Source organism: Eubacterium sp. AF17-7 (genome assembly GCF_003461285.1).
Lineage (GTDB): Bacteria > Bacillota > Clostridia > Lachnospirales > Lachnospiraceae > Eubacterium_U > Eubacterium_U album.
In genome coordinates, this window is record NZ_QTWU01000003.1 from 1 (window position 1) to 57,671 (window position 57,671).

Genomic DNA, 57,671 nt, shown 5'->3' on the forward strand with positions numbered 1-57,671 from the left:
AATCCCTGCTTTTCAGCCTTAGCCCATGACTTGCTTCCTTCATATAAACCAATAATGACATCGCATCCTGATTCCTTTAAGTTTAATGCATGTGCATGTCCCTGGCTACCATAACCGATGATTGCGATTGTCTTTCCATCTAATAATGAAAGGTTACAATCTTCCTGATAATAAATTTTTGCTTCTGACATTGTTACGCCTCCGTAAATATATGTATTATTTGTTGCATAAAGCAACTAAAAACCAATCTGCTTTATCACAGATATAATTTTTGTTTATTATTTTGTTCCTCTTGCAAGACCTGTAATTCCTGTTCTTACAAGTTCTAAAATTTCGTAATCAGCTAAAAGATTCAAGAATGCATCTAATTTATTCTGATTTCCTGTTAATTCAATAATAAGTGAATCTATACCAACGTCAACAATCTTAGCTCTGAAGATATCAGCTACTGCCATAACCTGCTGTCTCTGTTCAGGTGTTGTCTTAACTTTTGTTAAAATCAATTCTCTGCACACTGAATTATTATCTTCAAGTACCTCAACCTTATTTACGTCTACAAGCTTTTCAATCTGTTTAATAATCTGTTCGATTATATCATCATCGCCTGTTACAACAATTGTCATTCTTGAATATCTAGGATCCTGTGTTACTCCAACAGTTAAGCTATCAATATTATAACCTCTTCTGCTGAACAAACCAGCTACTCTATTAAGTACACCTGATGTATTATCTACCAAAACTGATAAAACTTTTTTATTCATATTTGAGTAACTCCTTCTTTTTATTTTACTCATTTTATATTATCACATATGCATTTTTTGTCAATAATTGCACATTTACCACATATATAAAACCAGCATTCTTTTTAGTTCAACATATCATTTTTATAAACATTCTATAACAAAGTATTTATCTTTCTCTATATAAACACTTTATAAATATTATTTGATTCTTACAGCTTTTACCTTACTCCATTTTCCATACTTTTTCTGTTTTCCTGACTGAATATAAGTTCTAATTTTAAAATACACTTTTTTCTTTGATTTCAATTTCTTTTTTATAAATTTAGAAGTCGACGATTTCTTAATAAATTTTATAGTCTTATATTTTTTGCCATTCTTTGACATTTGAATCTGATATCCAGTAATTCCACTGATTTTACTCCAAGTTAAAGTTGCCTTTTTCTTTCCTCGTTTTACTTTCAATTTTATAATCTTATTAAGATTTTTAGTGTCTGAAATATCAGAAATACTATTTTTAGTTGTATCTGTGATTTTATCAGAAACATTAAATTCAATTATTTTCTCAATATAAACATTATTTTCTAATTTTACTCTAACCTTTATCGCAGCTTTTCCAGCTTTTTTCCCTGTTACATAGATAGCTTTTTCTTTATCTTTATAATCATAAGATACAAAATTCTTTCCATCGTTAACATACGAAACTTCAACACCTTTATACATTGAGTTAACTGGTTCAAAACTCAAATCAATTTTTGTTTTTTCATTAACAGTTATATTTGTATTGCCACTATAAACAATATTGGAAACTTTTTTCTTTGTTGGAGTTACAGTGACTGTTCTTGTAGTGTTATTTACAATCTCGCCACCTCTCATAGCACAACATGAAATTGTCACTTTACTGTTATCATCCGGCAAGCTTATAATGGTTACATTTCCCCAATTGTCCACAGTCGCAACATTTTCATTACTTGAAGTAAATTTTAATGTATTTGTAGTAATACTTGACATGTTAGACATAATATCATCCTTAATAGATTGATTGAAAACGTTTGTAACACTTGTCAATATACAGTATGTACTATCTAATTCTATCGACTTATTCTCTAATGTTATTTTAGAAATATCTCCGTCTACCACAACTTCATATGTTACACCACACTTTTCATTTCCTATTGCAGGATAAATTGTAACTTTTGTTTTACCTGTTTTTTTGCCAACTAAGGTAAATGTCATTCTATTTGTATCAATGTTTCTTACTTCAACTATACTGTCGTCCTCTACAACCGATGTAAGCATTTTATTTGCAATATTTTCGTTAAATTCGTATTTATACTTAATTCCATTAGTATTTAACAAATCAAGTCTATTACCGGATTCAACAATATTATCATTCTGATCCTTTACTACTAATTTTAAATTATCAGATGAAACAACTACATTAAACGTCCTTACAGCTTCTCCTGCTTTTGATTTGACAGTTATAACGGCTTTTCCCATACCTACAGCTTCAAGTTCACACTCAGTCACTCCATCTTTTTCTTCAACATTACAAACCTTTACAACTGACTCATCATCACTTGTGTATGATATTTTATCTTCATATCCACTTGGGACATCAAGCTGATATGACAATGTAGCTGTAATTTTTGTTTTGTCTAACAAAGTAATATCCACATTTCCTTTATTCGCAATTTCTTTGTTATTTTCATCTTTAACAGATGATATTGTTCCAGGGATTACATTATAAACATATATTGTCTTTATAATTGTTCCTGCCTTTACTACAATTTTACTTGTGCCACAGCCTGTGCCTGATGTTTTTACATCTATGTATTTTCCATCACCTGATACTGTATAACTTATAAATTCTTCTCCTGTTTCAACCTTCCATTCAATCTTATCTGTCATATCGCTATCATTTGATTCAGGTATAAAATTAGGTTTAATTCTATATGACTTTTTATTATTTGTACTATTTATATATAATGAATCATCTGCAATAATTTCCTTACACGGATTTGCCTGAACATCCACTAAATATAATCCTGAAACAGCACACGGATTAACATAATATCCACTATCCCCTTTACCAAGTATAAAAGAAATATCGCCTTCTACTGTAACTGGTACGTCATCTGCTTCATATTTTCCCTGAATTCTTGGAGCAATAATATTAACTTTTCCACTTCCCGTCCAATTTGTTGCCGAAATATTGTGAGAAAAATTCAAGTCTGCAGTTACACTCATAGGAAGTTCGTCCATTATTCCTGAGAACGAATCATTATCCTGATCATATTCCAATTTAGTATCGCCAATTTTTACTAATTTTATTTTATTCCATGTTTCCTTTTGTATAGTGTAAAACGGTAATACTACTTCCGAATTAACCCTTACAACCTGATCTTTATTAACTACTCTTACAGATAAAGAAAATTGCGGAACATATGAAATATTATCCTCTGTCATCTTTACAATACAACTATCTGATAATTCACTAAAACTGTCTCTGTATTTAACAGGTATAGTTAATACACCGTATGCAAAATTTTGATTAATTGTACAAATATCCGGTATATCAATATATTTTAAACTCACATCATTAGACATACTATTATTCTGTACATTCTCAACGGAATCACAAAATCTAACATCTTTCAAAAATTGACAGTTTGAAAATGTGCCAGACATTATGTTTTTAATTTTTCCTTCTTTATTCATAATAAAGTTTGTAAAAGGGCAATTTGCAAAAGCTCCTCCTCCAATATATTCAATTTTTGAAAGTGCGGATGCATCACACTCTGTTAATCCTCTCTTTTTTGAAACAACACCGTCAATGATTCTTGAGCAATTATTAAAAGCATTATTTCCTATTTTTACTAAATTATACGGAAGATTCAACTTACCAATATTTTCACATCCGCTGAAAGCATCTTTCTCAATTATTTCCAGACTTTCAGGTAATTTATTATTCAACTCTAAATTTTTACACTGATAAAATGCTTTAACGCCAATTTTTTTCAATGTGCTAGGAAATTCCACTTTATTTAAACCCACATACCATGTATCATTTTCACGCTTTAAGGAAGATACAGTTCTATCATCACTACCATATAAATTAGAAAAACAATTATCAAACATTCCTTCAGGAACCTCTGTCATTTCTGTAGGAAGTTTAACAGTTTTCAAATTTATGCATCCTTTAAATACATTTTTTCCAAATACAGTTCTATTATTATTCGACAAATCAATATCTTCTAATCCTGTATATGAATGTGTATATACCTTTTGCTTATTTGCTCCCGGTACACATAATACAACTTCTATATCAGAATCATATTTATTGTAACTATCTCTAAAATTTTCCTGATTAAAATATCCAATATTCAGTTCATAATACTCCTGCCCATTTCCATATGTATAATATCTATATTCAGTATCTCCCTCCTGGTAAGTTTTATGTATATCTTTCTTTGAAATATATACGCTTCTTCTTCCTTCACAAACTTCTTCTTTTTTTATTGCCCCGCAATTTTCAAATGCACTTTCACCAATCAATGTAATGCTTGATGTAAAATTAACATTATGCAAATTCGTAGCGTTTTTAAAAGCCTTACTTAATATTTCTATACCAAAATTAATATTATCCTGATTTTCTGAAGGGAAATGAACATCTGTTAAATTATAGCATTCTATAAATGCCTCACTTCCTATAGAAAGTATTGTATTTTCTTTTATTTCATGTGTATATTCCCCAAAATTAACTTTTTGTAACAAACTACATTTTTTAAAAGCTTCGAATCCTATAGTTTCAATATTATCCGGCATATTTATTTCAATAAATTTACAACCTAAAAATGCATAATCGCCAATATAAGTTAATTTATCTAATCCTTTAAATATATCAGAATCATATACACTTGTTCCCCAAAATGCTCTTTCTTCAATTCTCTCAATTGATTTAGGCAAAATAACTTTATATAATGATGAGCACCCATTAAATACATTTCCTGAAATAGTAGTCATTTTTGTATTTTTTGACAAATCAATTGAATATAATCCACTTTCACCAAACGCATTATTTCTTATATCTATAATTTGTTCCGGAATTGCTATTTTTCTTAGAGCTTTTGTTCCTCTAAAAAAGCCAGCCGGAATTGCTGTCATGGCTGCACCAAATGTAACATTTGATAATGCTGTACATCCGTCAAAAACTCCTGTTCCCAATCCATTAACAGAATCATCACTTGAGTTTTCCAAAGCTGCATTAATATAATCCGGTATCTTTATACTCTCCAATGATTCACAAACACTAAAAGCTCCATTACCAATTTTAATTAACGATTCAGGTAATGTTACATTATTTAACTTTGTACATCTGCTAAATGCATCATTATGAATTTTCTTTAAACCATCAGGTAATACAACCGTTTCAAGACTTTCGCACCTATAAAAAGCTGCTTCATCTATTTCTTCTAAATTTTCTGGTAATTTTATTGATGTAAGATTACACATCTGGAACTCATACTTATCAATCTTTTTAACTTTTGAAAGAGTGGACAAATCCATATTTTTTACAAGTCTCATATATCCTAAACCTGTAACTTCCTGAATTTGAGGATAATTGCTTAAATCCAAATCTCCCTCATATTCCTTTAATTCTTTAAAAGTCAAATCGTTTCCATTTGAAATTATGTCTTTTAAAGCATTTCTCAATTCAGTATCCGGTATAATTTCTTCATTAACCACCTTTGAATCTGAATACTTATTCTGGTCTGTTGATGCAGATACATTTTCTACTAACAAATGTATTCCCGAATAATCTGCCATCGTAAATACCATTGCTGTTGCTAAAATTGTAGCTAAAATTCTTTTTGAAATTCTCAACATAAAACTCCCCTTTTCAATATAAAATAAATATAAAACATAAGTATTTTAGCATATTCTTCGTATTCAAACAATATATGCATTGTTTTTTATTAAAATAACTTTTACTTTTTCGCTCTAAACACCTAAAAAAGGAATTGTCACGTTACCGTAACAATTCCCTTTTATAATATATTACTTTAATTAACCATTTCAAATTTCCACAACTGGTTAGCTTGAGCCTTATAATCCCACTGCTGAACATTTCCACCATTAGATGTAGACCATCCGCCAACTTCTAATGACTTATTGCTATGCTTGTTAATGAAGAATACATATCCTCCATCAACCTGGGTAATATACCATCTTTGATTAGCTGTTTTATTATTATCCCAAATTATGGCATTACCACCATTATCCTGTGACCATCCGCCCATATCAAGAGCTTTTCCTGTTAATGCACTTTTAATAATATATGTGTAGTCATCATTGTTATAATCTAACTCCCATTCCTGAGCTATATTTCCATTTGCCTCACACTGCTGTACATTTGTACCACTTGCCTTATTTGCTCCTGCAACATCAAGACAAAGTCCACTATGTTTATTAACAATCTTATATCTTGCTTTTTCAACTTTAATAGATGATACTCTATCATTAAATGCTGTGCCTATCCATTTAGTGTCTGATGTGACAACCATTGATTCGCCACCAAAATTATCATTATCATATAATGTAACTTTGTATCCAAAAGGTACTTTAATAGATGACAAATCATCATTTTTAAATCCTTTTGCCAAAAGACTGCTTAATGTATAATTTCCAACTCCTAAAGATGCTGTATTTCCACCATAATTAATATCCTGATAAATATATACATCTCCTGATGTTGAATTTACATTTCCTGATGAACTGCTTCCTGATGAACTGCTTCCTGATGATGAACCACTTCCTGATGATGAGCCACTGCTGTTATGTGTATATGTGTATTTTGATGTATCTTTTACATATCCTGATGTATTACAATATGTAAACCAATAACTAACATTATCTCCTGATTTCAATCCATTAATAGTATATGTTGCCTTATTTCCTGATTGTGTCATTCTTACATTCTGCTGTGCACCATTATTTACTGAATAATGAATATCTGTCCATTTTGAATCATTTACATAAGCTGTAGCTGAATTGTTTCCTGACGAATTCATTCCCATTCCACTAGCTGGTGTATTTGATGTATCTGTATTTCCTGTATTTCCTGTATTTCCTGTACTTCCCGTATTACCACTATTTCCACCATTGTTTTTATCTACATTATTTGATGATGAACTATCAAATGAAGGATTGTCCTGATATACTCGAACATAATCAACTTTCATTTCCTGTGGGAATGCACTATCATCAATTGAAAATCCCGGCCAATTGCCACCTACAGCCACATTAAGCAATAAATAAAATGGCTTGTGGAATTCATCTGTATCTCCTGCATTATTTGCTATTGACATTTCATAGAATTTATTTCCATCTACAAAAAATCTAATATACTGATTATCCCACTGGAGACCGTATGTATGATACTGTGTTATATCAAAATTTCCAGTTGGTTTTCCATATTCTGCATGTCCATTTGCATTCCAATGACATGTACCATATGTTTTATTTTCTGCATTTATTGCTTCCATAATGTCTATTTCACCACACGATGGCCAACCTACACTTCCAATATTTGCTCCCAACATCCAAAATGCAGGCCAAATTCCCTGACTAGACGGAAGCGCAAGTCTTGCTTCTACATATCCATATGTAAATGTAAATTTTCCATTTGTATTAAGTCTTGCTGATGTATAATTTTTTCCACCATACGCTTCTTTTTTAGCTCTAATATGTAACGCTCCATCAGCAACATATGCATTATCTGTTCTATTGGTATAGTACTGTTGTTCATTATTTCCCCATCCATTTGAACCTGTTCCTATTTCAAATCCCCATTTTGAAGCGTCAATAGAATTCCCATTAAATTCATCACTCCATACTAACGTTGATGAAGTTGTCGCTCCCTTAACCGGTGACACATTTATTGTACTCAACGACATAGTCGCAACCATCGCAACTGATGCTAAGCCAATAATTGCTTTCTTTGCATACAAAGAAAGTATTTTCTTAGATAATTTTCTCATTAAAAAAGTCCTCCTTCAAACACATCATATAGCTCATTATAATCATTCCCCAATTTCCAATTGTATATAGTTTATCATTTTGCACAATCTTTTTCAATATTGCAATGTTTTTTTATGAATTTTGCACAATTATTTTATTTTTTTAATCGTTAACATTTCAATTAAGCAATACAATTTGTACAATCAAATAAATTACATTTACTTTTTTCTATTGTCTATTTACTATCTTTATGTTATTATCATTTAAGTTAAACTAATTAAGCCCCCGTAGCTCAGTCGGTAGAGCGCTACCTTGGTAAGGTAGAGGTCTCGGGTTCAAGTCCCGTCGGGAGCTTCTAAAAAATAAGAATCAGCATCTGATTTGCTGATTCTTATTTTTTCTATTTAATACTTAATGCTAAATTTTAATTACACTTTAAAAAAATTAAAACTATATAATCATCTTTCTATCAGAATTTCATTCATTATAGTCTTCTCTGTCTATCAAACAAAGCATTTAATATATTATAGCATTCTCTGTCTTACAATTTCATATGCTAAAACACCTGTAGCAACGCTAGCATTAAGGGAATCTATATCTCCAAACATAGGCACTGAAGCAATAAAGTCGCATTTTTCTTTTACAAGTCTACTTACTCCTTCTCCCTCATTTCCTATAACAAGACCTATAGGTCCTTTCAAATCAAGGTCATACATTCTTGTTCCACCCATGTCAGCGCATACAAACCATAATCCTTGGTCTTTAAGTTTTTCAATTGTTTTTGCTATATTAGTAACCTTTGCTACAGGAGTATAGTTTATTGCACCTGCTGAAGCCTTTGCAACTGTTGCTGTTAACCCTGCTGCTCTGTGTTTTGATATAATAACTCCATGTGCACCTGCTAAATTAGCAGTTCTTATTATCGCCCCTAAATTATGTGGGTCTTCAATATTGTCTAAAACTATAATGAAAGGCTGTTCATCTTTCTCTCTTGCCCTTTCAAGAATATCATCAACTGTAGCATAATCATATGCAGCTACATACGCTATTACTCCCTGATGTTTTCCTGTTTCAGACATTTGATCCAGACGTTCTTTTTTAACATAATTTATAATTGTATCTTTTTTCTTAGCTTCTCTGATAATTGTGTTCATCGAGCCTTCCTGACAATGCTCTAATACAAACAATTTATCGATTGTTTTTCCCGCACGGAACGCCTCAATTACAGCATTACGTCCTTCTAAAGTCAACTCGCTATATCTCATTCTATTTCCTCTTAATCTTAAAGCTTATTCCTTACCCTCTTTAATATTGTTTAATCCTTTTTTTATAAGTTCCATCATTCTTTCAGACTGCTCAGTCAAATATAAATATCCCATTACAGCCTCAAAACCTGTTGCTCTTCTGTAATCACCCATTGATGCATTCTTTGCCCTTGTTATAGCTTTAGCATTTCTTCCACGCTTATAAACACGAGCCTCATCTTCAGTCAAATCTTCATAAAGACTAAGTATCATATCTGATTGGGTTTTAGCTTTTACTAAATCTGCAGCTGCTTTATGAATTTTGTTAACCTGCCTGTTTGCTTCATCAACTATCATTGTTCTGATTACAATTTCATAAATTCCATCCCCAATGTAAGCCAATGTCAAAGGTGAATAATCAACTATATTAATTTCTTTTAATCCCATGGATTCTTTTATGCTTTTAAAAATGTCGTTATTATTTACGCTTTTGTCCATGTTGTTCCTTCTCTTGTATCTTTCAAAACAATTCCTTTAGCTGCAAGTTCTTCTCTTATAGCATCTGCTGTTGCAAAATCTTTTGCCTTCTTAGCTTCAGCTCGTTTTAAAATCCTTTCTTTAATATACTGTTCCATTTCAGAATCTACATCTGAACTTTCCTGTGTATTTTCATTTTCCAATAAATCCAAAGATAATACTTTATCAAAATCTTCAATAATGTATCTCTTTGTTGCATCATTTACATCATCTTTTAATAAGTCATAAATTAAAGTAATACCTGATGCTGTATTTAAATCGTTTCCAACTATTTCTATAAATTTCTTTTTATATTCAGCTGCCTTTGCCTCATTAACAGTTCCTTCTTTGTCTAATTTAGCAATTCTATTCTTTAATTTCTTATATCCTGCAGCAACTGAATCTAATACTTCATACGAAAATTGCAATGGTTTTCTGTAATGAGACTGTAAACAAAACATTCTGTACACAAGTGGATTATATCCTTTTTCCTCTAAAAGAGATACTGTAAGAAAATCACCTTTTGATTTACTCATTTTACCTTGCTTATCATTTAAATGATGAACATGGAACCAGTAATTACACCATTTATGTCCAATATATGCTTCACTCTGTGCAATTTCGTTCGTATGATGAGGGAAAATGTTATCAATTCCTCCGCAATGCAAATCTAAATTTTCACCTAAATGCTTCATACTTATGCATGAGCATTCAATATGCCATCCCGGATATCCTACTCCCCATGGGCTATCCCATTTTAATTCCTGATCGTCAAACTTTGACTTGGTAAACCACAATACAAAATCAGTCTTGTTTCTTTTATTTTCATCAACATCAACATCATCTCTTACACCAACCATCAAGTCATCTTCATTATGGCTTGACAAAGTATAGTATTTGTCCAATTTTGATGTATCAAAGTATACATTTCCACCTGCGATATATGCATATCCTTTTTCTAACAATCCGGAAATCATTTTAATAAATTCATCTATACAATTTGTTGCTGGTTCAACTACATCAGGTCTTTTGATGTTTAATTTATTACAATCGCTAAAGAAAGCATCTGTATAAAACTTTGCAATTTCAAGAACTGTCTTATGTTCTCTTTTTGCTCCTTTAAGCATCTTATCCTCACCTGTGTCGGCATCACTTGACAAATGACCTACATCAGTAATGTTCATGACTCTTTTTACATTATATCCTTCGTATCTTAATTCTTTTTCAAGAACATCTTCCATTATGTAACTTCTTAAGTTTCCAATATGTGCATAATGATAAACTGTAGGCCCACATGTATACATTCCTACCTGTTTTTCGTCTATCGGTTTAAATATTTCTTTTTTCTTCGTCAGCGTATTGTATATTTGCATCTTATTACTCCTTAATATGATTTGCTAGTTTCATCATTATTTCTTTTAATTCGAGATTTTCTTTTTTAAGTTGTTTTATTTCCAACTGAACAGGATTTGGCATATTAACCTGATCCAAATCGAGCCTTGGCATTCTTACATTATCCTGTTTTACAATTTCACCCGGTACACCTACAACTACTGAATTCGGAGGCACTTCTTCTAAAACAACAGAACCTGCTCCAATTTTAGAATTTTCTCCAATTGTAAATGAGCCTAATACTTTAGCTCCCGCTCCAACCATTACATTATCCTGCAAAGTTGGATGCCTTTTACCTTTTTCCTTTCCTGAACCACCTAATGTAACACCCTGGTACAAAGTTACGTTATCTCCTATTATTGTTGTCTCACCAATAACAACTCCATGACCATGGTCAATAAATAATCCTTTACCAATCTGTGCTGCAGGATGAATTTCTATTCCAGTCTTTCTTGCAGCTCTTTGTGATATCATTCTTGCACGAAATACGTGTCCTTTTTCATATAACTTATGAGCTTTTCTATATTTATATATTGCCCAAAAACTTGGGTATAACAATGCTTCTAAATTTGTTTTAATTGCAGGGTCTCTATCCTTAATTACTTCCACCTGCTCTTTATAATATTGAATGAATCCCATTTTAAATCCCTCTTTTTACTTCCTTCTATAAATATCAATAACCTATATTCATAGATATCAACATAGATTATACACACTTGTAATGATAATTTCTATACATAATCATTAATAAAAAATCCGTGCTTCATACAGACTTCAGGCAATCCATCAATTAATTTATAACCAAATACATGTTGTGTCAACTGTCCAATTGTAACATGAAACTCTGCTTCTTCAGTTGTTGGCTCCATTTTTATATTTGTATGCTCATAGGAAATTTTAAATCTTCCATTATTTCCCGGAAGGACTGAATCCTCAATTTCTATCACAAACTGTCCTACTCCTCTCATTCCTATAAGTCTTAGTGTTTTTCTTAAATTTATAATTCTTGCCATGGCATATGGCTTTTTTTCATTTAGCAACCATGTCATACTTTGTGTTTCATTGTCAAGAACTTCCTCAATTGCTTCATCATCTACAACTATTCGATATCCTACAACAACCTTATTCTCAACATAAATTTCGATTCTGCCATCCTCAACTTCTAATAAATCATTCATTTTTTTAAAATAATCTCTATTTTTAGTCAAAGACACATCATACCTTTCTTCCATTGCCGACTCAGCAAAAATTGCTAATCTTGGGAAATCAGAAGGCTCTGCCTTTCTAAGAATAAGTGAATGGCTAGGTTTTTTCCTTGCTTCTTCCTTTTTCTGTAGTTCTTTATCCATTACATACTCAAAGCCTAGTTTTCTATAAATCATGGCGTTTGTCTCATCTGATGGAATCAAATATGTGAATGCCTCCATATCTTCATACATATCACTAAGAATATACTTGAATATTGATTTCATTACACCTTTTCTTCTGTATTTTTCTAATGTTGATACACCGTATATATAAAATACATTAGTTTTAAGCTTACCTGTTGTTACAGTCTTTGGTATCAAATGTACTGCACCAATAATTTCTCCGTCCTCTTCATCAACTGCAACAAAATTATTCTTAAGACAATTATTCATATAGTAATCCGTATATTCCTTACTATCTTGAAAGCATTGTTCATAAATACTTCGGATATTCAGTTTTTCGTTTTTTTCTAAATATCTAATCATGTTCCATCTCCTGATATTCAAACAATTTCTAATCGAACAATTAGAAACTATTTTTGAATTATTGTATATTTTTCAACCATATATATTGGATTATATGACAATTTTGACTTTCTTAGTCCTTCTAATCCCATATCGTCTTCTCTGTTTTCTTTTGCTGCATTTGGAAATGCTACTTTTAAGAACTCGCTACATATAAAAGTATATAAACCACGAATGTTTGGATTAGCTTTTTCCACAGGAATATAAACCATATCTTCCTGTTTGTAGTAATTTCCAATAGTAAACGCTTCTAATTTATCATCTATATAAACTGAGCCAATTTTATAATCAAATACATTTTCATGTTCTAAAAGATATTTGATTCCAATTGCTTCAAAATCTATAAATTCTTTTTCTTCTGTATGCTCTTTATGCTGTTTCCAATTTTCCAAATAATCCATTATCTCATCATGATGCGTACTATCTAACAGTTTAAATTCATATCTTCCTTCATATTCCCTACAAAATGCATTGTAATGATTCTTTTTTTTATGATATTTTCTACCACTTAATGTCTGTAATTTTTGAGCATCATATACATAATCATAATAAGTTCTATCAGGAATTACAGTATACTTATCTTCCGGCAAATTAAGAATATCAACTGCTTCTTTATCAACTACATACATAACAAGCTTCTTATTTAAAACTTCATTAAAGTATTTTTGAGTATCATAAAAGCACTCTTTTAAATCTTCGTTCCTGCAACATGGAACTGAAGAATAATATTTATTATCTTCGCTTTTTGCTACCCACATCACACCTTTTTCATTACAAAAATATTGTGTTGGATAACAATCAGTCCACATATATAAATCCAACAAATTACTGTCTGCCGTCTCTGGCCTTCTCATTAAATAATATTTCTGTAACTTATTGTAATCTTCAATTCTAATATCTTTTAATTCTACATCCTTCATAACTTAATTAAGCAGTGCAATCGCCTGAGATGAAATTCCCAAGCCTTCTCCTGTAAATCCTAATCCTTCCTCTGTCGTTGCTTTAATACAAACCTGATTTTCGTTTATATTTAAAGCTTTCGCTACGTTTTTTACCATCTGTTCTCTATATGGAGCAAGTTTTGGTTTTTGTGCAATAATTGTTGCATCAATATTTCCAATTGTATAATTGTTATCTTTTAACAATTTTCCTACGTGTTCTAATAATATAATACTCGATATATCTTTATATTGTTCATCATTGTCAGGAAAATGTTTTCCGATATCTCCAAGTGCAGCTGCACCAAGAAGTGCGTCCATAATAGCATGAACAACAACATCAGCATCTGAGTGACCAATCAATCCATATTCATACGGAATTGTAACTCCACCCAAAATTAATTTTCTCTCTTTTCCTAATCTATGAACATCATATCCCATTCCAATTCTCATAATCTATTTCCTTTAATAAATACAACAAATTAATTCAAATATATATTATAGCATTTTTCTATATCTCAGTCGATATACGACTTGTTAATTAAAATACTATATTTATACACTCTCTGACACATATTTTTTAGTATAACACTATTCATGTATTTTTATCTACAAAGATTACAAGTTTTGTAACAAATAATCAATGCTCAATTTTTTCTTATAAATTTCATAAACCTTCTAAATAAACGAAAAAAAAGAAGGTTTCCTTAATCAGAACCTTCTTAAGTAGCGAAGGGGGGATTCGAACCCTCGACACCACGGGTATGAACCGTGTGCTCTAGCCAACTGAGCTACTTCGCCATATAAATGGGACCTACAGGGCTCGAACCTGTGACCCCCTGCTTGTAAGGCAGGTGCTCTCCCAGCTGAGCTAAGATCCCGTTGCAATCAAACTGCTTTATTAATATAACCATTTGTGCAACTTTTGTCAACAACTTTTTTCATTTTTTTTAATTTTTTTAACTAGTAGTTTAATTTGTAGTGTAATTCACTCTTACAAGATTGAATTTACCTTTTCTATTCATCATTTTTTATTAATTAACATCAATTAAATTTAACTATCTTTATAATTTCACCCTTGCTTTATCATTATAATACCCAAAAGTTGATTTATATTTAATTATTATAAATCAACTTTTGGGATAATCATAAAACCATTTATTTGTTCTGTCTTCACAGTTCTATGTTTACATTTTTCAATATTTTACTATTTCTTACTAATTTGTTCTCGCTTCAGCCTCATCAGTTATTTCTTCTGTCTGTGCTTCTGTGCTCTCTTGTGTCGCAGCTTCTGTTGTTGTCTCAGTTATATCTGATACATTCTTCGAAAATGCCGTTTGAATATCTGAGTCAACCAAATAAATATTATCATCACCTTCAACCATCATATAATATTTACTTGTATCATAAGGATTTTCTTTTCCAATATACAATGTATACGTTGTGTTATCCTCGTCTGTAAGCGCTATTGTATTTGTCTCTGCAATTACATTTCCATTATCATCTATGGTAAATCCATATTGAGATATGTCGTCCTTTTTAGCAATTTTTTCATCTGCAGTTACTGACACAAGTTTTGCAAGCATATCCGTTTCAACTGAATCTTTGCTTATATTTACTGATGCATCGCTTGAATCATGCCATTTTCCATCGCTATCTTTTGTTAATGTAATCGATGTGCCATTTGCTATATAGTTAAAAGCTGTTATTTTTTCATAATCTTTTAACTCAAATGCCGTTATTGCAGTTGCCTCTTTATTTTCAGATTCTTTTTCTTCCTGATTTTTATAAAATTTACCAACGCCAAAATAACCAATGATACATACTGCCATCAAAATAACTACTACAACAAATTGTTTTTTCTGTTTATTCATTATCTCTTTCTCCTTCTAGTCCAAATTACGATTCCCGCAACTAAAATAGCTATAGGAAGAACAACTGCAACAATTATTCCTACAAGTCTTGAAACTGATGCTGTAATTGTCAACTGAGAAGCCTGGAGGCTCTTTGAAGGAATTGACAAAGTCTCTACAGAATCATCTGTATTAATATACTCACTTAAAGCATTATTGAACATTTCAAGGTTTGCGTCTGCAACAAGTTCATTCATATTGTCATCTAACATATAAACTGAACTTAACGCCAAAATGTTGGTTTCTGTAGTTGTGCTTTCTCCATTTTCATTTTCGCTTGTTACACTCTTCTTTATTTGTGCTCCTAAATCAAATGTTCCTTCAACATCTCCATCTTCTTTAGTATATTTTTTTGCACTTTTCAAATGTGTTTTTGATACTGCTTTTGATGTTGTTGCTAAAGATGTATATGTTATTGAAGAGTCATCTTTATTTACCTGTTGTAATCCTTTTGCATATGGAGCAATTATATAGTTATCTATTCCTGACGCAAAACTTCCTGAGCCGTTTGCAAATGTAAAGAATGGTCCGTACTGATTTGAGTAGAAATCTGTATCATTTTCAGCTATAACACCTTCAACAACTTTCACTCCAAATGCTTCTAATATCGATTCAAAATTTGGTTTATCTGTCTGTGCGCTCTTGTAAGCCTCACATGCAATAATTGCTTTTCCTCCGGCATTTAAATAATCAATAACTTTCTGTGTCTCATCTTTAGAATAATCCTTTGTAGGTCCTAAAATCATTATCATTTCGCAATCATCAACTGATAAACTGTCCATACTTGCTAATTTTATTTCTTCAACATCACAATTCATTTTAGAAATTGCATCTGAAAACTTCGAGCCCATTCCAATTTCATCATGTCCTGTTATCTGATAAACAACCGGATTCTTATCTGATAACACATATGATATAGCACTGTCTAACTGACCTTCACAGTCATATCCTGTGTAAGATGTGGAGCCTGTAGTGTAATATGAACTTGTATCTGCTTCATAAATGTTATTGTAATCTACAACCTTTGACTTATTTGTCTTTTTATTTACAACAATTAAACTATTTGATGTAGGTGCTGAATCTGTATAATCTGCGTAAAAATAAGGATTTAATTTTGTATCTTTATATTCAACACTTATATGCTTTGAGCTATTTTCGTAATTTTTTAATGTTTTCTTTATTGTATCATCACTGCCATCTTTAGCTGCCATAACATAGATAACAACGTCATCATTTATTTTCTTCAACATTTTCTTTGTATCATCTGTTATTGAATACAACTTAGATGCTGTCATGTCTATGCTTGCCCATGAAGATTTATCTGTAACCTTACCTGCAACAAGATTTACAAATACTGCTACTACGATTGCTACAGCGATAAATCCCGTGCTAAATACACCTGTTGAAATAGTTGCCTTAGATACGTTCCATCTTCTTTTTTGTATTGATTGACAAGTGAGGAATAGGAACAAAACAATAATTGTCAGATAATAAACTACTCCAAAAAGAGAAATTACACCACTCATAAATTCATCTACAGGTGACAACAAATCAAATGCGCCAAGTATTTTTGTAAGTACATTTCCTGAAGATGAAATCATATTTTCTAAGGAGTTCATCATGTAACCCATAAATAAAATTACTATGCTTAAAATGGCCGATATAACCTGGCTTTCCGTTATGGATGAAATAAATACACCTATTGCAATAAATGCACAGCCATATAAAAATAATCCTAATATATTTGTGTATGCCAATCTAAATGACACTTCGCCAAATCTGGATAAAATAAGTGGATATACACACATTATTAAAACAGGTATCAAATATATTGTAACCAACGCCAAAAACTTACCTACAACTGTTTTTCCAACTGAAATAGGAGATGTCAAAATCAGCTGGTCCGTTTTAAGTCTTCGTTCATCTGCAACAATTTTCATTGTAAGAATTGGTATTGTAAATACTAAAATTAGTAATGCATTATATGCAGCATACATTTGTGTATAGCCATATGTAAGATTATAATAGATAAAGAATATACCTGCTATAAATGTTGTAACTGCTATAAACAGGCAGGCAATTACTGAAGTAAAATATGATTTAAGTTCCTTTTCATATATTGCTAGCATTATTTTTCTACCTCCTGCACTTCTTTTTCTTCATTTTTTAAATTATCTGCTAAGTTTTTATCATCCAATTTTTCTGAATTTTTCTTTTTAAACTTAAGACCTTTTTTCTTTGGCTGTGCCTTATATTCAGTCGTAAGTTCAATAAATAAATCTTCAAGAGATTTAGTCTTAAACTTAAGTTCTAATAACGGCATTTTCTTTTCTGCCAATGCGAAGAACAATCCTTCTCTTATATCAATATCACGTGATGTCACTATCTGTGCTTTACATTTTTCATCATCTAAAGTTTCAATTGAATGTTTGCATCCAAATTTATCAAGTATATTTTCTATTTCATTCGCATCACCTTTAATAATAGCCTCAATTCTGTTTTCTCCTGCAAGTTCTTCAATTAATTCTTCTTCCCTACCTGAAGCCACAAGTTTGCCCTGAGAAATAATAAATATATTCTCACATACTTCACTTATTTCAGTCAAAATATGCGAGCTCAAAATTACAGTATGCTCTTTTCCTAAATTTCTAATCAAATCTCTAATTTCTATTATCTGTTTTGGATCAAGACCTACTGTTGGCTCGTCTAAAATAATAAGGTCAGGCATTCCCATAATTGCCTGCGCAATTCCTACTCTTTGCTTATATCCTTTTGACAAATTCCTAATAAGTCGTTCTCTAACTTCTGTCGTTCTTGTCATTTCCAAAGACTGTTCTATGCAAGCCTTTCTTTCTTCCTTCTTTATTTTCTTTATCTTAGATACAAATTCCAAGTATTCATATACAGTCATATCCTGATAAAGGGGTGGAATCTCCGGCAAATAGCCAACATTCTTTTTTGCCTCCTCAGGCTCTTTAAAAATGTCATATCCATTAATTATAACAGTTCCTGATGTTGCACCTATATACCCTGTTAATACGTTCATTGTCGTAGATTTTCCTGCACCATTTGGTCCTAAAAATCCATAGACACCTTTTGAATCAATATTAAGACTCAAATCATTAACTGCAACGTTATCTCCATATTTTTTAACAAGATTGTTTATCTCTACAATACTCATGTCTTTCCTCCTACTATTTTATTGCATTGTATCGTTACAATAACTTTCTTGTATATTCTATGTTTCAATTGTGACGTTATTTCGTTCAAATTGTGATTCTTTTGTGAAAATAAAAAAGCAGTGAGAATAACTCACTGCTTTTTTATAAGTATTAAATATATTAAAATTATGCTAATTTTGCTTTAGCAACTTCTACTAATTTAGTAAATCCTTCAGCATCGTTAACTGCCATTTCAGCTAACATCTTTCTGTTCATTTCAACACCTGCTAATTTAAGACCATACATAAATTTGCTGTATGAAAGACCATTCATTCTAGCTGCAGCGTTAATTCTTGCAATCCATAACTGTCTGAACTGTCTCTTTTTCTGCTTTCTACCAGCATAAGCTGAAGTCAAAGCTCTCATTACTGACTGCTTTGCTACTCTATACTGTTTTGATCTTGCTCCTCTGTAACCCTTAGCGAGCTTTAATACTCTATTATGTTTTTTTCTAGCGTTCATTCCGCCTTTAATTCTTGCCATGATAATTTCCTCCTACTCAGAATTATAAATAAGGTAAAATCTTCTTCATATTTTTTACGTTTGTAGCATCAGTAACTGTTGCTTTTCTAAGATTTCTCTTTCTCTTAGTTGATTTCTTTGTTAAAATATGTGACTTATAAGCTTTGTTTCTTTTAAGTTTACCTGTTCCTGTAACTTTAAAACGTTTTGCAGCTGCTCTGCTTGTCTTGATTTTTGGCATTTTATATTCCTCCTTAATTTAAACTCTAGCCTATCGCTTTTGTTCGAGAAACATTGTCATGTTTCTACCTTCAAGTTTAGCTTTTTTGCTTATTACTGATATATCTTCTAATAACTTAGCAAAGTCATCTAAAACATGCGCACTACTACTAATATGAGCCATCTCACGTCCTCTGAATCTAAGAGTTACTTTAACTTTGTCACCCTTTTCTAAGAACTTTCTTGCATTATTAGCCTTTGTCTTCAAATCATTAATCTCAACGTTAGGAGATAATCTGATTTCCTTAATTTCTACTGACTTTTGTTTTTTCTTGGCTTCCTTTTCCTTCTTCTGCAATTCATATCTATACTTTCCGTAATCCATAATCTTGCAAACAGGTGGCTGAGCCTTTGGGGCAATCTTAATTAAATCTAATTCAGCTTCTTCAGCCTTCTTCAATGCTTCTCTTGAAGACATAATTCCAAGCTGTTCTCCATCTGAACCAATGAGCCTTATTTCTTTGTCCCTAATCTGTTCATTAATCATTAACTCGCTAATGGTATTGCACCTCCATAAAAAAAGTGGATAGTCAGACTATCCACTAAAAACTCAAATCAAATGAATTAAATGTTAACCTCGAATCACCTCTATGTGTCTGGGTGAGAGTGGATACTCTGCTTTGTTTTATACATCGACATATATATTACCATCTTGCAATACATATGTCAACACATTTTTTTGATTTATGTTTTTTTGTTTTCTTCAAGCTTTAATCAGGCAGATAAATTCACTTATCCGTCCTTAAATCACTATTTTGAAATACCTTTTTTAATTTATCATTTTACATTTTATTCAGGCTTAAATGTTCCACAGGCTGTTTCAGTATAATGCTTTGCACCATTACCTTCAATTCCTATACGATCTGCGCAACATTTTTTATCACCATTAAATGTACATTTAACTGCTTCGCACTGCACCTGTAATTTTGTTTCCGGTGACATTCCACAATGACAATCACTTGTATAGCTTCCTTCACCCTGTTCCTTAAAACTTCCACAGGCTGTTGAGTTAACAGTATCTGCTGTGCTTCCTTCCACTCTTATTCCATCAAGACAGCACTTCTTTTCTTTGTTATAATAGCAATTTTGAACTGAACAATTTAAAATAGGCATATCTTCGTCCTCCAATTATATATTTCGGAAATTTTCCGATATGCTTATTTTCTTCAATTGTTCTTTTTTTATGCATTTTATTTAATAAACAAAATTTTTAAATCAGTATTATTTTCTCTCTTCTAATGGAATTTCTTTTCTGATTTCTTTTGTTCTGATTTCTTTGCAAATTGCATCAATAAATTCATCTAATTTCTTAATTCCTTCATCACCTGCAAATCTGCTTCTTACAGATACTGTTCCATCAGCCTCTTCCTGTTGTCCTACAACAAGCATATAAGGAAGTTTGTCTAAACGTGCTTCTCTAATCTTATATCCAATCTTTTCTGATCTTCCATCAACAGTAACATCAATTCCGTTTTTCTTGAGTTCTGCAGCTACTTTTTCTGCATAGTCAACATATTTATCTGAAATTGGTAAAACTCTTACCTGTTCAGGACATAACCATGTTGGAAACTTGCCTGCATATTTTTCAATTAACCATGCAAGTGTTCTTTCATAGCATCCGATAGATGTTCTATGGATGATATATGGTCTTACCTTATCTCCATTTTCATCAATGTAATACATATCAAACTGTTCAGCTAATAAAGCATCCCACTGAATTGTAATCATTGTATCTTCTTTTCCATATACATTCTTTGCATTGATATCTACCTTTGGTCCGTAAAACGCTGCTTCACCAACATCTTCTACAAATGGGATATTTAATTCATTTAAAACATTTCTAATATCCTGTTCTGTTTCATTCCATACTTCAGGTTCTCCGATATATTTTTCTTTATTTTCAGGATCCCATTTTGAAAGATGATATGTTACATCTTCTTCTAATCCTAAAGTCTGTAAACAGTACTGAGCTAATGCTATACAATCCTTAAATTCTTTAACCATCTGGTCAGGTCTTACAATAAGATGACCTTCTGAAATTGTAAACTGACGAACTCTTGTAAGTCCATGCATTTCACCTGAATCTTCATTTCTAAAAAGTGTAGATGTTTCACCATATCTGCATGGCAAATCTCTATAACTCTTCTGGCTTGCTTTGTATACATAGTATTGGAATGGACATGTCATTGGGCGAAGTGCAAATACTTCTTTATCTTTTTCTTCATCGCCTAATACAAACATTCCTTCTTTGTAATGATCCCAGTGTCCTGAAATTTTATACAAATCACTCTTTGCCATTAATGGAGTCTTTGTACGTACATAACCCCATTCATTATCTTCAAGGTCCTCAATCCATCTTTGTAATTTCTGAACCATCTTCTGTCCCTTTGGCATAAGTAATGGAAGTCCCTGTCCGATTACATCTACAGTTGTAAAAAGTTCCATTTCCCTACCAAGTTTATTATGGTCTCTGTTCTTTGCTTCTTCAAGTTCATCTAAATAAGCTTTTAAATCATCTTTGCTGTCAAATGCTGTTCCGTAAATTCTCTGAAGTCTTGCTTTATTAGAATCACCTCTCCAGTATGCCATTGATGAAGATGTCAATTTAAATGCTTTAATTGACTTTGTTGACATCAAATGTGGTCCTGCACATAAATCAACAAATTCACCCTGACTATAGAAAGATATAATTGAATCTTCCGGCAAATCTTTAATAAGTTCTACCTTATATGGCTCATTTCTGTCTTCCATATACTTGATTGCATCTTCTCTTGGAAGTGTAAATCTTTCAAGTTTGGCACCTTTCTTAATGATTTTTTTCATCTCAGCTTCAATTTTATCTAAATCTTCCCTTGAAAATGGTTCGCTGTCAAAATCATAATAGAATCCATTATCAACAGAAGGTCCAATAGCCAATTTTACATCCGGATACAAATTCTTAATTGCTTCTGCAAGAACATGTGATGTAGTGTGTCTGTATGCAGCTTTTCCAGCTTCATCTTTAAATGTTAAAATATTTAAATTACAATCTTTGTCTACTGTTGTTCTTAAATCTACAACTTCGCCATCAATTTCTCCTGCACATGCTGCTCTTCCAAGCCCGCCTGAAATGTCAAATGCGATGTCGTTTACTGTCATTGGTTCTGAATACTCTCTTACTGAGCCATCTTTTAAAGTAATCTTCATTTTCACTTTCTCCTTTACACATCTGATAATTATTTCTTGTAAGCCAGACTCATTAATACAATAAAAAAGCCCTGCTTACAATTAGTAAGCAGGGACGAATATCTCGCGGTTCCACCCTGATTGTCTATTTTACATAGGCCTCTCATTGCGATTATAACGGAATCACCGGACCTGATTGGGGTCACTCAGAGGTAGTTTTCAATTAGCCATCCGCAAAGCACTTCCAGCCTTAGTGCTTCTCTCTGTAGCCCTCCTGCTAATCTACTCGTCTCGTCAACGTTTTCTTTATTCAAACACAATTATAGCATTTAAAGTTGCTTTGTCAACTTCAAATGCTATAATTTATTTTGTATTTATTTTTTATAAAACGCCGTATATTTTCTGTTCTTCATTATCTTGTTAAGAATTCCTGTGTCCAATATATATGTTCCCCAACTTTAACACATCCAATTCCTATATACTCAAATTCTCCATTCATAATATTTGCCTTATGCGTAGGAGATTTCATCCACGCATTCACTACTTCTGCAGGAGTATCATAATCCTCTGCCAAATTCTCTGCTCTTCTTGTCAATCATCAATTCCTGCCTGTTTAAACGCTGTAAAGTAGGATGTTCCATCAGGTCTTGTGTAACTGAATAATTCATCGCATTCAGTTGTTCTTACTCTAGACAAAAAATAGAACAAATAACACTTGCAAAATTACATCGTTCATATTATCTGTTCTATCTATCTTTATTGTCTTATTTATTTTTTCATTACTGACTTATAAATCAATTTTATTTAACAACTTTCCTGTATTTCAATAATAAAACTTGTAAACTTATTACAGTTTTATTTTTATTTTGGCAAGCTATAAGATTTTGTTATATTTGCATTATCGTACACAACATCCATAGCTTTATCAAGTAACACTGCTTCTTCAATTTCTTTATCAGTATAATCTTTCTTCATCTCTTCAACATTATCATATCCGCAATCAGCATATAATTCTTCGTATTTATCTTCGATTTCAGATGATGAAGCTGTCAAATTTTCTTTTTCAACAATTTTCCACATTACAAGATTAGATTTTACTTCATTTAAATATTCTTCCTGTAAGCTTTCTTCTGTATATCCTGAGAAATCATACAAATATTCATCAACTGTAATTCCATAAGAGTCTGCATAATATGCTGCATCCGAATCAAATTCTTCTTTTACACTATCATACATTTCCTGAGGATATCCATTCATTGTCGCATTATCAACTGCACTCTGCCATAAATCACTCTTTTTGTTTTCAAGAACATAATCCTCATTCCATTTATAGAATTCTTTTACTGTTGAGATTCCATAATCTTCATTATAATTATCCTTTACCCATTTATCTGTTACATCTTCTGTTTCTTCTTCGCTTACAGATACAAGTTTAAGCGTAAACTTAACGTTTTTGCCCGTGTAATCAGAATCTTTTTCCGCAACATAATTTATGTCATCTGTATCTTTTGCCTGATATTCTACTTTATCTCCTGCCTTATGTCCAACAACTGCATTTGTAAATTCTGCATAAAGGCTTTCTTCCTGTCCAACATATAATTCACAATTACTCTGGCTGATATTCTTGTCCTTTTCTCCGTCTACATAACCTGTATATGTAATTTCAACGCAATCGCCTTCTTTTGCTTCTCTGTCAACTTCTGTATATGTCTGTGTTTCTTCTTTTATTGATTCATCGATATCATCTTGTGTAACTTCACATGATAAACCTTTATATTCTCCTAATGTAATATAATCATCTAATTTACCGGATGTAATTCCTGCTTTTTTATCAATTTCCTTTTTAGGAACTACTGCCTTTTGATAATATACTGCCCCACCAAATGCAATTAATATAATCGCAATTAAGACCGGAACCCAAATCTTCTTTAATACTTTCATTACTTTCTCCTCATATAATTCAAATTTTATACACGTGTCAATTTTATAAGCAATCACTAAACCGCTTCATTTAGTAACCGTTATTTTTCAACTCATTTACACCTTTATCATTTTCTAAACAAAAATTAAGTATAATGACACCTCTGCATAATATAAAAGGACTTCTACATTCCGCAAAAGTCCTTTTAATTTTAACATATTATTATGATTTTACATAGTAAAATTTTATAATTCACAATTATTTCAAACTATATTAAGTAAATATTAAACTTCTGTACTATAGTTTGGAGCTTCTTTTGTGATATGGATGTCATGTGGATGACTTTCCTTTAATGAAGCTGCTGAAATTTTAACAAACTGTCCTGTTTCTTTTAATGTTTCAATGTCCTTAGCTCCACAATATCCCATACCTGATCTAAGACCACCCATTAACTGGAATATTGTATCTTCCAATGTTCCTCTGTAAGCAACACGTCCTTCAACACCTTCTGGAACAAGTTTCTTAGCATCTGTCTGGAAGTATCTGTCTTTACTACCATTTTCCATAGCAGCAATTGAACCCATACCTCTGTATACTTTGTATTTTCTTCCCTGGAATAATTCAAATGTACCAGGTGCTTCATCACAACCTGCAAACATTGAACCCATCATACAAACATTTCCACCTGCAGCGATTGCTTTTACAATGTCACCTGAAAACTTGATTCCACCATCTGCAATAATAGGTACTCCATATTCTTTAGCTACTTCGTAACAATCCATAATAGCTGTAATCTGTGGTACACCAATACCTGCAACAACTCTTGTTGTACAAATTGATCCAGGTCCAATACCGACCTTTACTGCATCTGCTCCTGCTTCGATTAAATCCTTTGTAGCAGCTCCTGTTGCAACATTACCTGCTATTACCTGTAAATCAGGATATTTATCTTTAATTAATTTTAAAGTATTAAAAATGTTCTGTGAATGACCATGAGCTGAATCAATTACAATAACGTCAACTTTAGCCTTTACTAAAGCATCTACTCTTTCAAGTACATTTGTTGTAATACCAACTGCAGCACCACAAAGAAGTCTTCCCTGTTCATCCTTTGCTGATAATGGGTATTTAATCTGTTTTTCAATATCCTTTATTGTAATTAATCCCTTTAAATTGAAATCGTCATCTACGATTGGAAGTTTTTCTTTTCTTGCCTTAGCTAAAATTGCTTTAGCTTCTTCAAGTGTAATTCCCTCTTTAGCTGTAATCAATCCTTCAGATGTCATTGAATCTTTAATCAACTTAGAACCATCTGTTTCAAATTTTAAATCACGGTTAGTAATAATACCAACTAATTTCTTTCCTACAACAATAGGAACACCTGAAATTCTGAATTTTGCCATTAAATCGTTAGCATCTTTTAATGTATGTTCTGGAGTCAAATAGAAAGGATCTGTAATAACACCGTTTTCAGAACGTTTTACTTTGTCTACTTCATCCGCCTGCTCCTGGATTGACATATTTTTGTGGATAATACCTATACCACCCTGTCTTGCCATGGCGATAGCCATTCTGTGTTCTGTTACTGTGTCCATTCCGGCACTCATCATTGGAATGTTTAACTTGATAGACTTTGTTAAGTGTGTTGTTAAGTCAACCATATTAGGTGTAACCTGTGAGTACTGTGGTACTAACAAAACGTCATCAAAAGTAATTCCTTCACCAATAATTTTTCCCATTGGAATATTCCTCTCTTTCTCTTTATCTTTTTTGTTTTTAGTTATTAGAACTAACACTAACAAAATTTCTTTTTATTGTCAATAAATTACTTTCCATAAAGGAATGTAAATATTTAACTATCTGTTTGCAATTCTAACTATGCTTGGTCTTATTTTGTGTAATGCTTCAACCATTTTTTCATTTGGTTCAAAAATCATTTCCGTAATCCCATTTGCTTCGTTGAAAATAACAGCATATTTTAATTTTCCGGCTTCTCTTGATGAATAATCAAGAACCTTCATTTCATTATTAACACGGCGAAGAATTTCTTCACTGTCTGCATCTGCCATTATTTCTGCATTTTTCATATCAAATTCAGCAACTTTTTTTCTTTTTCTCTGTCCCATTATTTTATCAACAGAAATTTCACTGTTAAGTATTGAATATTCATATTCTACACTTGTCATCTGAAAAGCCATATATGTGAGATAAATGGCCAGTACACCTAATGTTACACCTAAAATTCCAAGAACTGCTGTAAGTAAAAAGCAACATATAACAATAAATATGCATCCTATTCTAATTCCAATTGCTGAAAGTGATGTTTTTGTTTTAACAATATATTCTACAAATGTTTCTTCCATACGTATTCCTCCAAGCCTATTCCACTGATGCTATATAATAGTAAATTGGCTGTCCACCCGGATAAACTTCTACTTCTACGTCCGGAAGTGCTTTTTCAACTTTTTTTGCTAATTCATTTGCATCGTCTTCTGTCACATCGCTACCATAGTAAAGGCTGACAATTTCTGATTCTTCATCAACCATTTCACGAATCATATCAACTGTTGTATCAGCAATATCTTCACCTACTGAAAGGATTCCGTCATCACCTATACCCATAATATTTCCTTCATGAATTTCCTTATCATCAATAACTGTGTCTCTTACTGCGTAAGTTGACTGTCCTGTCTTTATATATGACATGTTTTCAATCATTGATTCCTTGTTTTCTTCTACTGAAGATTCTTGTACAAATCCAATCATAGCTGCAATTCCCTGAGGAACTGTCTTTGATGGAATTACAACAAGCTTTTTATCTTCAACTAAACTTTCAGCCTGCTGTGCTGCAAGAATAATATTCTTGTTATTAGGAAGAACAAATATTGTATCGGCATTTATCTTATCAACTGCCTCTAAAATATCTTCTGTGCTTGGATTCATTGTCTGACCACCTGAAATAATATAGTCAACTCCTAATCCCTTAAATATTTCATCTAAGCCTTCACCTACAGAAATTGCTACAAATCCATAGTCTTTTCTAGGCTCATTCTTTTTTTCTTCTTCCTGTTGAGCTGCTACTTTCTCAGCATCTTTAATTAATCTTTCCTGATGCTCTTCTCTCATATTATCAATCTTCATCTTTGAAAGAGATCCAAATGTAAGAGCTTTCTGAATAGCAAGTCCCGGATCATTAGTATGAACATGAACCTTTACTACTTCATCATCAGCAACAACTACAATAGAATCACCTATAGATTCAAGATATGCTTTAAATTCTTTTTCTGTTTCAATAGGCATTTCTTTATCTAAATTAATAATAAATTCAGTGCAGTATCCATATTTAATATCAAAATTATCTGTAACTTCTAATTTAGACTTGTCAACCGGTTTAGCTGCATCTTCTATTGTAAGGTCTATTTCTTTTCCAAGGAATGCATCGTAAGCACCCTTTACAACCTGCATTAATCCCTGTCCACCTGAATCAACAACTCCGGCCTGTTTTAAAACAGGAAGCATTTCAGGTGTCTGATTAAGTACATCATCACCATGTTTAATGATTTCATCAATCATTACTGTTAAATCTTCTTCTGTTTCAGCTACTTGTGCTGCTTTATCTGCCATTCCTTTTGCAACTGTAAGGATTGTACCTTCTTTAGGTTTCATAACTGCTTTGTATGCTGTTTCAACCGCTCTATTGCAGGCTTTTGCTAAAACCATTGCATCAATTTCTTCACATGTCTTAATTTCCTTTGTGAATCCTCTGAATAACTGGGAAAGGATAACACCTGAATTACCTCTGGCTCCTCTTAAGGAACCTGATGATATTGCTTTAGCAATTACTTTCATATCAGGATTTTCAATTCCGCCTACTTCTTTAGCTGCTGACATAATTGTTAATGTCATATTTGTACCTGTATCTCCATCCGGTACAGGGAATACATTTAATTCATTAATCCATTCTTTCTTTGCTTCAAGATTTTTTGCTCCTGCTAAGAACATTTTTTGAAACATACTAGCATCAATCTTATTAACCAAAATAATTTCCTCCTTGAGTAATTAGTTAGTCTATTACTCTAACTCCTTCAACATATATATTAATTTTCTTAACTGTCATTCCTGTATAAGCTTCTACTTTATACTTAACACTAGAAATAATATTCTCAGCTATTGTAGAAATATTAACACCATAAGCGATAATAACATGGAATTCTATTGAAATCTCATTATTTTCATCAATTGTAACATTTATTCCTTTTGATAAGCTGTCTCTCTTTAATAATTTAACAAGACCGTCTTTTACACTTACCATTGCCATACCAACAATACCAAAACATTCACATGCTGTTGTTCCGGCATATTTAGCGATTACTTCAGGGCTAATTAAAACCTGACCTAAATCAGTATTCATCTTTCCTTTCATATATATACCTCCTGTATATCTCAAAATCATTTTTATACATAGCTTACTATATTATACATTCTTTTCTAAAAAAATAAAAGCAGATTTTATCAACAGTTCAGCCAAGCGCCACTATACCATTAGGTTCAAAGACTGCTCGCAGGCTATTGGGCCTAATGGTATGGTGGCATTTGGTGAGCCAAATAAGCGAGAAGTAGCAGATTTATCTGCGGATTCGAGCTTTTGGCTGAACTGTTTCTTATTTAAATAGGTAATTTGTTGAATTTATTTTTATATTTATACAAAAAACTGTTGCAAATTGCAATATTTTCTGTTAGAATGCTCTTTGTGTCAGGTCAATTACGTTAATTTGACCTAATTGTTTTGTGTAAGGAGGTGCTATTATGGCTAAATGTGAAATTTGCGATAAGGGTGCTCATTTTGGTAACGCTGTGAGCCATTCTCATAGACGTTCAAATAAAATGTGGAAATCAAATATCAAATCTGTTAAAGTTAAAGTTAACGGAGGCGCAAAGAAAATGTACGTTTGTACTTCTTGCTTAAGATCAGGTAAGGTTGAACGTGCTTAATAAAAAAGAACCAACACTGTTGGTTCTTTTTTATTTTTATATTTAAAATATCCAAACTTAACTCTATGTCAAGAATTGGAGTAGCACAATAATAAAACGGTGGTCAGATTTCCATCTATTACCACCGCTATTTTTATATTCTCTAACCTAAAACTTCTTTAGCAATATCTGCACTTCGTTTTGCATCCTTTGCATAATAATCGGCACCGATTTTCATTGCGTAATCTTCAGTAAGCACTGCACCGCCTACCATTATTTTACAGTCAAGATTATTTTCCTTCAAAAGATTAATAGTATCTTCCATTGAACCTAATGTCGTAGTCATAAGTGCTGATAAACCTACGAGTTTTACATCATTTTCCTTTACAGCTTCTACTACCTTCATAGGGTCCACGTCTCTTCCAAGGTCAATTACATTATAACCATAGTTTTCAAGAATTACTTTCACAATATTTTTTCCGATATCATGAATATCACCTTTTACCGTAGCAATAACAATCTTGCCTTTTTGTTCAGACTGACCACCTTTTGCTGACATGTAGTTCTTAACTTCATCAAAGCATACCTTAGCAACATCAGCCGCCATAATTAGCTGTGGAAGGAATATTTTTCCCTTTTCAAATTTATCACCAACAACATCTAATGCCGGAATAAGCATATCATTAATTATTTCCATAGCATCTTTATTTTCAAGATAAGCTCTTGTCAGTTCTGCGCCTTCACTTTTAAGTCCCTGTTCCATGGCTTTTAACAATTTACTATTCTTTCCATCATTTGCATCAGCACCTTCTGCCGTCACAGCTTTACCCTGTGCCTTGCTGTTTCCTACCACTTCTGTATATTCATCCGCATGGGAAATAAATTCCATTGAATTTTTATCTATATCTGCAAGCACCTTATAAGTTCTTACAGCCCATACCATTGACGGAACATTCGGATTCATAATAGGCAAATCAAGTCCATTTGTAAGTGCCATTGTCAAAAATGTCTTATTTACTAATTCTCTGTTTGGTAAACCAAATGAAATGTTCGATACACCCAAAACAGTTCTTAATCCTAATTCATTTTTAACAATATTTAATGCCTTTAAAGTTTCTCCTGCAGCTTTCTGTTCTGCTGAAACAGTTAAAACCAAACAGTCTATAATAATGTCTTCTTTTGGTATTCCATAGCTTAACGCTTTATTTAAAATTTTCTTTGCTATCTCTACTCGTCCTTTATAATCAGCAGGAATACCATTTTCATCCAATGCAAGTCCGATAACTGCAGCACCGTACTTCTTAACTATAGGTAGAATCGTGTCTAACACCTTATCTTCGCCATTTACCGAGTTTACAATTGCCTTACCATTATAAACTCGCAAAGCCGCCTCAATAACTTCCGGTTTTGTTGAATCGATCTGAAGTGGAACTGAAACAATGCTTTGAAGTTCTTTTACAGTCTTAATCATCATTTCTTTTTCATCGATTTCAGGATGACCAACATTTACATCTAATATTTCAGCTCCGGCTTCTATCTGTTCAGTTGCCTGTCCTAAAATATAGTCCATATCTTTTTCAACTAACGCTTGTTTAAAACGCTTTTTACCTGTAGGATTGATTCTTTCACCGATAATTCTTGGCTGATTAACTACTACAGTATTAATTGGAGAACATATTGCAAGTTGTCTTTCCTGTCTGTTTGATTCAAATTCATTATTCTTCTGTGCTTCTACAAGCATTGCTTTAACGGCACGAATATACTCAGGATTTGTACCACAACATCCGCCAAATATTCTAGCACCAAATTTTAGCATCTGTTTATAATCTTCAACAAACTGCTCAGGTGTTACATCATATTCATTTGTAACAGGGTCAGGCAAACCTGCATTAGCCTTTACAATTACCGGAATATCTGACCATTTTCCTATTTCTTCTACTATTGGTGCTAACTGGTCAGGCCCAAGAGAACAGTTTACACCAATTGCATCAACCCCAAGTCCCACAATTGTAAGTACCATTGCTGAGACTGAACATCCTGTGAAAGTTCTTTTATTTTCTTCAAATGTCATTGTAACAAACACCGGTAAGTTTGAATTTTCTTTAGCTGCCAAGACTGCTGCTTTTGTTTCTAACAAATCAGTCATTGTTTCAATTACAATTACATCTGCATCTTTTCCGGCAAGAATTTCTTCTTTAAAAATATCATATGCTTCTTCAAAGCTTAAACTTCCTGTTGGTTCAAGAAGTTGTCCTATAGGTCCTATATCAAGTGCAACGAAGCTTTCGCTTCCTTCACATGCTTTTCTACCGTTTTCAATTGCCTTTTTTATTATTTCTTCTGTTGAATATCCTGTACCCTTTAACTTATATCTGTTTGCGCCAAATGTATTTGCATAAACAATATCCGAACCGGCTTCAATATATTGTTTATGAATATCAATAATCCATTCCGGCTTTGTAATTCCCAAAGTTTCAGGAACCACTCCCATCTTCATTCCTTTTTTCTGAAGCATTGTTCCCATAGCTCCGTCTAAAACAATATATCCTTTTTTCAATAATTCTTTAACGTCCACAGTTCTTTCCCGCCTTCCTATATTGGCATTTTTCTTTGAAGCTGCAGTTTTCACAGCTTTTTTTGTTTGATGTATTAAGATTATGTCCCATACCAATTATACATGTAACCGATTTTGTAGGTGTTAGCATAAAACTATCATTAACACATACGCCTATCTGTTTTGATGCATTTACAACATTTAAAAACTGTTGTTGCAATTCTAACGGAAAATCATCATATCCAACACCAAATCTCCATGTATATTCATAATGAGGAAATTCATTTTTTATAATTTCTTCAACCTTGTCACATACCTGTTCCACTGCAGCTGAAGCCATGCTATCTATTATAGCCGCCTGTGCCATATCTCCTATCTGCTTTCTTCTAATCAAAGAGTCTACTCCTGAAGATAAAGTAACACACATCATGGCAATTTTTTCACATCCTTTAAGATGATTTTTTATTGCCTCTCCTTTTAATTCAAAATCCACACCATCTATAGAATAATCTTCATTTAAATCAAATACTCTATAAACATATTTAGGCTGTATAACCTTTAGCAATTCTTCACTACATATATCCAATATTTTTTTTGTATTATTGTCAGGTTTATTATCCCCATATCCTAAATATCTTAAAGCTTCATTTACATTTACATAGTCAAGTATTATGTCTTTATCTCTCATTTTATTCCTTATCTGTTGTGCTTAACCACACTTTCAACTCCTTCTGTAATTTTTCTTGCTACATAAGGATTGTTCATTGTATAAATATGTACACCATCAACTCCATTAGCTGCCAAATCAATAATCTGATTAATCGCATATGCAATTCCTGCATCTCTTAAAGCTTCCGGATTTGATTCATATCTCTGCATTATTCTTGATAATGATGCAGGAATACTTGCTCCACACATTGTAACCATTCTTTCAATCTGGCTCTTACTTGTTACAGGCATAATTCCGGCTTCAATCGGTACATTAATATCTGCAATTCTAGCTCTTTCCAGAAAATCGTAGAATACTCTATTATCAAAAAACAACTGAGAAATCAAATGGTCTGCTCCTGCATCCACTTTTTTCTTTAAGTTCTTTATATCATCAACTGCATCTTTTGCTTCCATATGTACTTCAGGATAACATGCTCCTGAAACATGGAATCCACCCTTGTCCATAATATATTTTGTTAAATCTGATGCATATGTAAAATCTTTTTTAGGTTCTAAGCCTTCAACTCTGTCACCTCTTAAGGCTAAAATATTGTCTATTCCCTCTTTTTTTAATTCTTCAAGAATCTTATCTATTTCATCCTTTGTGTTATTAATACATGACAAATGAGCTATTGTTTCTAATTTATATTCATTCTTAATTTTTGAGCAAATATCCTTTGTTATAGGATTTGTCACTCCACTTCCACCTGCTCCATAAGTAACACTAATAAAATCAGGTTTCAAATCCGTAAGTTTTTCTATTGTGTCATATACCGTTTCTATTCCACTTTCTTTCTTTGGTGGAAATACCTCAAAAGAAAATATTGTTTTTCCTTCTTCAAATAAATCTGCTATGTTCATTGTTCATTTACCTTTCTGTATTTTATTTGCATGAGCAAAAAAGATTATACCCTAAAATCAGGCACATAATTATTAAGCAGACCACTAAAAAAGTGCTACTTATTATTAACGCTATAGTCATTCCAAGCGCGACCCAAAATAAAGCAAATCCACAAACTTTTCCCATTTTAATTCCTAGTGTTTTTATATAGATATTATATGAAAAAAATTAATAAAAATAACCTATAAACAAGCCATTTTTATTAATTTATTTCTAAAAATCAATTGTAATAATTCTTAATTTTCATTTACTCTTCATCAAATGTATCTGCATCATCATTTTTACTTGTAAATTTATTAACAATATCAGGAACCATATCAATGATTCTCGAGAACCCATCCTGGTCATTTATACTGATAAGTTTTGAAGAACCATCTTTTATAACCAATACGGCACTTGGTGTTATCTTTCCACCAACTCCTCCACCTGCACTTGTGTCTTTTGAAAAAGTACCAACACCCATTCCAAAAGAAACATCAGCCATAGGAAGAATAATTGTATCTCCAACAGTTATTGCTTCACCTACAACAGATTTTGTAGTAATAAATTTTTCCATTGCTCTTAGTAAATCATCTGTGGCTTTTCTATCTTCTGACATATAAATACCTCCTGTCAACTAAACTTATCAATAACGGCATGCACTTCATCTTTCATATAAATCTGTAAAATATAAACACCTACAACTCCTATAGAAAAATGTCCCCACGCTCTGATTATTCCGTTAAATTTCTTGTTTTCAAAATCAGGTTCTATTTGAAAATTATCCATATTAAGCTTTAACGCAGTACATACAACTGCAATAACTCCAAGCATCTTTCCCGTCTTGTCCGGGCTGTCAAATCCAAACTCAAGTTTTCCTCTTATTTTTTTAGGTTTAAGTAACTTTACAATCTGCTTTGTCTTACTTTTAATATAGTTATATGCAGTTTTTACTTCTTCACTCTTTAAATAATCTATTAAATATTTAAATTTTTTTTGATTATTTTTAAATTTGTGTTTTGTGCTTCGAACCTTATGTTTTATTTTACCAAATAGTTTTCTACATTTAAACCATATATTTTTAACAAAATCTATTAACTGCTTTACTTTATAGTCTAAATCACTATTTTCTTCATCGGTTGATGATTCTTCTTTGTTAATATAAGACTGACGTTCATCTACATTTTCTTTATCTAAATTTTTCTGACTGTTTGCCAAAGCTTTTCCCTCAATGTTATCACCCTTAAACTCTTGTCCGGCTTTTATGAAATCATCACTCTCCACAGAATTCATATTTTTATCATTATCTTCTGTTCTGCCACGTTTTTCATATTTTTCGTCATTTTCAAATGTTTCATAAGAATCATCTGCATTTTCATCATTATCATCACTATAAATTTTAAATCCCAAAATTCTCAATGAATACTTCAATTCTTCACTATATTCCATATTAAAATGGAGAAGATGAAAAAGCCATCCTCCATGAATTCTTAAATAACTTTGCTCTTTATTTTTTATTCCTTCAATCTTATATGATGCCGGTAAAATAAACAACAGCGCAACTAAAGCAAGACTCGCCAGCAGAATAATTCCTATTATTTTTAATAAAATTAATAAAATATGTAACATTTTGCTCCTTCTGCTGCAATCAAGTGAAACTATGATTATTTTTCATATATTCTTTCAGTTTAAATTGCCCTGTTGCGCGGAAACAATCCATAATAATCAACTGGGTCATATCATAAGCTTCTTCCTTGCCTTTAGCTATACCATAAATCATAAGTTCCGAATTAAGATATCTCTTTTGTAAGAGCACATATGACGGATAAATGTCAAGGACATCCGTATCATTGAAGGGTGCAGCCAATACATAAATATTAAACTGCATTTTTCCTTCTTTTATTTTAGAGACAATATTATCCTTATCGTCCATCGCTTCATGTCCTATATACAAATCATCGCACCATTTCATATGCACCTCCTATTTATACAATCATCGATGAAATGATTTCTAAGCATCCCTTTTTTTCTGCCATATCAGTACATCCATGTAAACAATTGTATACGAAATCCTGTAATTCACTTATATTGTTGAAAAATACAGGTAATTCACTCAATGTTGCAGACATTATTGACTTCTTTATCAGCCTCTGACTATTAGCGAATTTGTCGACAAATTCTTTGTACAGATTTTCCTTTACCTTTTCTAAATATTCTTCATTTACCTTATCCTTATCCTGTTTTTTGTCAAATTCCACAAATAAACTGTCTGAATTTAACAGAGGAAGTCTTGATACCTTTTCATATGTTTTTTCAAGATTATTTCTGATAATGTCATCTTTATTCTTATCTAATATCTGGTCAACAATATCGTAATTCATTATATTGTGATAAAGTTCTTCCTGTTTGCCTTCTAATTTAACAAACATCGCCTCTAATTCTTCATTTGTCTTATGAGCAAATTTTCCTGTAAACATCAAATTAGTTTCACTGACAACTTCGCTACATATTGCTGTAATGTCATCATTTTCCTGACTCTCTGATGTATATAGCACAAGCAAAACATCATTAATCAATTCCTGCATCATCATATTTGCAGACACATTATCATCAATATAAGCTGTTAACTCTGATAATTTTTCAGAAAATTCATTAACTTCATCTTCTGTTATATTCTTCAAATCATATTTATCTAATTCTTCAAATGTATCATGAATTTCCGGATATAAAAGTTTGTAATCTTCCTTTTCTTCTAAAATAGCACTTGTTCTTATTCTATAAACAAAATCATCTAAACTACTCTTTTCGCCCTGATTATATACATCTAATCCCGAATTTACATATTCAAAAAACTTTGATTTAGTCATTCTGATTGGAAGCTGACCTATAATTTCACATATTTTACTGTTAATTATTGTCGCGTCTTCATCATCGAATATATATTTCATTATTTTTCTTGTAAATTCTTCATCACTATAATTTGCCGGCATATCATAATCGTGATATTTATATTCAACTCTGTTGTACGCAAATTCGTATACATTATACTTATCTACATAATATGTTAAGGCCTGCATTTTTCTAATGATGTTATTACGCATATCCTCAACTACACTTATATCTTCTTCACTCATGTCTGCAATAACTTCATTCATCTTATTTAATTCTAAGACAATATCAGAACTTATTACATCATTTTCATCCTGCTGCATCTGCAAAAAAGTATAGTAGTTAAGCGCAAGTCTGATATATGCAAATTTATTATTTATTTCACTAAATCCATCTGCATATTTTTTTAGATTATCATCTATATTTTTACCCTTAGAAATCTCATTAATTATCTGTCTCATATTTTCCTCCATGACTATTTCATTATGTCACAGAAATCAAATGTAGCAAAATAATCTTTTGGAGTTTCTGCTCTACGAATTAATTTTACGCTTCCATCTTCCTGTAACAATAATTCTGCAGAACGAAGTCTTCCGTTATAATTATATCCCATTGAGAATCCATGAGCTCCTGAATCATGAATTACAAGGAAATCTCCCATATCAATCTTTGGCAATTTTCTGTCTACTGCAAATTTGTCATTATTTTCGCATAATGAACCAACAATATCATATGTATGGTCGCAAGGTTCATTTTCCTTACCCATAACAGTAATATGATGGTAAGCTCCATACATTGCAGGTCTCATCAAGTTAGCAGCACATGCATCTACGCCAATATATTCTTTGTAAATATGCTTTTCATGTACAGCCTTTGTTACAAGTGCACCGTATGGTCCCATCATGAATCTTCCCATTTCAGTATAAATAGCTACATCATCCATTCCTGCAGGTGTAAGCACCTCTTCATATACTTTTCTTACTCCCTCGCCAATAACCATAATATCATTTGGTTCCTGATCCGGTCTGTAAGGTATTCCAACACCACCTGATAAATTGATGAATTTAATGTGTGCTCCTGTCTTTTCTTTTAATTCAACTGCAAGCTCAAAGATTGTCTTGGCAAGTCTTGGATAATATTCATTTGTAACTGTATTACTAGCTAAAAATGCATGAATTCCAAAATTCTTTACGCCTTTTTCTTTTAAAATCTTGTAAGCTTCAATAATCTGTTCGTGAGTCATTCCATATTTAGCATCTCCCGGATTATCCATAATTCCGTTACATGCTTCAAAAACTCCACCCGGATTATATCTGCAACTTACAGTTTCAGGAATGCCTGCTTCTTTTTCCATGAAATCAATCATTGTAATATCATCAAGATTAATAATTCCACCAAGCTTTGCGCAGTATCCAAATTCACCTTCAGGTGTTTCATTTGAAGAGAACATAATCTCATCGTCTCTAAACCCTAATTTGTCAGCAATCATAAGTTCTGTATATGATGAACAGTCAACACCACATCCGACTTCTTTTAACTTCTTTATGATAAATGGATTTGGTTCAGCTTTAACAGCAAAATATTCTCTAAATCCCTTATTCCATGAAAATGCTTCATTAACTTTTCTTGCATTCTCCATAAAACCCTTTTCATCATAAATATGATATGGCGTAGGATAAGTCTTTTCAATTTCCTTAAGTTGTTCAAGTGTTACAAACGGTTTCTTTTCCATTTTTTCAGTCCTCCTAATAATTATCTGCCGTATATATCGGTTAAATATCTAAGTCTCTCAACTTCTTTATCACCAAACTGGTTTTTGGTCATTCTCCAACGCCAGTTAGTTCCCATTGATGATGGCAGATTCATTCTGCCAATATTGCCAACTTTTAAAACATCCTGCATTTGGAATATTACAACATTCGCCACGCTGGCATAGGCGCATGTAAATAATTTATCCACAATATCTTCAATCGAGCCATGTCTACATTCTAAAAATTCTCTTATGTAACCAAGCTCCCAATATTGCAGACCAGTAAAATATCCCATTAATGTATCATTATCATGAGTTCCACCATAAGCCACAGTATTTTTTGTCCAAAAATATGGTAAATGTTCATTCTTTCTGTCTCCATCAAATGCAAACTCCAAAACCTTCATTCCCGGGAATCCACTTTTTTCAAGTACTTCCACTACTTCAGGTATTTTTACGCCTAAATCTTCAGCAATAATTTTCTTGTCTCCTATTGCTTGCGATATAGCTTTTATAAGTTTCATTCCCGGACCTTTTTCCCATTTTCCATTTCTGGCATCCTCATCCTCTGCCGGAATCGTATAATATTTTGTCATTCCAATAAAATGATCAATTCTAACTATATCGTATAGTTTCGCAGAGTGTTCCATTCTTTTTCTCCACCATGAAAAATCATCTTTTTCTAACTTATTCCAATCATATAATGGATTTCCCCATCTCTGGCCCAAATCAGAAAAAGCATCAGGTGGAACTCCTGCAACCTTTTTTGCCTCCAGATTTTCATCCAGTTGAAAAATTTCAGGATGAGACCATACATCTGCTGAATCCATAGCGACATAAATTGGTATGTCTCCTATTATTTCAATTCCTTTTTCGTTGGCATACTCTTTTAGTTTAAACCATTGTTCGAAGAATTTAAACTGTAAAAACCTATAGAAATCCAGTTCATCTGAAAATTCTTCTATCTTTTTATCTAACGCTTCCTGCTTTCTGAATCTTATATCCTCTTCCCAATCCTGCCACGAAGTCGACTCAGCATCATTTTTGCATACACAATACAAGCAGTAATCATCAATCCAAAAATCATTTTCTTTAACAAATTCTTTATATTCTTTCAATGCCTTGTGATTACTATTCTTATAAGCTTCTTTTAAAACAATAAATCTGGAATTATATATCAAACCATAGTCAACATACTGTTCTTCAATGTTCCATCTAAAACTATCTACATATTCTTTTGTAATCAGGCCTTCTTCAATTAGAGTATCCAAATCAATAAAATAAGGATTACCTGCAAACGCAGAAAAAGAAGCGTATGGGCTATCTCCATAACTTGTTGTTCCAAGAGGCAAAACCTGCCAATATTTTTGTCTTGCACCAACTAGTCTGTCGACAAATTCATATGCATCCTTTCCAAAAGAACCTATTCCATAAGGTGACGGAAGGCTGCTAATATGCATCAATATTCCCGCTCCTCTTTCAAATTCTTTTTGAGCCATATATATTTTATTCCTCCATTTTCAATTAACAATGTGTATGTGTAAATAAATGGTCCTGACAGTACTCTTTATTTCCACTACATTTTGAGCAATATCTGAAAGTCAAATTAGGATCATCTAATTCTGTTCTTCCACAGATTGCACATTTATGCTTAGCACCATTTTCATATTTAGGCTGTGTAGCCTGACGTATATTCTTTCGATATTCTCTTTTTCGTTTTATCTGATATGGTGATAATTTATTTCTTGTTTGAAAGAAGAAAATCATAAAATTAAGTAACGATGTAATTACCATCATTCTTGTTACCCATGAGCCTTGAAGTATTTCTACAAAAATGAATGCTCCATATAATACTCCTAACCATTTTACCTTTATAGGAATTATGAAATAAAGCAATACCTCAGCATCAGGATAAGTAGCTGCAAATGCAAGGAAAATTGACATATTAATATAATAGGTACTTACAAAATTACCTATTCCCATACCAATGCCTCTGTATATTACTGCTAAATCCGTTACACTTGTGCCACTATAGCTCATGCCAACTGCATTTAACACTGTCTCATATTCACCTGTTGTGTTACACATTATTATTAAAATTGCATATAAAAGAAATGCACCTATAATCGTAAATAGCATTCCTGAAAAAATGTATACGTTATATCGATACTTTCCCCATGTATATTCAAGATTGTTTCCTACTGAATAATAAAAGAAAAGCATAATTATAGTAAACAGTCCTAATGTCTCAGGCATTGTAACTACCCATGTTACAATTCTCCAAATCTGTCCATGTAATATTAAATATGGATCAAATGTAATATATTCATATAAATCCGGGAACAAATAATAAATTGCATAACCTATGGCATATCCGATTACTAAATATAGGGATAAATTGCTAATTGCGTATCTGCTGAATTTTCTTTCAAAGTTTGATTGTTTCATAGAAATCTCCTATTCTAAAATCTTATACAAGTATAATTTTATTAGTATCTTTTGTCAAACATACAATACATTTTTTACATATCTTTTTTGGCACATTCAAATGTTACACCCTGATTGTTAAATTTTAATTAAAAAATCAGGACATTTTTAAAAACAATTCACAAATTTGTTACTCTTATGTACTTATTTATATGTTGTTATTTGTCGCAAATTATAATATAATGTATAACGTTTATGGATTTTTATAACTTAAGAGGAAGGTAAACAACAATGAATGATAAAGCATATTACAGCCTTGGTATTGACATTGGCTCAACAACTGTAAAAATTGCAATTTTAAATAATGATAATGAAATTATGTTTGCTGACTATGAGCGTCACTATGCAAATATTCAGGAAACTTTAGCCGGATTATTAAAAAAGGCTAAAGAAAAATTAGGTGACATTACCTTATCACCTATGATTACAGGTTCAGGCGGACTTACTTTGTCAAAGCACTTAGGAGTTCCATTTGTTCAGGAGGTTGTAGCTGTTTCTACAGCATTAAATGATTATGCACCTCAGACAGATGTTGCAATTGAACTTGGTGGCGAAGATGCAAAAATAATTTATTTTACAAATGGAATTGAACAGCGTATGAACGGTATCTGTGCCGGTGGTACAGGTTCTTTCATTGACCAGATGGCTTCTCTTCTTCAGACTGATGCCAGTGGTTTAAATGAATACGCTGCTAATTATCAGGCAATTTATCCAATTGCCGCACGTTGTGGTGTATTTGCCAAAACAGATATTCAGCCATTAATTAACGAAGGTGCTACAAAAGAGGATTTAGCTGCTTCTATTTTCCAAGCAGTTGTAAACCAGACCATTTCGGGTTTGGCATGCGGAAAACCTATTCGTGGTACAGTTGCATTTTTAGGAGGGCCTCTTCACTTCCTTCCTGAATTAAAAAATGCGTTTATAAGAACATTAAATCTTGATGATGAACATATTGTTGCACCTGAGCATTCACACTTATTTGCTGCTACAGGTTCCGCAATGAATCATGATCCAAAAGTTTTAGTAAATATAACAGATTTGTATAATCGTCTTTCTAAAGGAATTAAGATGGATATGGAAATCAAACGTATGGAACCTTTATTTAAAAATGAAGCTGAATATACTGAATTTACTGTAAGACACAACAAAGATACAGTAAAGAAAGGTGATTTAAGCACTTATTCAGGAAAATGTTTCTTAGGTATAGATTCAGGTTCTACTACTACTAAGGCAGCTGTTGTCGGAGAAGATGGAACTTTATTATATTCATTCTACAGCAGTAACAATGGAAATCCTTTGGCAACTATTATTGGTGCAATTAAAGATATTTACTCTAAATTGCCTAAAGATGCTGAAATTGTACGTTCTTGTTCTACAGGATACGGTGAGGCTTTAATTAAAGCGGCTTTAATGCTTGATGAAGGTGAAGTTGAAACTGTTGCACATTATTATGCAGCTGCATTCTTTGAACCTGACGTTGACTGTATTCTTGATATCGGCGGTCAGGACATGAAATGTATTAAGATAAAGAATCAGACTGTAGACAGCGTCCAGTTAAATGAAGCCTGCTCATCAGGTTGTGGTTCTTTCATTGAAACATTTGCTAAATCGCTTAATTACTCAGTTGTCGATTTTGCTAAAGAAGCTTTATTTGCAAAGAATCCTACAGACCTTGGTACACGTTGTACAGTATTTATGAATTCAAATGTAAAGCAGGCACAAAAAGAAGGTGCAAGCGTTGCAGATATTTCTGCCGGACTTGCTTATTCTGTTATTAAGAATGCTTTATATAAAGTTATTAAAATTACAGACCCTAAAGACCTTGGGGAAAAAGTTGTTGTTCAGGGTGGAACATTTTACAATGATGCTGTTTTAAGAAGTTTTGAAAAAATATCAGGATGTGAAGCTATCCGTCCTGACATTGCAGGTATTATGGGTGCATTTGGTGCTGCCCTTATTGCAAGAGAACGTTATCACGGCGAAGCAACAACAATGCTTTCTATCGATGCAATTAACAAATTTGATTACACAACAACAATGACACGATGCAAAGGTTGTACAAACAACTGTATGCTTACTATAAATAAATTTATTGACGGACGACGTTTCATAAGCGGAAACCGTTGCGAAAAAGGTCTTGGAAAAGAGAAAAATAAAGATAACATTCCTAACTTATTTGAATATAAATTCCACAGAATGTTTGATTACGAACCATTGTCTGAGGAAAATGCTAAACGAGGAACTGTAGGAATTCCACGTGTACTTAATATGTATGAGAATTTTCCATTCTGGGCTACTTTCTTTAAAAGATTAGGATACAGAGTTGTTCTCTCACCTGAGTCTTCAAGAAAAATATATGAATTAGGTATTGAATCAATTCCTAGTGAATCAGAATGTTATCCTGCAAAGATTGCTCACGGTCATGTTACCTGGTTAATCAGAAACGGTATTGATTTTATTTTCTATCCGTGTATACCATACGAAAGAAATGAAACACCGGATGCTAATAACCACTACAACTGCCCTATTGTTACATCTTATGCAGAAAATATAAAAAATAACGTTGAAGAATTAAACGATAATTCTATCAAATTTATGAATCCGTTTATGGCTTTAACAAATGAGGGAACTATTACAAGCCGACTTGTTGAAGAATTTTCAAAAGAATTTGATATTCCTAAAGCCGAAATTACTCAGGCTGCACATGCTGCATGGGTAGAATTATTAGCTTCAAGAGATGACATTCGCAAAAAAGGCGAAGAGACATTAGCATATATAAAGGAACATAATCTTCACGGTATCGTACTTGCAGGTCGTCCATACCATGTTGACCCTGAAATCAACCACGGTATTCCTGAAATGATTAACAGTTATGGTCTTGCCGTTTTAACAGAAGATTCTATTTCACATTTAGCTCCCGTTGAAAGACCTTTGATTGTATCTGACCAGTGGATGTACCATTCAAGACTTTATGCAGCTGCTAACTATGTAAAAACAAGAGATGATCTTGATTTAGTTCAGCTCAATTCATTTGGATGTGGTCTTGATGCCGTTACGACTGACTGCGTAAATGATATTTTAACTAAATCAGGAAAGATTTACACTGTTCTTAAAATCGATGAAGTTAATAACTTAGGCGCTGCAAGAATCAGAATACGTTCTCTTCTTTCAGCCATTAGAATAAGAAAAGAAAGAAATTATCAAAGAGACATCAAGCCATCTTCAATCAAAAAGGTTGAATTTACAAAGCAGATGTTTGATGAAAAATATACAATACTTACACCTCAGATGAGTCCAATTCACTTTAAGATGCTTCAATCTGCAATGAATTCATGTGGATACAACTTTGAAGTTCTTCCAAGTGAACAATCATGCATTGATATGGGTCTTAAGTATGTTAACAATGATGCCTGCTACCCTTCACTTATTGTTGTAGGTCAGATTATGGAAGCATTATTATCTGGAAAATATGATTTACACAAAGTGGCTGTTGTTATTACTCAGACAGGTGGCGGATGTCGTGCTACTAACTATATCGGATTTATCAGACGTGCATTAGAGAAAGCCGGATTAGAATACATTCCTGTTCTTTCCCTTAGTTTATCCGGTATTGAAAAGAACAGTGGATTTAAGATTACTCCTAAATTTGCAGTTAAGGCAGTTCAGGCAGCAATGTACGGCGATTTATTTATGAGAGTTGTATACAGAACAAGACCTTATGAAGTAAATCACGGCGAAACAGATGCACTTCATAAAAAATGGGAAGATAAATTATGTGCTGAACTTGCAGATAATAAATTTGGAATGAAACGATATAAAAATAATCTTCGCAAGATTGTTGAAGAATTTGATGCTATTCCTGTAAAAGATATTAAAAAACCACGTGTTGGTATAGTAGGTGAAATTCTTGTTAAATTCTCTCCTACTGCTAACAATGACCTTGTAAACTTATTGGAATCTGAAGGTGCTGAAGCCGTTATGCCTGACCTTGTAGACTTCTTCTTATATGGATTTAGAAACTCTACATTTAAGGCCGAAAAATTAGGTTTTAAAAAATCATCAGTAATTCTAAGTACCATTGGAATAAAAGCTATAGAATACTTCAGAAAAACAGCTAAGGAGGCTTTAATAAAGAGCAAACACTTCACTCCTACAAGCGATATTTGGGAAATGTCAGAAATGGCTGAGGAAGTTGTTTCAATTGGTAACCAGACCGGTGAAGGATGGTTCCTTACAGGTGAAATGCTCCACTTAATAAAAGATGGAGTTCCAAACATAGTTTGTACACAGCCTTTCGCCTGCCTTCCTAACCACATTGTTGGAAAGGGTGTTATCAAAAAGCTTCGTGCAATGCACCCTGAAGCAAATATTGTAGCTGTTGACTATGATCCCGGTGCAAGTGAAGTTAACCAGTTAAATAGAATTAAACTTATGCTTGCAACTGCAAATAAAAGATTAAAAGAAAAGCAAAATTAAAACATATACCATTTGGTACATTACACAAAACAAGGCATAGGTTCGAAATGAACCCATGCCTTGTTTTGTGATATTCTATCTAATTTATTATATGTCTTATATCTTAATCTAACAGACTCCACTGGCTTACATCCCACACATCTGTTACCCAATCCTCATAAAAATCAGGTTCATGACATACCATAAGTATGCTTCCCTTGTATTCTGTAAGCGCTCTTTTTAATTCTGCCTTAGCATCTACATCCAAATGATTTGTAGGTTCGTCAAGAACCAAAAGATTTGTTTCTCTGTTAATTAATTTGCAAAGACGGACTTTTGCCTGCTCTCCTCCGCTTAACACTCTTATCTGACTTTCAATATGATTTGTAGTAAGTCCACATTTAGCCAACGCGCTTCTTACTTCATATTGGTTAAATGAAGGGAATTCATCCCAGATTTCCTCAAGGCATGTAGAACGGTTTTCTTCCTTTATTTCCTGTTCAAAATAGCCTATTTGCAGATAATCTCCCAATTCAACTTTTCCATCTATAGGTTTAATTTCTCCTAAAATACTTCTTAAAAGAGTTGTTTTTCCAATACCATTTGTTCCTATTACTGCAATTTTCTGTCCTCTTTCCATAGACAAATTAAGTGGCACAGATAATGGCTTATCATATCCGATTACCAGATTCATTGTGTCTATTATAAATTTGCCGGGCGTCCTTGCTTCCTTAAATCTAAATTCCGGTTTTGGTTTTTCTCCTGCAAGTTCAATTAAATCCATATTATCAAGTTTTTTCTGCCTTGACATTGCCATGTTTCTTGTTGAAACTCTAGCTTTATTTCTTGCCACAAAATCCTTTAAATCAGCAATTTCTTTTTGCTGTCTGTTATATGCAGCCTCAAGTTGTGCCTGTTTTACGGCGTGTACTTCTTTAAACTTATCGTAATCGCCTACATATCTGTCCAGTTTTTGATTTTCCATATTATAAATCAAATTAATAACACTATTTAAAAACGGTATATCATGTGATATTAAAATAAAAGCATTCTCATAATCCTGTAAATATCTCTTTAACCATTCAATATGTTCGGCATCCAAATAGTTTGTCGGTTCATCAAGCAATAAAATGTCAGGCTTTTCTAACAATAGTTTTGCAAGCAATACCTTTGTTCTCTGACCACCACTTAAATCATTTACATCTTTATCAAGTCCTAAATCTGTTAATCCAAATGCCCTTGCTATTTCTTCTACCTTTGAATCTATCAGATAAAAATCATGCATTGTAAGCATATCCTGAATAACGGCAAGTTCATCCATATATATTTCAAGTTGCTTCTCATCCGCATCACCCATTTTATTGCAAATGTCATTCATGTTTTCTTCCATTTCAAACAGGAAGTCAAATGCCGATTTTAAAACATCCTCTATTGTCATTCCTTTTTCTAAAACGATATGCTGGTCTAAATATCCTACTCTGACATTTTTAGCCCATTCAACTCTACCTTCGTCAGGTTGCAATTTACCTGTTATTATATTCATAAACGTTGACTTACCTTCACCATTTGCTCCAACAAGTCCTATATGTTCACCTTTTAATAATCTAAATGATACATCATCAAAAATTGCTCTATCGCCAAAACCATGTGTTAAATGTTCTACATTTAATATGCTCATATTTTTCCTTTCATCTTAGGTAAATTAAATATTTTCTATTTGCCAGTCTATTGGTTCTATTCCATTTGCCTTTAGGAATGCATTTGCTTTGCTAAAATGCTTGCATCCGAAAAATCCTCTATATGCTGAAAGTGGACTTGGATGTGGACATTTTAATACAAGATGTTTTGGATTAGTTAACATCTTAGCTTTCTTTTGTGCAGGCGAACCCCACAAAAATATTACTATTGGCCTGTCCTGTGCATTTACGGCTTCTATAACCGCATCCGTAAATTGCTCCCAGCCATGTCCCTGATGTGAATTTGCCTGATGAGCTCTAACTGTTAATACTGTGTTAAGCAATAACACTCCCTGATCTGCCCATTTTTTCAAATATCCGTTATTTGGTATATAACATCCCAAATCATCATGCAATTCTTTATAAATATTTTGAAGCGATGGTGGTATGTCATTTCCCGGCAATACTGAAAAGCTTAATCCATGCGCCTGATTTACATTATGATATGGGTCCTGCCCAAGCAGCAATACTTTTACATCCTTAAGTGGTGTAAAATGAAATGCATTAAATATATCTTCTGCCGGAGGATATACTATTGTTTTACTGTATTCATCTTTAACAAAACTATATAATTCTTTGTAGTATGGTTTAGAAAATTCAGGCTGTATTGCTTCTAACCAATCATTTGTTATCATTCCCATTTATTTAACCTCTGTCAAATATTGTTACCAACTATTTCTTCTACGAACTGCGGATCATTATAAACTTTTATTGCACTTTTCTCGATTCTGATTTTAAATTCAGTATCTGTTAGCATTTCTCCGTCAACATTACATGTTACAGGAATATCTGACTGAATTTTTAATCCTTTGTCTGTGTATCTTACCACTCTCTTTGACTTTTCATGTCTTCCGTTTTTTAATTTTAATAAAAGTCCCGGTATTAATATTTTAGGCATTTTATCAACCATATATATTTCAAAGTATCCGTCATCTATTAATGCATGTGGTGCAATTCTGTGTCCTCCACCATAATACTGTCCATTACATACAGTAACTATTGTGTATTCGCCTTTTTTAGACTGTTCACCAAATATTGTAGTTAATTCTTTAAATTTATATTTAAAATACGAATAAATTATGCTACATGTATATCTTTGACCTACAGGTATCCACTTCTTTTGTCTGATTACACTTATGTTATTTGCTATATCAGCATCTAAGCCTATACATGCAATATTTATAAAATACTTGTCATTGATAATTCCTAAGTCACATCTGTGTTCGCCTTTTCCAAGTGCAGACAATGTTCTGTAAAAATCATTTCCACTTCCTGCCGGTATAACACCTACTGTCATATGTTTCTTAACAACACCATTTATTATTTCATTTAAATTTCCATCTCCGCCTACTGAGAACACAATGCATTCTTCATCATTAGGAATGCTTTCTGCCACTTTTCTGGCTTTACCAAATCCATCAGTGTAATGAATTTCGTATTTTATGTCTCTAAGTCTGCACGCTTTATCTATTCTTTCAATAAACCCTTCTTTATCATTGGCAAATCTGCCACTTTCAGGATTGATTATAAAATAATATTTCATTTTAATCTCTCGCTCTATATAATAATCTATATTGCCTTAACTTTAAATTAAGGCTATTTTCTGGAAAATTCTATGTACTGAATCTTAATTCGTTTTTCCAATTATATTCTAACCTGAACACCTTTTTCTTTAAGGTAATGTTTAAGGTCATTTATTTCTAATTCTTTGTAGTGAAATAATGATGCTGCCAATGCTGCATCAGCCTTTCCTTCTGTCAATGCATCATAAAAATGCTCTTTTTTACCTGCTCCACCTGATGCAATTACAGGTATTGATACATTTTCAGATATGATTCTTGTAAGTTCTACATCATATCCCTGTTTAACTCCGTCACAATCCATACTTGTAAGAAGAATTTCCCCTGCACCTAATTTATCTACTTTACGTGCCCATTCCACAGCGTCTATTCCAACATCTACTCTTCCACCATTTTTGTAAATATTCCAGCCCGAGTCGTGTGCTCTTCTTTTTGCATCTATAGCAACAACTACACACTGGCTTCCAAATTTATCTGCGGCATCACTTATAAGTCTTGGATTCATAATAGCCGATGAGTTTATTGATATCTTATCGGCTCCCTCTCTAAGTAACGTTTTGAAATCATCTACTGTTCTGATTCCGCCTCCAACCGTAAATGGTATAAAAACCTGCTCAGCTACTCTTCTTACCATATCTACAACTGTATTTCTATTGTCAGATGATGCTGTAATATCAAGGAACACCAATTCATCTGCTCCCGCCTTATTGTATGCCTTTGCTACCTCTACAGGGTCGCCTGCATCACGCAAATTTACAAAATTTACTCCTTTTACAACTCGGTTATTATTAACATCCAAACAAGGTATAATTCTCTTTGTGTGCATATTTTCCTCCTAATATAAAATACGACAAAATCGAGTAGGAATTTTCCTACTCGAAAAAATTTAATTTATCTCTGCAAAATTTTTCAATATTTTCAGTCCTATATCTCCACTCTTTTCCGGATGGAACTGACATGCAAATACATTTTCTTTCTCAACGGACGCATGTATATGTACACCATACTCAGTAGTTGCTGTTACGATGTTTTCGTCATCTGCTTTCAAATAATAAGAGTGAACAAAATAAACATATGCTTTCTCATCTATTCCTTTAAATAATCTTCCATTATTATGAAAATCTAACGAATTCCATCCAATATGTGGAACTTTCAAACCTTCACCTTCAGGTATCTTTATAATCTTGCCCGGTAGAATTCCAAGTCCATTTACTCCCGGTGTTTCATCACTTTCTTCAAATAATAACTGTAAGCCTAAACATATTCCAAGAAATGGTATGTTTCGTGACACAACTTCCTTCACAGTATCAACTAAATCATACTTATTAAGCTTTTCCATAGCGTCACCAAATGAGCCTACGCCCGGAAGTACAACTTTGTCTGCACCTAAAATTACATCCTTGTCTCGTGTTAGTATCGTTTCTTCTCCCAGAAATTGAAACGCCTTCTCAACACTTCTAATATTTCCTGCATCATAGTCAATTATTGCTATCATATTCCAGTCCTTCCTCTGAAGCTTTTCCATCTAATTCAAACCAGAATTCAACACCATCCTCATGGTTAAATACTCCGCATTTTTTATTCATACTGTCAGCAATCGCCTTAACAATAGAAAGTCCAATGCCATTTCCACCATATTCTCTGGTTCTTGCCTTATCTACTTTATAGAATTTAATCCAAACATTTTCCAATTCATTTTCAGGAATCTGTTTACCGGTATTGAAGACTGACATTCTTACTATACCATCTTTTTCTACAATTTTCATCTCAATTATTCTTTTTCCGTCAATATGGTTAAATGCGTTACTTACATAGTTTGTAATTACTTCCTCAATTTGAAATTCATCAGCCCAAACATATACAGGTTCTTTATTTTCAAATATTATTTTAACATTCTCCTGCTCCGCTCTTAACTGAACGGATTTAATAATGCCTTCCATGACATCAACAAGATTAAATCTTTCGATATTTACCTGTTTATTTCCAAATTCAATCTGTGTAAGTGCCAGCAGTTTTTTAACCATTTTGTTCATTTTATCTGACTCATCAATAATTACATCACAATAAAATTCCATACTTTCAGGGTCGTCATTAATATTATCCTTTAAACCTTCTGCATATCCCTGAATAAGAGCAATCGGTGTTTTTAATTCATGAGATACATTTGAAATAAAATCTTTTCTCATCTCATCAATTTCAATCTTTTGCTCGATATCTTTTTGCAATTCTATATTTGCCTTTTTAAGTTCAAGGATTGTCCCTTCCAATTTAGCTGACAACTCATTCATACTATTTCCAAGAACGCCTATTTCATCTTTATGTTTTCCTGTATATTTAGCATCAAAATCCAAATTTGACATTCTTGTTGAAATTGTTGCAAGTTCAAGTATCGGGTCCGTATATCTTCTCGTTACTATAATCATCATAATAGTCATTACAACAGTCATAGATATAAGAAGAATCAAATAGAATTTATTTGTAATATTAAGAGTCTCCCTCATATTTTGGACTGATACCCTGATTACAAAATAATAGCCTGAATCTAATGTCCCAAACAATTCATAATATTCCTGATCAGACAATAAATCTCTGGCTCTTTGCATCGTATAATTGTCATTCTTTTCTATAATAGTTCTTTCTCTTTCGGCTCCAAATGCCGCACCATATATCATTTCCTGCCAACGTCTTTGTAATGTCTTTCCTGCACCATATTCATATATTGTGTTTCCGGAACTGTCTATCATAATTATTGTTACGCCGGCATTTTCACACTCATCATTTAGCGCCTGTACGTTGTCGCTTTCAGATAAATCCTTATCTTCTTTTACAACTTGAGCCATCTTATTATATACATCAACAATAACGTCTTTTTTATGTGAAATATAATATTTTTCAATAAAAGCTGTTCCAAATGTTGATGCAAGCGCAATAGCTACTGTCATAATTACAATGATTAATATTGGCAGTTTATACTTAATTGAATGTTTCATTAGTTTACCTCAAATTTATATCCCATACCCCAAACAGTCTTTATGTAATCACCACAGTCACCTAATTTACTTCTAAGTTTCTTGACATGTGTATCTATTGTTCTGGCATCTCCAAAGTAATCATAATTCCATACATTATTTAAAATATTTTCTCTTGAAAGAGCAATTCCTTTATTTTCAATAAAATATGTCAACAATTCAAATTCTTTAAAGCTTAGTTCAATTTCCTTATCTTTAACATTAACAATATGAGCAGCCTTATCTATCTTAATATCTCCTGCTTCTATTGTCATATCAGCGCCAATTTTATTAGCACGTCGTAAAATTGCATCAACTCTTGCAACTAATATTTTAGGACTGAAAGGTTTTGATATGTATTCATCAACTCCAAGTTCAAATCCTTTAAGTTCATCATTTTCCTCACTTTTTGCTGTAAGCATTATGATTGGGACTTTTGAAAATTTTCTTATTTCCTTACATACTTCCCAACCGTCCATTTTAGGCATCATAACGTCAAGAATTATCAATGAAATGTCTTTGTTTCCAAAGAATACCTCAATTGCTTCTTCGCCGTCTCCTGCTTCTAATACCTTATATTGTTTCTTTACAAGGAAATCCTTAACAAGTTTTCTCATTCTTGATTCATCATCTACAACTAAAATCTTTAATTCATCCATTTATGTGTACCTCCGCAGCACTAATATTTCATATAGAAATAACATTTCAACTTCTATAATGTAAAATATAACACAAAATATGTGATGATTTTATGAAATATAGTTATTTTTCTGCTTCTGCCTGCTCAATTTGCTGAATTTTTGTTTCTAATGCTGAAAGTGCATGCGAAACGTCTTCATATCCACTGTATTCAGCTCCATTATAAGAATATGTTCTATATCTGTCGTTATCTCTCTTATATGAGTTTACGACTTTATTATATTCTTTCTCTGTTACTTCATTATCGTTTATTAGATATTTTTTTGTATTTCCTGAGTTGTCAGTTACAAGTCTTGAAATAACTTTCAACTTTTCATCCTTGTATTGGCATACAACAATTTGTGTATTCCCAATTATATTATTAACAAGCGTAACTGTTCCATCCTGATTATATGTCATAGACTGAAATGCTTTAGTATGGGCAATTTTACCTTTTTTATTCAAATAATAAAGTTTCATTTCGCGGCTTTCCTTACTCCACACAAGCATACATGGATAATAATTATTTCCTATTTTTGCGAACTCAACATTTTGATTTGGGTCTTTGCTTTGCAATTTATACAAAGTTTTTTCGTATTTTTCATATAGTTCTTTCTGTTTATCCTGTACTACTTCATTTACTACTTCTTTATAATCTGTATATATTTCCATTTGTGTAATATCTTTGTCATCTGATGTAAATGAAACATAGAGTATTCTGTCATCTGCAACTTTAGTAAATACAACACTTCTTTTTTCATCAAGTCTTCCATCATAATTAACATCCCATCCCATTTTTTCAACTACAGGATCCATGTAATAATTAATCTCATCCCCTAAAGAGTATCCAAGCACTGAAATTTCATCATTATCAGTTACAATAATTTGAAAATCAGGATAGTTATAGTCATGAAGTTTCTGACTTGAACCTTTAATTACATTTATTTCGATGCCATTTCCTTTCCAATGTTGCTCTACATTTCCTTTTTCACTATCAGATTCTTTCATATTAAAATAATAAGCTACTCTTTTTAATTCATCTATGTATTCTAGCAAATCAACCTTGTCATCTTTTGTTTCCAATGGCTCTTCTGTTTCCTGAATTGTAGTTACTTCCTCTTTTGTACTCTTTTCTTCTCCTTCCGTTTTTCCACATCCAAAAGTCATAGTAGCTACAATGCTAAAAATCATTAATAATGCTAATCTTCTCATAATCCCTCCTGCTACAGCGTAACTATTATTTTTATTTCTTACCTATTAAATAGGCATACTTATTTACGATACGCCTATAATACAATAATTTGTTTAAAAAGAAAATATTATTTTTGTCGTAAATTTTATTAATTTTTAATAACAATTTTGTTACTTTATATAATTTGTTGTCATTTATTGTGTTTCTTCTATGTTTACAACCTTTACATTCACGTTAATATATGGTAAAAATATCTTTGGTTTTTTATATATTTGAGGGGACAAAAAAGAAAAATAAAAATAGAGGTAACAAAAATGATTAGTACAAGAGAAGCAACTGAACGTTATTCAAAAGTAGGTGTTGTCAAAGGTAATTTACCTACATTAAAAATGTTGGTATTAGGAATTATAGCCGGATTCTTTATTTCCATAGCCGGAACCGGTGCTGCCACTGCATCATGTTCTTTAGAAAATACAGCTATAGCAAGATTGATAAATGCATGTATCTTCCCTGCCGGTTTAGCAATGGTAGTTTTAAACGGAAGTGAGTTATTTACAGGTAACAACCTTATGATTATTTCTGTTCTTGAGAAAAAACTTTCTGTAGCGAAAATGCTTAAGAACTGGGTTGTTGTTTATATCGGAAGTTTTATAGGAAGTGTTGTATTTACATTTTTATGCACATACGGTCATGTTTATACTTTATTTAATGGACAATTAGCAACAAATCTTTTAAGTACTGCTGTATCTAAATGCAATATTTCATTTACTGATGCCATTATTAAAGGTATTTTTTGTAATATTTTAGTATGTGTTGCAGTATTTATGACATTTATGGCCGAATCTGCTGCAAGCAAAATTATATGTTTATTCTTCCCTATTATCGTTTTCGTTATTTGTGCTTTTGAACATAGCGTTGCAAATATGAGTTATATAAGTGGTGGTTTATTCATTAATCAGATGTATGGAAATTACGGATTAGATGTAACAGGTCTTAGTTGGTGGAACTTCATCGTTAAAAATTTATTGCCTGTAACTATCGGTAATATCATTGGTGGTGTTGGAATTGGTGTTTTATATTGGTATTCTAACTTATATACACCAAAGCAAAAATAGCCAATATTTCCAATTGACTATATTTAAAATATGATTTAAAATATAAGACCAAGGTAGACTTTTACCTACCCCCAGTAAGGGCTAGTACTGGTTTCGACAGGGGTTTTGAAGTTGGAGAAGCTATCCGTAGATGATGCGTTAAATCATACAATTAAAATTAAACGCTGAAGATAATTTAGCTTACGCTGCCTAATTAATGGCAGCTGTCAATACAAGGTTGCCTGCGGCCCTGATATTGGCATCGACTTTAGCAGGAAACTCTGATTGCTAAGCTTTGCGCTTTCAGTGATTTTATGAAGCTACCAAGAGCAAAACGGTGTTAGTTCCGGTTTGTTTAAGGGAATGTTAAATAACTGACTATGATAGAAGAAGTACAATGGAGAGGCTTTTGGACACGGGTTCAACTCCCGTCTAGTCCACTAGTTTTCATAAGGAGAGGCTAAACGAAGACGGAATGACTCCTTATGTAAATAATAAAAATAACGGCACTGTATGTTACAATATTAATATACAGTGCTGTTATTTTTATGGTATAATGTGGATATGAATTTAACAAATCGGATTTTATCCACGAAAGGAAGATTAAAATGAAAATAGATAATAACCAATGGAAATGGACAAGAAAACCTAAAGATTTTACTATCTCTGAAGATAAAATTGAAGTAATAACAAATCCACATACAGATTTATGGCAGCGTACTTACTACCATTTTAGAAATGATAATGCTCCCGTTCTTCAGATTAAGACTTCCAAAAAGATGTTTTCTTTTATTGTAAAGACAGAATTTGAAACTAAGGTACGCTTTGACCAGTGTGGTGTTGTTATGTATCTCGATAGTGAAAACTGGTTGAAAGGTTCTATTGAATATGAAAATGAAAAGTTTCAGCATCTTGGAAGCGTTGTAACGAATAAAGGATATTCAGATTGGGCTACAACAGAAATTGATGCTGGAATTAAATCTATGTGGTATAGATTCAGTAGACGTGAAGACGATTACTGCATTGAATGCTCAGAAGATGGCATTAATTATAAGCAGATGCGAATCTGTCATATGTATAAAGCAACTGATGAAATCCAGTTTGGAATTTATGCATGTAGTCCTGAAGATTCTTCATTTAAAGCAACATTTACAAATATGGAAATAACAGAATGTAAGTGGATAGCACACGATGGTCAGGCACCTGATGCTGAGTAAAACTTTCAATTTGTAGAAAAGAGATAGATAATTTTGCACAATTATTCTTTTGTATATATAATTAGCAAGTTAAACAATCAGAACCACGCCTAAAAGACGTGGTTCTGATTTAAAATTTAAATATAACTATTTCATTCTAATTACAACAAATTCCTGTGGTGTATCATTTGAATTTGAACTCGCCATACTATCAACAAGTTCTTTTTTGCATACTTCTCCTCTTCCCTAATCTGCTGGAAATACAACCCCCTGTTGCCTTCTTGCTTCATCCATAACTTTAACACACATATGTGAATATTTAATATGTTCGTCTGTAAATTTTCCAATTTCAATAAGTCGTGCCCACTCTTTTGCTTCAAATACAAGATTATTTTCACATTCAGGCACTTTAATTATCTTTTCCGTATTATCATTAAAAATAACTTTTACTTTTCTCGGGTTAGGTATGTCCTCAATAATAATTGCTCCTTTTTCTCCCTGAATCTGACTAGGTATCTTTGAATTTGTTATCTTTGAATACAATACTTCTGCCAACATTTCAGGATATTTTGCAATTATTGTTCCCTGTCCATCAATACTATCAGGTAATATTTGTGCCATTGCCATTATTTCCTGTGGCATACCAAATAATTTTACAAGCGGATGCACACAATATACACCTATATCCGTTAATGCTCCATTTGAAAATTCCTTACGAAATGCATTTTCAAATATTCCCTGCTTATATTTATCGTATCTTGATGAATATTGACAATATTGAAAGCTTACTCTTCTAACAGGCTTAACAAGTTCTATTGCTTCTTTTATAGCAAAAAATCCCGGGTCAATTACATTTCTCATTGCTTCCATTATTACTACATTATGCTTTATTGCCAAATTTATTAATTCTTCTAATTCTTTTTGATTGCTTGTAATTGTCTTTTCAATCATTACATGTTTTCCATTTTCAATCAAAAGTTTAGCCTGTTCATAATGTAAGCTATTAGGGCTTGCAATATATACTGCATGAATTTCATCACATTTAGCAAGCTTATTCAAATCCGTAAACACCATTTTCCCATTATGCTTTTTGCTAAATGCTTCTCCTTTTTCCTTATCTCTTGAATATGTTGCCACATAGCATAAGTTATCACATTGTTCTACCGCCTCTAAAAACCAATCAACTACAAAATTTGTTCCTATCGTTGCAAAATTTATCATTCACTTTCCTCCTTTTAATATGTATTGTTTCCTACCTTTGATTAACTGATATTGGTTGGAATAGTATATATAAAACAATTTCTTTTTCCAACTATATTTTTAATCTTTCCTATCATTCATATAGTTAATTTTACATTACTTTTATGTTTTTTCAAACACATTTTATTATTCGCTATCATTTTTTATTATTTTTTATTATTTGTTATTATATGTTACTTATAAATGACGAAGTCATATTCCCTGACTTTGATGCTCATATCTTAAGACAATTTTAATTTTTTATAAATGAAAAACATTTTTTAGTTTGATATAATAAATTCACAAAACAAATTGGAGGTTATTTTTTATGAAGAAATTTTTAAAGAAGACAAATCGTGGAATTATATTGTCTGCTATTTGTCTTGTTATTCTTGTAATCTATGTTTCTGTCGATTACATAACATTCTCAACTCAAAAAGATACTATTAGACAAACAACTGAAAATTATATAAACGATGTTTTAAAAACAAACTCTGAATCAGTTGATTTAAATAAACATCGCGAACTTATTACAGACATATTAAATAATTATTGGACAGATAAACATTATTCATCAAGTGGTTCTACTATCTCAGGCATGAAAGCAACTTTAGATTCCACTCTTGACGCTGACAATTCTTTATTTGATATAAAAGATGCATCAG

Annotated in this window: 48 protein-coding genes, 3 tRNA genes, 1 other RNA gene and 1 pseudogene (1 of these 53 running past the window's edge); 7 read left to right on the top strand and 46 right to left on the bottom strand. The window is 32.3% G+C overall.

What is annotated here, in order from left to right; genetic code table 11:
• From DWW96_RS05035 to DWW96_RS05050, 4 genes and pseudogenes are all read right to left on the bottom strand, one after another.
• Positions 1-191: pseudogene (locus DWW96_RS05035) on the bottom strand (ketol-acid reductoisomerase); the annotation flags it as partial.
• Between the two features lie 87 nt (positions 192-278).
• Positions 279-761, bottom strand: coding sequence for an acetolactate synthase small subunit (gene ilvN / locus DWW96_RS05040; protein ID WP_022089853.1), 483 nt, complete (start codon positions 759-761; stop codon positions 279-281).
• Between the two features lie 180 nt (positions 762-941).
• Entirely contained in the window at positions 942-5,630 is a 4,689-nt protein-coding gene (locus DWW96_RS05045) for a leucine-rich repeat domain-containing protein (protein ID WP_117909522.1), read from the bottom strand.
• Positions 5,631-5,806: 176 nt separating this feature from the next.
• A complete protein-coding gene (locus tag DWW96_RS05050) occupies positions 5,807-7,783 on the bottom strand; it encodes a family 16 glycosylhydrolase (protein ID WP_117909524.1) in 1,977 nt (658 codons plus the stop codon).
• A 261-nt stretch (positions 7,784-8,044) separates the two neighbouring features.
• On the opposite strand from DWW96_RS05050, the gene DWW96_RS05055 reads away from it, so the two are divergent.
• Positions 8,045-8,117, top strand: a tRNA-Thr gene (locus DWW96_RS05055).
• Positions 8,118-8,287: 170 nt separating this feature from the next.
• On the opposite strand, the gene rlmB is transcribed toward DWW96_RS05055, so the two are convergent.
• The 23 genes from rlmB to DWW96_RS05170 form a co-directional block, all read right to left on the bottom strand.
• Positions 8,288-9,028 (bottom strand): 23S rRNA (guanosine(2251)-2'-O)-methyltransferase RlmB, encoded by a 741-nt coding sequence (rlmB, locus tag DWW96_RS05060; protein ID WP_022089850.1) that lies wholly within the window; start codon positions 9,026-9,028, stop codon positions 8,288-8,290.
• Between the two features lie 24 nt (positions 9,029-9,052).
• A complete protein-coding gene (locus tag DWW96_RS05065; protein WP_117909526.1) occupies positions 9,053-9,505 on the bottom strand; it encodes a ribonuclease III domain-containing protein in 453 nt (150 codons plus the stop codon).
• A complete protein-coding gene (gene cysS, locus DWW96_RS05070; protein ID WP_117909527.1) occupies positions 9,490-10,896 on the bottom strand; it encodes a cysteine--tRNA ligase in 1,407 nt (468 codons plus the stop codon). Before cysS ends, DWW96_RS05065 begins: the two co-directional genes overlap by 16 nt.
• 4 nt (positions 10,897-10,900) lie before the next feature.
• Positions 10,901-11,554, bottom strand: a complete 654-nt coding sequence (cysE, locus tag DWW96_RS05075) for a serine O-acetyltransferase (protein ID WP_022089847.1) — start codon at positions 11,552-11,554, stop codon at positions 10,901-10,903.
• Between the two features lie 92 nt (positions 11,555-11,646).
• Positions 11,647-12,648, bottom strand: a complete 1,002-nt coding sequence (locus tag DWW96_RS05080; protein WP_022089846.1) for a GNAT family N-acetyltransferase — start codon at positions 12,646-12,648, stop codon at positions 11,647-11,649.
• 47 nt (positions 12,649-12,695) lie between these two features.
• Entirely contained in the window at positions 12,696-13,607 is a 912-nt protein-coding gene (locus DWW96_RS05085) for a phosphatidylglycerol lysyltransferase domain-containing protein (RefSeq protein WP_022089845.1), read from the bottom strand.
• 3 nt (positions 13,608-13,610) lie between these two features.
• Positions 13,611-14,078, bottom strand: coding sequence for a 2-C-methyl-D-erythritol 2,4-cyclodiphosphate synthase (gene ispF / locus DWW96_RS05090; RefSeq protein WP_022089844.1), 468 nt, complete (start codon positions 14,076-14,078; stop codon positions 13,611-13,613).
• A gap of 274 nt (positions 14,079-14,352) precedes the next feature.
• Positions 14,353-14,426: transfer RNA gene (locus DWW96_RS05095), tRNA-Met, on the bottom strand.
• Between the two features lie 7 nt (positions 14,427-14,433).
• Positions 14,434-14,506 (bottom strand) — tRNA-Val (locus tag DWW96_RS05100).
• A 336-nt stretch (positions 14,507-14,842) separates the two neighbouring features.
• Positions 14,843-15,499, bottom strand: a complete 657-nt coding sequence (locus tag DWW96_RS05105) for a DUF4340 domain-containing protein (protein ID WP_022089843.1) — start codon at positions 15,497-15,499, stop codon at positions 14,843-14,845.
• Positions 15,499-17,667: a Gldg family protein gene (locus DWW96_RS05110; protein WP_022089842.1), complete on the bottom strand. Its 2,169-nt coding sequence runs from the start codon at positions 17,665-17,667 to the stop codon at positions 15,499-15,501. Before DWW96_RS05110 ends, DWW96_RS05105 begins: the two co-directional genes overlap by 1 nt.
• Positions 17,667-18,719 (bottom strand): ABC transporter ATP-binding protein, encoded by a 1,053-nt coding sequence (locus tag DWW96_RS05115; protein ID WP_022089841.1) that lies wholly within the window; start codon positions 18,717-18,719, stop codon positions 17,667-17,669. Before DWW96_RS05115 ends, DWW96_RS05110 begins: the two co-directional genes overlap by 1 nt.
• Before the next feature lie 166 nt (positions 18,720-18,885).
• Positions 18,886-19,242, bottom strand: a complete 357-nt coding sequence (gene rplT, locus DWW96_RS05120) for a 50S ribosomal protein L20 (protein ID WP_022089840.1) — start codon at positions 19,240-19,242, stop codon at positions 18,886-18,888.
• A 22-nt stretch (positions 19,243-19,264) separates the two neighbouring features.
• The gene (rpmI, locus tag DWW96_RS05125) at positions 19,265-19,462 is read right to left on the bottom strand and encodes a 50S ribosomal protein L35 (protein ID WP_022089839.1); all 198 of its coding nucleotides are present in this window, start codon (positions 19,460-19,462) and stop codon (positions 19,265-19,267) included.
• A gap of 30 nt (positions 19,463-19,492) precedes the next feature.
• Positions 19,493-19,987, bottom strand: a complete 495-nt coding sequence (infC, locus tag DWW96_RS05130) for a translation initiation factor IF-3 (protein WP_022089838.1) — start codon at positions 19,985-19,987, stop codon at positions 19,493-19,495.
• Between the two features lie 302 nt (positions 19,988-20,289).
• Positions 20,290-20,613 carry a DUF1540 domain-containing protein gene (locus DWW96_RS05135; RefSeq protein WP_117909529.1) on the bottom strand — a complete coding sequence of 108 codons (324 nt, stop codon included), beginning with the start codon at positions 20,611-20,613 and terminating at the stop codon, positions 20,290-20,292.
• Between the two features lie 108 nt (positions 20,614-20,721).
• Positions 20,722-22,686 carry a threonine--tRNA ligase gene (thrS, locus tag DWW96_RS05140; protein ID WP_022089836.1) on the bottom strand — a complete coding sequence of 655 codons (1,965 nt, stop codon included), beginning with the start codon at positions 22,684-22,686 and terminating at the stop codon, positions 20,722-20,724.
• 391 nt (positions 22,687-23,077) lie between these two features.
• On the bottom strand, positions 23,078-23,260 hold the full coding sequence (locus DWW96_RS05145; protein WP_117909531.1) for a CAP domain-containing protein: 183 nt from the start codon (positions 23,258-23,260) through the stop codon (positions 23,078-23,080).
• 266 nt (positions 23,261-23,526) lie between these two features.
• Positions 23,527-24,606, bottom strand: coding sequence for an FKBP-type peptidyl-prolyl cis-trans isomerase (locus DWW96_RS05150; RefSeq protein ID WP_117909533.1), 1,080 nt, complete (start codon positions 24,604-24,606; stop codon positions 23,527-23,529).
• Between the two features lie 264 nt (positions 24,607-24,870).
• Entirely contained in the window at positions 24,871-26,325 is a 1,455-nt protein-coding gene (guaB, locus tag DWW96_RS05155; protein WP_117909534.1) for an IMP dehydrogenase, read from the bottom strand.
• A 117-nt stretch (positions 26,326-26,442) separates the two neighbouring features.
• Positions 26,443-26,949 carry a DUF6106 family protein gene (locus tag DWW96_RS05160; RefSeq protein WP_022089832.1) on the bottom strand — a complete coding sequence of 169 codons (507 nt, stop codon included), beginning with the start codon at positions 26,947-26,949 and terminating at the stop codon, positions 26,443-26,445.
• Positions 26,950-26,965: 16 nt separating this feature from the next.
• Entirely contained in the window at positions 26,966-28,627 is a 1,662-nt protein-coding gene (locus tag DWW96_RS05165) for a DAK2 domain-containing protein (RefSeq protein ID WP_336306544.1), read from the bottom strand.
• 22 nt (positions 28,628-28,649) lie between these two features.
• On the bottom strand, positions 28,650-29,009 hold the full coding sequence (locus tag DWW96_RS05170; RefSeq protein ID WP_022089830.1) for an Asp23/Gls24 family envelope stress response protein: 360 nt from the start codon (positions 29,007-29,009) through the stop codon (positions 28,650-28,652).
• Between the two features lie 383 nt (positions 29,010-29,392).
• Between DWW96_RS05170 and rpmB the strand changes: the two genes are divergently transcribed.
• The gene (gene rpmB, locus DWW96_RS05175) at positions 29,393-29,578 is read left to right on the top strand and encodes a 50S ribosomal protein L28 (protein WP_022089829.1); all 186 of its coding nucleotides are present in this window, start codon (positions 29,393-29,395) and stop codon (positions 29,576-29,578) included.
• Positions 29,579-29,720: 142 nt separating this feature from the next.
• Here the strand turns inward: rpmB and DWW96_RS05180 are convergent, their stop codons facing one another.
• The 10 genes from DWW96_RS05180 to DWW96_RS05225 all read right to left on the bottom strand — a co-directional run bounded on the left by DWW96_RS05180 (position 29,721) and on the right by DWW96_RS05225 (position 40,789).
• The gene (locus DWW96_RS05180) at positions 29,721-32,132 is read right to left on the bottom strand and encodes a homocysteine S-methyltransferase family protein (RefSeq protein WP_117909536.1); all 2,412 of its coding nucleotides are present in this window, start codon (positions 32,130-32,132) and stop codon (positions 29,721-29,723) included.
• Positions 32,122-32,799 (bottom strand): vitamin B12 dependent-methionine synthase activation domain-containing protein, encoded by a 678-nt coding sequence (locus DWW96_RS05185; protein ID WP_117909538.1) that lies wholly within the window; start codon positions 32,797-32,799, stop codon positions 32,122-32,124. Before DWW96_RS05185 ends, DWW96_RS05180 begins: the two co-directional genes overlap by 11 nt.
• A gap of 8 nt (positions 32,800-32,807) precedes the next feature.
• The gene (metF, locus tag DWW96_RS05190; protein ID WP_117909540.1) at positions 32,808-33,683 is read right to left on the bottom strand and encodes a methylenetetrahydrofolate reductase [NAD(P)H]; all 876 of its coding nucleotides are present in this window, start codon (positions 33,681-33,683) and stop codon (positions 32,808-32,810) included.
• Positions 33,684-33,970: 287 nt separating this feature from the next.
• Positions 33,971-34,321: a GerW family sporulation protein gene (locus DWW96_RS05195; protein WP_022089825.1), complete on the bottom strand. Its 351-nt coding sequence runs from the start codon at positions 34,319-34,321 to the stop codon at positions 33,971-33,973.
• Positions 34,322-34,335: 14 nt separating this feature from the next.
• On the bottom strand, positions 34,336-35,331 hold the full coding sequence (locus DWW96_RS05200) for a DUF2953 domain-containing protein (RefSeq protein ID WP_117909542.1): 996 nt from the start codon (positions 35,329-35,331) through the stop codon (positions 34,336-34,338).
• Positions 35,332-35,350: 19 nt separating this feature from the next.
• Positions 35,351-35,674 (bottom strand): hypothetical protein, encoded by a 324-nt coding sequence (locus tag DWW96_RS05205; protein ID WP_117909544.1) that lies wholly within the window; start codon positions 35,672-35,674, stop codon positions 35,351-35,353.
• Positions 35,675-35,687: 13 nt separating this feature from the next.
• Complete coding sequence (locus tag DWW96_RS05210) at positions 35,688-37,052, bottom strand: hypothetical protein (protein WP_117909546.1); 1,365 nt, start codon at positions 37,050-37,052, stop codon at positions 35,688-35,690.
• A 14-nt stretch (positions 37,053-37,066) separates the two neighbouring features.
• Positions 37,067-38,323 carry a diaminopimelate decarboxylase gene (locus DWW96_RS05215; protein ID WP_117909548.1) on the bottom strand — a complete coding sequence of 419 codons (1,257 nt, stop codon included), beginning with the start codon at positions 38,321-38,323 and terminating at the stop codon, positions 37,067-37,069.
• Between the two features lie 20 nt (positions 38,324-38,343).
• Entirely contained in the window at positions 38,344-39,840 is a 1,497-nt protein-coding gene (gene malQ, locus DWW96_RS05220; RefSeq protein WP_117909549.1) for a 4-alpha-glucanotransferase, read from the bottom strand.
• Between the two features lie 25 nt (positions 39,841-39,865).
• On the bottom strand, positions 39,866-40,789 hold the full coding sequence (locus tag DWW96_RS05225; RefSeq protein WP_117909551.1) for a hypothetical protein: 924 nt from the start codon (positions 40,787-40,789) through the stop codon (positions 39,866-39,868).
• Between the two features lie 270 nt (positions 40,790-41,059).
• On the opposite strand from DWW96_RS05225, the gene DWW96_RS05230 reads away from it, so the two are divergent.
• Positions 41,060-45,304, top strand: coding sequence for a 2-hydroxyacyl-CoA dehydratase (locus DWW96_RS05230; protein WP_117909553.1), 4,245 nt, complete (start codon positions 41,060-41,062; stop codon positions 45,302-45,304).
• 103 nt (positions 45,305-45,407) lie between these two features.
• Here the strand turns inward: DWW96_RS05230 and DWW96_RS05235 are convergent, their stop codons facing one another.
• From DWW96_RS05235 to DWW96_RS05270, 8 genes are all read right to left on the bottom strand, one after another.
• A complete protein-coding gene (locus tag DWW96_RS05235) occupies positions 45,408-46,961 on the bottom strand; it encodes an ABC-F family ATP-binding cassette domain-containing protein (RefSeq protein WP_117909555.1) in 1,554 nt (517 codons plus the stop codon).
• A 24-nt stretch (positions 46,962-46,985) separates the two neighbouring features.
• The gene (locus DWW96_RS05240) at positions 46,986-47,660 is read right to left on the bottom strand and encodes a uracil-DNA glycosylase (protein WP_117909557.1); all 675 of its coding nucleotides are present in this window, start codon (positions 47,658-47,660) and stop codon (positions 46,986-46,988) included.
• Between the two features lie 14 nt (positions 47,661-47,674).
• Positions 47,675-48,562 carry a YegS/Rv2252/BmrU family lipid kinase gene (locus DWW96_RS05245; protein ID WP_117909559.1) on the bottom strand — a complete coding sequence of 296 codons (888 nt, stop codon included), beginning with the start codon at positions 48,560-48,562 and terminating at the stop codon, positions 47,675-47,677.
• A 101-nt stretch (positions 48,563-48,663) separates the two neighbouring features.
• Positions 48,664-49,425, bottom strand: coding sequence for an imidazole glycerol phosphate synthase subunit HisF (gene hisF, locus DWW96_RS05250; RefSeq protein ID WP_117909561.1), 762 nt, complete (start codon positions 49,423-49,425; stop codon positions 48,664-48,666).
• A 60-nt stretch (positions 49,426-49,485) separates the two neighbouring features.
• Positions 49,486-50,094: an imidazole glycerol phosphate synthase subunit HisH gene (hisH, locus tag DWW96_RS05255; protein WP_117909562.1), complete on the bottom strand. Its 609-nt coding sequence runs from the start codon at positions 50,092-50,094 to the stop codon at positions 49,486-49,488.
• On the bottom strand, positions 50,078-51,589 hold the full coding sequence (locus tag DWW96_RS05260; protein ID WP_022089812.1) for a HAMP domain-containing sensor histidine kinase: 1,512 nt from the start codon (positions 51,587-51,589) through the stop codon (positions 50,078-50,080). The genes hisH and DWW96_RS05260 overlap by 17 nt, the downstream gene beginning before the upstream one ends.
• Positions 51,589-52,266 carry a response regulator transcription factor gene (locus tag DWW96_RS05265; protein WP_117909564.1) on the bottom strand — a complete coding sequence of 226 codons (678 nt, stop codon included), beginning with the start codon at positions 52,264-52,266 and terminating at the stop codon, positions 51,589-51,591. The genes DWW96_RS05260 and DWW96_RS05265 overlap by 1 nt, the downstream gene beginning before the upstream one ends.
• A gap of 103 nt (positions 52,267-52,369) precedes the next feature.
• Positions 52,370-53,497 carry a hypothetical protein gene (locus DWW96_RS05270; protein WP_117909566.1) on the bottom strand — a complete coding sequence of 376 codons (1,128 nt, stop codon included), beginning with the start codon at positions 53,495-53,497 and terminating at the stop codon, positions 52,370-52,372.
• Between the two features lie 294 nt (positions 53,498-53,791).
• Here DWW96_RS05270 and DWW96_RS05275 point away from each other — a divergent pair, with 294 nt between their 5' ends.
• The 3 genes from DWW96_RS05275 (at position 53,792) to DWW96_RS05285 (ending at position 55,788) form a co-directional block, all read left to right on the top strand.
• Positions 53,792-54,592 (top strand): formate/nitrite transporter family protein, encoded by an 801-nt coding sequence (locus DWW96_RS05275; protein WP_022089809.1) that lies wholly within the window; start codon positions 53,792-53,794, stop codon positions 54,590-54,592.
• A gap of 78 nt (positions 54,593-54,670) precedes the next feature.
• Positions 54,671-55,014, top strand: a transfer-messenger RNA (tmRNA) gene (gene ssrA, locus DWW96_RS05280).
• Between the two features lie 165 nt (positions 55,015-55,179).
• On the top strand, positions 55,180-55,788 hold the full coding sequence (locus DWW96_RS05285; RefSeq protein ID WP_117909568.1) for a DUF1349 domain-containing protein: 609 nt from the start codon (positions 55,180-55,182) through the stop codon (positions 55,786-55,788).
• Between the two features lie 225 nt (positions 55,789-56,013).
• Here DWW96_RS05285 and DWW96_RS05290 read toward each other — a convergent pair whose 3' ends face one another.
• On the bottom strand, positions 56,014-56,988 hold the full coding sequence (locus DWW96_RS05290) for a Gfo/Idh/MocA family oxidoreductase (RefSeq protein WP_117909570.1): 975 nt from the start codon (positions 56,986-56,988) through the stop codon (positions 56,014-56,016).
• Positions 56,989-57,334: 346 nt separating this feature from the next.
• Between DWW96_RS05290 and DWW96_RS05295 the strand changes: the two genes are divergently transcribed.
• Positions 57,335-57,671 carry the 5' portion of a hypothetical protein gene (locus DWW96_RS05295; protein WP_022089806.1) on the top strand. It continues 335 nt past the right edge of the window, so 337 of the gene's 672 nt are visible here — the first part of the coding sequence; it begins with the start codon at positions 57,335-57,337; its stop codon lies off the right edge, out of view.

Coding starts and splice junctions, on each gene's coding strand:
- malQ (WP_117909549.1), bottom strand. CDS start 39,840: ATGGCTCAAAAAGAATTTGAAAGAGGAGCGGGAATATTGATGCATATT.
- rplT (WP_022089840.1), bottom strand. CDS start 19,242: ATGGCAAGAATTAAAGGCGGAATGAACGCTAGAAAAAAACATAATAGA.
- ispF (WP_022089844.1), bottom strand. CDS start 14,078: ATGAGAATTGGAATGGGATATGATGTTCATAGATTAGGAAAAGAGAGA.
- DWW96_RS05290 (WP_117909570.1), bottom strand. CDS start 56,988: ATGATAAATTTTGCAACGATAGGAACAAATTTTGTAGTTGATTGGTTT.
- DWW96_RS05285 (WP_117909568.1), top strand. CDS start 55,180: ATGAAAATAGATAATAACCAATGGAAATGGACAAGAAAACCTAAAGAT.
- DWW96_RS05210 (WP_117909546.1), bottom strand. CDS start 37,052: ATGAGACAGATAATTAATGAGATTTCTAAGGGTAAAAATATAGATGAT.
- DWW96_RS05135 (WP_117909529.1), bottom strand. CDS start 20,613: ATGCCTATTTTAAATTGTTCAGTTCAAAATTGCTATTATAACAAAGAA.
- DWW96_RS05170 (WP_022089830.1), bottom strand. CDS start 29,009: ATGAAAGGAAAGATGAATACTGATTTAGGTCAGGTTTTAATTAGCCCT.
- DWW96_RS05230 (WP_117909553.1), top strand. CDS start 41,060: ATGAATGATAAAGCATATTACAGCCTTGGTATTGACATTGGCTCAACA.
- DWW96_RS05150 (WP_117909533.1), bottom strand. CDS start 24,606: ATGAAAGTATTAAAGAAGATTTGGGTTCCGGTCTTAATTGCGATTATA.
- DWW96_RS05045 (WP_117909522.1), bottom strand. CDS start 5,630: ATGTTGAGAATTTCAAAAAGAATTTTAGCTACAATTTTAGCAACAGCA.
- DWW96_RS05160 (WP_022089832.1), bottom strand. CDS start 26,949: ATGGAAGAAACATTTGTAGAATATATTGTTAAAACAAAAACATCACTT.
- DWW96_RS05105 (WP_022089843.1), bottom strand. CDS start 15,499: ATGAATAAACAGAAAAAACAATTTGTTGTAGTAGTTATTTTGATGGCA.
- rlmB (WP_022089850.1), bottom strand. CDS start 9,028: ATGAGATATAGCGAGTTGACTTTAGAAGGACGTAATGCTGTAATTGAG.
- DWW96_RS05225 (WP_117909551.1), bottom strand. CDS start 40,789: ATGAAACAATCAAACTTTGAAAGAAAATTCAGCAGATACGCAATTAGC.
- DWW96_RS05065 (WP_117909526.1), bottom strand. CDS start 9,505: ATGGACAAAAGCGTAAATAATAACGACATTTTTAAAAGCATAAAAGAA.
- DWW96_RS05260 (WP_022089812.1), bottom strand. CDS start 51,589: ATGAAACATTCAATTAAGTATAAACTGCCAATATTAATCATTGTAATT.
- DWW96_RS05200 (WP_117909542.1), bottom strand. CDS start 35,331: ATGTTACATATTTTATTAATTTTATTAAAAATAATAGGAATTATTCTG.
- DWW96_RS05050 (WP_117909524.1), bottom strand. CDS start 7,783: ATGAGAAAATTATCTAAGAAAATACTTTCTTTGTATGCAAAGAAAGCA.
- DWW96_RS05240 (WP_117909557.1), bottom strand. CDS start 47,660: ATGGGAATGATAACAAATGATTGGTTAGAAGCAATACAGCCTGAATTT.
- hisH (WP_117909562.1), bottom strand. CDS start 50,094: ATGATAGCAATAATTGACTATGATGCAGGAAATATTAGAAGTGTTGAG.
- DWW96_RS05275 (WP_022089809.1), top strand. CDS start 53,792: ATGATTAGTACAAGAGAAGCAACTGAACGTTATTCAAAAGTAGGTGTT.
- hisF (WP_117909561.1), bottom strand. CDS start 49,425: ATGCACACAAAGAGAATTATACCTTGTTTGGATGTTAATAATAACCGA.
- guaB (WP_117909534.1), bottom strand. CDS start 26,325: ATGGGAAAAATTATTGGTGAAGGAATTACTTTTGATGACGTTTTGTTA.
- DWW96_RS05115 (WP_022089841.1), bottom strand. CDS start 18,719: ATGAGTATTGTAGAGATAAACAATCTTGTTAAAAAATATGGAGATAAC.
- rpmI (WP_022089839.1), bottom strand. CDS start 19,462: ATGCCAAAAATCAAGACAAGCAGAGCAGCTGCAAAACGTTTTAAAGTT.
- DWW96_RS05205 (WP_117909544.1), bottom strand. CDS start 35,674: ATGAAATGGTGCGATGATTTGTATATAGGACATGAAGCGATGGACGAT.
- DWW96_RS05080 (WP_022089846.1), bottom strand. CDS start 12,648: ATGATTAGATATTTAGAAAAAAACGAAAAACTGAATATCCGAAGTATT.
- DWW96_RS05195 (WP_022089825.1), bottom strand. CDS start 34,321: ATGTCAGAAGATAGAAAAGCCACAGATGATTTACTAAGAGCAATGGAA.
- cysS (WP_117909527.1), bottom strand. CDS start 10,896: ATGCAAATATACAATACGCTGACGAAGAAAAAAGAAATATTTAAACCG.
- DWW96_RS05215 (WP_117909548.1), bottom strand. CDS start 38,323: ATGGAAAAGAAACCGTTTGTAACACTTGAACAACTTAAGGAAATTGAA.
- thrS (WP_022089836.1), bottom strand. CDS start 22,686: ATGAAGATTACTTTAAAAGATGGCTCAGTAAGAGAGTATTCAGAACCA.
- DWW96_RS05085 (WP_022089845.1), bottom strand. CDS start 13,607: ATGAAGGATGTAGAATTAAAAGATATTAGAATTGAAGATTACAATAAG.
- DWW96_RS05270 (WP_117909566.1), bottom strand. CDS start 53,497: ATGAGAAGATTAGCATTATTAATGATTTTTAGCATTGTAGCTACTATG.
- rpmB (WP_022089829.1), top strand. CDS start 29,393: ATGGCTAAATGTGAAATTTGCGATAAGGGTGCTCATTTTGGTAACGCT.
- DWW96_RS05185 (WP_117909538.1), bottom strand. CDS start 32,799: ATGAGAGATAAAGACATAATACTTGACTATGTAAATGTAAATGAAGCT.
- DWW96_RS05235 (WP_117909555.1), bottom strand. CDS start 46,961: ATGAGCATATTAAATGTAGAACATTTAACACATGGTTTTGGCGATAGA.
- ilvN (WP_022089853.1), bottom strand. CDS start 761: ATGAATAAAAAAGTTTTATCAGTTTTGGTAGATAATACATCAGGTGTA.
- cysE (WP_022089847.1), bottom strand. CDS start 11,554: ATGGGATTCATTCAATATTATAAAGAGCAGGTGGAAGTAATTAAGGAT.
- DWW96_RS05245 (WP_117909559.1), bottom strand. CDS start 48,562: ATGAAATATTATTTTATAATCAATCCTGAAAGTGGCAGATTTGCCAAT.
- DWW96_RS05110 (WP_022089842.1), bottom strand. CDS start 17,667: ATGCTAGCAATATATGAAAAGGAACTTAAATCATATTTTACTTCAGTA.
- metF (WP_117909540.1), bottom strand. CDS start 33,683: ATGAACATAGCAGATTTATTTGAAGAAGGAAAAACAATATTTTCTTTT.
- DWW96_RS05265 (WP_117909564.1), bottom strand. CDS start 52,266: ATGGATGAATTAAAGATTTTAGTTGTAGATGATGAATCAAGAATGAGA.
- infC (WP_022089838.1), bottom strand. CDS start 19,987: ATGATTAATGAACAGATTAGGGACAAAGAAATAAGGCTCATTGGTTCA.